Source organism: Neobacillus sp. FW104-15D2, assembly GCF_058790155.1.
Window position 1 is genome coordinate 1 of the sequence record NZ_JBYTCJ010000007.1, and the last position, 57,671, is coordinate 57,671.

The following is a 57,671-nucleotide window of genomic DNA, read 5'->3' on the forward strand; positions in this document are numbered from 1 at the left end:
TCAGATCGATCAAGGCAGAGACAGAGTCTTGCCTATAGTAAGGATCATGGCCGTACTTGGAATAAATATGAGGGGAATCCCGTATTAACGGAGGAATCTATCACTGATTTCCGTGATCCGAAAGTATTTTGGCATGAGGATAAGAATAAGTGGATGATGGTTCTGGCTGCGGGGAACCATGTAAGGTTTTATAGTTCAGACAACCTAATATCTTGGGAGTTTGCTAGTGAATTCGGTGCTCAAGCTGGTTCCCATGCTGGTGTCTGGGAGTGTCCTGACATCTTTAAGTTACCGGTTGACGGAAAAAAGGATTCGAGCAAATGGGTGATGATTGTAAGTATTGGTAATGATACTGCATTTGCCGAGGGTTCAAGAACACAGTACTTTATCGGTGAATTTGATGGTATCTCGTTTACCAATGATAACCCTGATGACACAGTTCTTTGGCTTGACCATGGAAGAGATAATTATGCTGGAGTAACATGGTCAGATATTCCATATGATGATGGACGGCGGCTCTTTATTGGCTGGATGAGTAATTGGAAATATGCGAATGAAACCCCAACCGTCGGGTGGAGAAGTGCCATGACCCTTCCGAGGGAGTTATCATTAAAAGAAACCTCCGATGGTGTTAGACTTATTCAAGCTCCAGTGGCTGAGCTTGAAAAAATCAGAGGGAAAAAACGGTCATGGGATCAGTTCATTCTTGAACCAGAGAAAAATGTTTCAGTTGACGTTAGTGGAAATCTTTTAGAAATTATTGCTGAATTTGAACTGCAGTCGGCAACAGAATTTGGTATCAAAATTCGAAATTCTGATTCAAAGGAGACCATAATAGGATATGACGCTGTAAATGAATTCCTTTTTGTTAATCGGATTAACTCGGGGGTTACTGAATTTAACGAATATTTTCCTTGTATGCATGGAGCTTCGTTAAAGTCGGAAAATAATAGAATTAAACTGCAAATTTTTGTTGATAGTTCATCCGTCGAAATTTTTGCGAACAATGGCCAAGTGGTGATCACGGATTTAATCTTCCCTGATCCTAAAAGCACAGGGATTGAATTATATACCACAGATAAGAAAGTTAAATTAGCCTCGTTAGCGATCGTTCAATTGGCTTTGATTTTTTAATGACTACATCCAGTCTTGCTTTTTCTGAACTGCTGAAGTTAATTGTTATTTCAAATTAAATGAATTATTTGAGTAAGGGCAGATTTCAACCTGAGTGAACCTGCCCTTTTTCTTTCATTAATTTGAGCATAAATCACATAACAGTATTTCTGGGTATATAAAGGTACTAGAAATACAGATGCCAGCAAACTTCAAAACTGCTTGTGACCTGCGTGCCAGGTCAGGTGGGTTCGATTCCCAGGCGGTCCCGCCAACCTAGTAATAACAAGGACTCTTTAGAATTTCTTCTGGACATAGACTAGTTGGTACTGGTCTTTTTTTTATGGGCAAGTGCAAAAAAAGTGCCATTTTCACGTTTGTGCCCTTATTGATACTTATTCAAGCAATTCATCCAAATAATCTACTGCAATAGCTTCAATCGAATCAGTAAGGTGAGAATAGGTATCCATTGTCACCTGAATCTTCGTGTGGTCTTATCGCGCACTAATCATTTTTGGAAGGACGTTTGCTTCAAATAAAATAGTGGCATTTTAGCGGAGCTATTTTCATTTCACTAATAAAAAACGGGCCATCCAGACTATCTGGGTGGCCTTATTTGCATGCTGGGTTTTCTCGCCAAACTAAGCTGACTGCCGCTGGTTCCTTCTTGCCCTGCTTTCCTTGTTAACAGATTTGTCATTCCTTTTTGTTTTGGAAACTCTAAAAAACATCACCAGTCCAGCACTGCCATTCAGCACCCACTCAAGTGCAAATTGATTGCTGCTGACATAGATCCCGGCTGCGGCGAAGACCAGCAACAGGATGCTTTTCAGATAATAATTCGACTTGGAATTGACCACCATCAAAACGGATAGGATTACAAGCACCGAAGGGATCAGGTGGCTCCTCATAAATAAAGTATGATTGGTATAATTACCATAAAGATAATACAGAAACGATGCTAACACTGCAAACAGGGAAAGAAAATACTTAATCCGGGACTGCTTGGCAAACAGAATCCAGACTGCTGCAAAGTTGATACCAACTGATATTGCTAACTTAATCACCAAATGATTAAATGTAAAGGTGCCGACCGGGTCCTTCATCAGACCCATAACGTATCTAACGTTGATGAGAACCGCAATGACTGCTGCGATTTTTATGACAAGATTGAGCTTCACTTTGGGCAGTTTCACATTTAGTCTCTTAAGGGAAGGTCTGGATTTGGAGACTGGCTTGGAGCTTGTCCTGCTTTGCGGAGTAACTCCCACTGTGTCCTCTGAATCAGCCGGATTGTTTCTCCTCTCCATTCTTGAGTGACTGACCCTGCTTTCCCTTGTTTCCCGTGTATCAGGTCCCCTTTGGTCCGTCTCCCATTCTGCCTGCGGTTCCTGGGTCCGTGTTTGTTCTCTATATTCTTCGCCATCGACTTTTTCTGGATGCTCGGAATCTGAATAAAAGTCCAATGCCTTTCACCTCTAATGTTTTTTGTTTAGGCTGTTTTCGTAAACTTTGTTGCTATTGGAAGTAGGAATGTGTTTTGGTTGGTTGGAGCGGAAATAAACTTATCCTCTTTTGAAAAACAACAATATTTTAGAAAACAGCCTTTGTTTAACACTACCAAGAGATTATACAGCTTAACCCGTAGAGTTTCTACCTGTCTCAGCTTAAAAAAGGTAAATAGGAAATAATAGCAGTCCGTCGTTTTATTGAAAATGAATAGCTCTCACCCCTGTTTTCATTAAAGCCTTTTTGTTCTAATGGAGAGATGTATCACTAGAAATGTTAATATAAACAAAAAATCTTGTATTTAAATAGGGGTTTAATGGAAAAGAGATTAGTATATTTAATGTAATATCAAGGGAGTGAGGAGTGGTAAAATGAACGAATCGTATTTTTATTTAAAAATAGAAACACATCATTTACATATGTCTTATAAAAATGAAGAACGTCGCGTGCGTGTTTTATTGCCGAAAAATTACGATAAAGATGAGGCTGAAAGTTATCCAGTCGTCTATATGCATGATGGACAAAATGTTTTCTACAGTAGTGAATCTTATAGCGGGTTTTCATGGAAAGTAATTCCGGCAATTAAACAAAACCCCGATCTGCCGAGGATGATTATTGTTGGGGTTGATCATGGTGGACAAGAGCGAATTAATGAATATACACCTTGGAAAATTACTGAAAGCCCGCTTCCTGAAGATTTTGAGCTAGGCGGAAGAGGCGCTGAGTTTGCCGAGTTTGTCATGACAGTCGTGAAGTCGTTTATCGATAACCATTACCGAACTAAATCGGATAAGTATCATACAGCGATGATTGGCAGTTCACTTGGAGGAAATATCTCGGCTTTTATGGGGATTGAATATAAAGATCAAATAGGTGGATTAGGTATTTTTTCTTTAGCCAATTGGATTACAAGTAATGCCTTTGACAGCTATATTGATAGAAAAGAGTTGGATCCTGAACAACGCGTGTACATTCAAGTTGGGACTCAGGAAGGCGATGATACCGACCGGAAATTTATGTATGGCAATATGAAGCAGGCATATATCGATGGCTCGCTTAAGTATTATAAACAACTACTAACAGGCTCTGTTCCAATTGATAGCATTCGTTTAAATATTTTTGCGGATGAAGAACATAATGAAAAAGCTTGGGCAAAGCACTTACCAGAATGTTTACGTTTCTTAAGTGAGAAGTGGTCATGAACGAACTGAATAAGTATATTTAACTGATAGTGGGAGGAAACTCTCACTCTTTTTTTGAATATTTTCAAATTTAAATTGATTTAAAATTTAAATGAATGTATCATTTGTAAAAACTATGATTCTTTTATTTTAAGAAAGGAGCCTTTTTTATTATGAATTATATTTTAATATCACCATATTATCCAGGTAATTTCCAACCGTTCGCTCATCGTTTAAAAGAAGCAGGTGTCAATGTACTAGGAATTGGCGAAGAGCCATATAACCAATTAGGCTCCAAATTACAAAAATCCTTAACCGAATATTATCGTGTGAATAATTTAGAAGATGTAGATGAAGTGAAACGTGCTGTTGCGTTTTTGTTTTATAAACATGGTCCAATTGATCGCATTGAATCAAATAACGAGCACTGGCTGGAACTTGATGCAAAGTTGCGTGAGCAATTTAACGTATACGGCAATAAAACGGATGAGTTGAAAAAATTTAAGTATAAATCTGAAATGAAGAAGCTGTTTAAAAAAGCAGATGTGCCCGTTGTAGAAGGAAGAGTCGTTAAAAGTAAAAGTGATTTTTCTAAAGCCATTGATGAATTAGGACTGCCAGTTATCGCTAAACCGGATAATGGAGTGGGATCAGCTGCCACCTTTAAATTAGATTCTGAAGAGGCTGTACGCCGTTTTGAAGAAGAATGGGGAGAAGCACAAGTATACTTCTTAGAACCATTTGTCGAAGGAGGCGTACTTTGTACATTTGATGGTTTAGTAGATCAGAAAGGGAACATTGTTTTCCAAACAAGCTTTACATATAATGTGCCAACTCTGGAACTCGTTAATGGCCAGTTGGATATGGCTTATGTGATTCAAAAAGAAATTGATCCAAAGCTCGAAACGTATGGAAAGGCGGTCGTGAAAGCTTTTGGCATGAAAGAACGCTTTTTCCATATTGAGTTTTTTAAATTAGAAAATGGGGATTATGTTGCTCTTGAATACAATAATCGCTTGGCTGGGGGCTACACGATTGATATGTACAATTTCGCGTACTCCATTGATTTGTTTGCTCAGTATGCTTCCCTTGTGACAGGCGGAGAATTTAAGGCGTCCGATGCAGAAAACCAGTTTTGTGTCGGTGTAACACAGCGTGATGCGTATGAGTATAAGCATGGTATGAATGCTATTTATGAACGATATGGCGATCGAGTGAAGTTTGCAAAGCGCATTCCAGTTGCGTTTGCGGTACTCCAAGGGAATCAAATTTATGCAATAAATGCAGATTCTCAGGAAGAAGTCGATGACATTATCCGTTTTGTACATGAACGAATAAATTAGGGATAGGAGATTTTCTATGCATATAGAACATTTAAGCCATTGGAGCGGCGAATTAGGCCGTGAAATGCTGTTGAATAGATATGGACACAGCGGCATGCCAATCGTCGTTTTTCCTTCATCGGGCGGGACGCACACTGAATATCATGATTTTGGAATGATTGATGTGTGTCATGACTTTATTGAATCCGGAAAAGTTCAGTTTTTTACATTGGCTAGTATCGATGGCGAAAGTTGGCTGCACGACTCAAAACCAGCGCATGACCGTGCATTAGCTCATGAAGCATATGAACGTTATGTGATTTCAGAAGCTATTCCATTTATTAAACATAAAACAGGCTGGTTTGATCCAATGATGACAACGGGGTGCAGCATGGGGGCCTATCATGCGTTGAACTTTTTCTTAAGGCATCCGGATGTCTTCCAAACAACCGTTGCACTTAGCGGGGTTTACGATGTTCGTTTCTTTTTTGGGGATTACGGAAATGATCCGCTTGTATACGAAAATTCACCGAGTGATTACATATGGAATCAAAATGACGGCTGGTTTATTGATCGATATCGTTCAGCAGATATCATTATTTGTACAGGGCGGGGTGATTGGGAACAGGATGGGCTGCCTTCATACTTTAAATTAAAAGAAGCCTTTGAAAAAAAACAAATTCAAGCACGGTTTGATGAGTGGGGCGAAGATGTTTCGCATGATTGGATTTGGTGGCGGCGCCAAATCCCGTATTATTTAGGGGAATTATTTTAAGAAAATGTCAAAAAAACATCAGTATGGTTGAGTCGCTGGTTTTTCTTTTTATGTAAGGAAAGTTCTTGATGGTGTTTAATAGATAGTTTGCCGCACAGGTATCAAGCTGTGCGGTTTTTTTGTATGCAGTTGTTTATTGCCTTATTGTCATGGAGTATTTAAGAACAACAGTAATATCAATATTTCGAAAAACGAAATTTTTTTGTGAAATTAAGAGGAAATTATTTCACTGTGTCGAATTTAGGTAATTTACACGAAATTTTTTACTACATAAGGAGGATTCTTTCATGCAGTTTAACGATTTTCCATATACAAGACCGAATATAGAAGAGGTGGAGAGGAACTTTAATCAATTACTAGGGAGGTTCCAATCTGCTGAGTCCTTTGAGGTTCAAGACCGAGTAATGAGAGAGATCAATGAGTTACGTTCTGAGTTTGAAAGCGTGAGACAGATTGTTCAAATTCGTCAGACGATTGATACAACGGATGAGTTCTATAAGAGAGAAAAGGATTTTTTCAATGAAGTAGGACCTGCCTACAAGGGTCTAATCACAAAATATTACAAGGCTCTTACAGGTTCTAAATTCCGCTCTCAGTTAGAAGAAAAGTGGGGTAAACAATTATTCTTATTAGCTGACAGTCAATTAAAAACATTTTCACCTGAAGTGTTGAAAGACATGCAGGAAGAAAACAAACTAGTAAGTGAGTATGTTGATTTACTTGCTTCAGCTAAAATCCAATTTGATGGGGAAATAAAAAATCTGGCTCAGTTAGTTCCTTATCACCAATCTCCTGACCGTACCATTAGGAAGGAATCAAATGAAGCGAAGTACAACTTTTTCGTTGAGCATGCCGAACAATTAGATGATTTATACGACAAGCTCGTAAAAGTACGTACTAGTATTGCTAAGAAGCTAGGATTCTCTTCTTTTACAGAGTTAGCTTATGCTCGACTTTCTCGTACTGATTATGATGCTGAAATGGTAGCAAAGTTCCGTGACCAAGTGAAAGAGTACATCGTTCCTTTAGCTACAAAACTAAAACAAAGACAGCAGGAACGTATTGGTGTCGATGCATTTAAATATTACGATGACAGCTTCAGCTTTAAGACAGGAAATCCTGATCCTAAAGGAGATGCGGAGTGGATTGTCGAGCAAGCGAAGAAAATGTACGAGGAAATGGCTCCTGAAACCAATGAGTTTTACACTTTTATGGTAGAAAACAACCTAATGGACCTATTAAGCAAAGCAGGTAAGGCTGGCGGTGGTTACTGCACTTATATTAGCAAACATAAGTCACCATACATTTTTGCTAACTTTAATGGAACAAAAGGTGATGTTCGTGTATTAAAGCATGAAGTAGGACATGCGTTTCAAGTATATGAAAGTCGTGTATTTGAAGTACCGGAGTACGGGTTCCCTACACTAGAAGCGTGTGAAATCCACTCCATGAGTATGGAGTTCTTTGCTTGGCCTTGGATGGATCTTTTTTTCGAGGAAGATACGGATAAGTACAAGTTCTCTCATTTAAGTGAAGCGGTCCTATTTATTCCTTACGGTGTAGCAGTTGACGAATTCCAGCATTTTGTGTATGCCAACGCGGAAGCAACTCCAGGTGAGCGCAGGCAAGCTTGGAGAGAAATTGAGAAGAAGTACTTGCCGCATCGCGATTATGAAGGAAATGAATTCTTGGAAAACGGTGGTTTCTGGCAGCAGCAGGGACATATTTACAAGGTTCCTTTTTACTATATAGATTACACACTAGCTCAAATTTGTGCGTTGCAATTCTGGAAACGTACGCAAGAAAATAAAGAGGATGCTTGGAAAGATTACCTACACCTATGTAAGCAAGGTGGAAGCCAATCATTTACAGCGCTTGTAAAAGAAGCGAACTTAATTTCTCCATTTGAAGAAGGTTGTGTGAAATCTGTGATTGATGAGATTAAAGTTTATTTGAATACAGTTGATGATAAGGCTCTTTAATTAAGAAATATAGCAAAAACTTAAGTATCGGAATAATGGGATTGGCCGCTTTGGTGGGCCAATCTCCTTTTTTTCCTGTTTTACATTGATTCCTTTTCTAAATTTATTAATTTCCGCGGTTTCCGAGACAAGAGATTTGATCAGCGGAAATTTGATTCCAATACATCCAACATGAGCGAATCTCGCCGCTTTGTTTATAAATGGCTCTGGTGATTTGCTCTAAAGCAGTGAGCTCTCTCACTAAAACTGGATTTCAAAACAAAAAAGGAAAGGAATTATATTCCTTTCCCACCTTTAATACTTACCTACTAACGTACTTCTACTTCTTTAAAAAACTGTGGTAAATATTCTTTATGTGCTTCAAGCATTTCATCTAAAATGATTTTTCCAAGTTTATCAGAAGGAACTAGCGGATTGATGGTCATTGCTGTAAGGGCTGTTGCATAGTCACCAGTTACAGCAGCATCAATTGCTACTCTTTCGAACGATTTGATTTGTTGTACAAGACCATTAACGGCTACAGGGAGTTCACCCATTGTAATCGGTTTAGGGCCATCCTTTGTGATGACACAACTGATCTCGACTGCAGAATCATAAGGAATTCCGGCAATAGCGCCTCTATTTTTAGTATTAACAGGTTGGATATCGCGTTTATCCGTATAGATAGATGTAATTAAACGAACGGCTGCATCACTGTAATAAGCTCCACCGCGTTGTTCTAATTGAGGCGGCTTAATAGCAAGATTTGGATCTTTGTAAAGTTCGAATAATTCAGCTTCAAGCTCTTTTACTACCTCGGCACGAGTTCTGCCTGTAGAGAAATCTTCTAATTCCTTCTTCAGCATTTCGCCCGTTTTGTAATAGTATTGGTGATAAGGACATGTTAACACGTTTAACCCTTTAATGAATTCAGGCTCCCATCCCATACCGTCAATATTTTTTACAAAGCTTGAATTTTGTGGATTTGTAATCATATTCATTACTTCTTCTTTTACACTCTTACCGTCTAAGTAAATGTCCAATCCGTAGACCATATGGTTTAAACCTGCAAAATCAATGCGGATGCGTGAATGTTCTACATTTAATAATTTAGCAATTCCCATTTCAAGACCGATTGGCACATTACATAATCCAACCACTTTATCAAATTTACCATAGCGGAGAACCGCTTCAGTTACCATTCCAGCAGGGTTTGCAAAGTTTACTAAAAAGGCATCAGGGCAAAGTTCTTTCATATCCTCAACGATAGAAAGGATAACAGGAACGGTACGGAATGCTTTAAAAAGTCCGCCTGGTCCGTTTGTCTCTTGTCCGATAACCCCATGACTTAAGGGAATTCTTTCGTCTTTTGCACGAGCATCCAATAAACCGACACGTAGTTGAGTGGTAACGAAATCGGCATCTTTTAATGCCTCGCGGCGATCAAGTGTTAAATGAATGTCAATCGGTACACCAGCTTTTTCAACCATACGTTTTGCTAAGTTACCAACAATGTTTAGCTTTTCTTCTCCAGCCGGAATGTCTACAAGCCATAATTCACGAACGGGCAGTTCATCGTATCTTTTAATGAAACCCTCGACTAGTTCCGGTGTATAGCTAGAACCTCCGCCAATCGTTACAATTTTAAGGCCTTTCTTCATAGTTTTATACCTCCGTTTATGGATAAATTCTCATATAAATCAACAAATTCTATAGCTAAGTCCTTTACGGTGATAGCGTTCATTAGATGATCCTGTGCATGGACCATTAAAAGGGTAACTTCTGTTCTTTCCCCTCTAATTTCCCCTTGGATAAGCGATGTTTGAATATGATGAGCTTCATTTAAAGCATTACTTGCCTCAGTTAATTTTGCACGAGCTTCCGAAAAATCCCCTTGCTTAGCAGCCGCGATCGCTTCCATGGCACTGCTTCTTCCGTTTCCGCCGTGTAAAATTACTTGGAATACAATTTCCTCAAGATTTATCATGTCAAATCCTCCTGTAGTTATTATAAAGGTAATCCTATAATAGTCTTGTTCCTCAAAATCTATGATTCTATCGATTTTGAGGAACAGTTCTTTTAGACTGCCTTTTTATTCGATTCCATAGCAGTAAATTCCATTTCTTCTCTTGCTTTAATCTTATCCCATAGCTTAAAGAACGGGAGATACAGTAGGATATCAAGACCGACACTGACAAGCTGCATAATCGCACCTGAAATGTGACCGCCTGTTGCCAAGAATCCGGAGATAATCGGCGGAGTTGTCCAAGGAACAGCAGCGACTGTTTTAGCAACAAGTCCTGTATCCATTCCGATATAGGCAGCAATAACATTCACAATTGGTGCAAGGAAGAATGGGATGAATAGTAATGGATTCATTACGATTGGTGTACCAAAAATAACAGGTTCGTTAATCATAAACAGTCCAGCAGGGAAAGATAGTTTTCCTAATTGCTTTAATTGTTTACTTTTTGACGCAAACATAAATAATAAGACAAGTGCGATGGTTCCGCCTGTGCCACCGATTGTGACAAAGCTTCCATAAAATTCATTAGTAAAAATTTGTGTCGGTGCATGGTGATGAGCGAAAGCAGTTGCATTATCACCTGTAGCTTTTAACCATATTGGACTCATGATGGTCCCAACAATATTGTCTCCATGAAGACCAAGGATCCAGAATAAGCTGATTAAAAATACAACAACAATTTGTCCTGCTAAATTTCCTGTTAAAGCGCTAAGAGGTTGTGTTAAAACAACACTGACTACATCATGTAAACTTGCAGCATTTGTTACGCCAGCTTCATGCAGATAATCAATTAAGAGACGAACTCCCCATGTAGCGGATACAACGAAGAATCCAGGGATTAAGGCAACAAACGACTTGCTAACTGCCGGCGGAACACCGTCAGGCATTTTAATAACAATGTTTTTCTTCAGAACAAAGCGGTAAACTTCCGTTGCGAAAATACCTATAATAATTGCTACAAATATACCGGCACTTCCCATATACATAGTAGGAATAACATCAGATACCATGTACGTATGCTTTGAACCATCCGGTGTAAAGGCGGTAGTGAATGGTGTTGCAATCAAGAATGCACACAATGCGATTACTCCTGAGTTCACGGCGTCGATATTGTATCTCTCAGCCAATCGGTAAGCAACACCAAATGCCGTAATTAATCCCATCATTCCAAAGGTAGCTGCTTGCGGAATTAATAGTTTGGCACGAATCGCCTCGCTTGTGATTAAATACTGGCGGTTTGGATCATCGCCAAAGTAAGGTAAGAACGCAATGATTAGAAAGAAAGAACCGATGATAATCATAGGCATGGATAATGTAATTCCATCCCGTAAGGCCTGCAAATGTTTTTGCGCCCCGAGCTTTGCCGCAAGCGGCATAAAGTGTTTCTCAAGAAAATCTAATATACGATTCATTCAGGTCCACTCCTTATTATTTTTTTAAACCAATTGCAAATTTTACGACTTCAGCGCCGTTCATCATTCCGTAGTGAACAGGATTGATGGAATCAACTGGTATTCCTTTTTCTTCGCCAACTTTTTTAAATTGAGACAGTAAATAGCGAACTTGTGGTCCCAGTAATAATACATCTGCATTGTCAATGTGATTTTTTACATCATCTGCACCGACTGCCCAAATTTTTCCTTCAAGTCCCTGTTCTTTTGCATACGTTTCCATTTTTGTTACCAATAAACTTGTACTCATTCCTGCTGCACAGCATAATAATATATTCATTATAAAGTCCCCCTAATAGGTTTTAAGAGATGACTTGATAAAATAATTGTGTTAGCAAACTAGGTTTGCCATCTCTTGTAATTTGAATTCTACTATTGAAGCGCTTTCATTTATACTTATTCTTTTTCCGTTGCCCAAAGGAAATGATTATTTCGATTTTGCAGAAAATTACGACAACAGGTGACATTTCAAGAAGGAGTGAAATGTGTTAGTATTATATGGAGAAACTAGTATTTTTCATCATGAAGGGAGGATAGACATGCTTAATCCTCGGAAGACTTCTATTTTACGAGAATTAATGAAAGCGGATACATTTGTAACGAGTGAGTATTTAGCGCAAGTACTTACGGTTACGTCAAGGACCATCAGAAGTGATATTAAAGAGCTGGAAACGGTTGCCGAAGATTACGGAGCCTCGATTAAATCGATAAGAGGAACGGGGTACCAGCTTGAAATATATGACGAACATGCTTTTCATCAGCTGTTGAAGGGAATTGTCGAGCAAGAGAAAGGGAAATATGATGAGATTCCGAGCCTGCCGGAGGAGCGCATCCGCTATATCATGAGGCGGCTGCTGCTAGCTAAAGACTATTGCAAACTGGATTCAATTGCCGATGAATTATTTATCAGCAGATCGACGTTGCAAAACGATTTAAAGCTGGTAAAAAATATTTTTCTCCGATATGGAATTACGCTGGAAAAACGCCCTAACTTTGGCCTTAAAGTCATTGGTGACGAGTTTAAGCTGCGTATGTGCATTTCTGACCATCTGTTTGAAAAATTTAATCATGAAATGGAACTAACCGAAACGGATCTGCCGATAAATTATAAGGAAGATTTGACTTTTATTCGAAACGTGATCGTCAACCAACTTACGGCTAATGAGATCAGCTTATCAGATATTGGCTTGAACAATCTGATCATTCATATCTCCATCGCTTATAACCGAATCAAAAGTGGAAAATATGTGTCCTTGTATGATGATTTACTCGAACTCAAAGAAGAGAAGCAACATCAAGTGGCGGAAAAAATAGTACAAGAACTCGAAACAAAATTAAATGTTCGCTTCCCTGAGCAGGAGGTAGCTTATATTACTATCCACCTGCTTGGGACAAAGATGATGACTGAGAAGAATTTATATGAAAATTTAAATAATATACAGATTAATAAAGTTGTAAAGAAAATCATAACAGTCATTGACGACGAACTTCACCTGGGGATTAAAGACGACAAGGAATTGTATGTAGCAATCAGCATGCATCTGAAGCCGGCCATTCATCGGTTTCATTTTGGAATCAATTTGCCGAATCCCCTCCTTGAGGATATTAAATCCAGTTATCCGATTGCCTTTCAAGCGGCTGTGATTGCCGGTACCGTTCTCAAACAGGAACTGCAAGTAGAAATAAACGAAAATGAAATGGGGTATTTGGCATTACACTTTGGAGCTGCCATTGAAAATGCCAAAAGCGCCGAAAAAGCAAAAAGGTGTCTGATCGTTTGTGCTTCAGGAGTGGGAAGTGCGCGGTTATTAGCTTCAAAAATCCGCTCAAAATTCGGGGATAAGATTGAAATCGTGGGGACAACGGATTATTACAAACTAAATCAAATTTCTTTACACACCATTGATTTCGTCATAAGTACGATTCAAATTCCGATTCATCTGCAGGTCCCTGTTATTCAAGTTCATACGATTCTAGGCGGCGGGGATCTTGAAAAAATCGAGACCATTTTGACACGGCCAAACATCCCTTTTATAAAGGAAGAGTTGGTGTTCCTTGGACAGAATCTTGAAACAATGGAGGAGGTTCTGGGCTTTTTAGGTAAACAGCTGCAATCATTGAAGCTGGTGGATGAGAACTTTTTAGAGAGTGTTCTGGCAAGAGAAAAACTATCACCCACAAGCTATGGGAATTTTGTAGCGATCCCACATCCTATGACACCGCAGACGGCGACCACCTTTTGGGTGATTTGCACCTTGAAAAAGGCGATTGCATGGGGCGGGAAAAGAGTTCAATTCATTTGCCTGCTAAGTGTGGAGAAGAATAGCGGGAGTGACTTGCAAAATATGTATGAGTATTTAATTGAACTCATCGATGATAGTCAAGTCGTACAGCAGTTAATAAAATGCAAGACCTATAAAGAGTTTGAGACCATTTTCTCTAGTAAATATAAGAATCTTGACTCGGGTCCTGGAGGAATAGGATGAATATTTTATTATGCTGCAGCGCAGGAATGTCGACGAGCCTATTAGTTTCCAAAATGAAGAAAAGTGCATTACAGCAGCACCTTGATTATCGGATCTGGGCCATTCCGATTGAAGCGGTCAGCAGGGAAATTGACCAGGCGGATGTGCTGCTTCTCGGCCCGCATGTCCGCTATTTATATCAGGAATTTAAGCAGCTAGGTGAACAAAAGGGGATACCCGTTGCCGTCATTGAAATGGCGCACTATGGGACCTTTAATGGGGCAGTCGTGTTGAGAAGAGCCGAAAAACTATACAACGAAAAAAACAGGATCAGTTAATGCCTAACGGGTTTACTTGTGAGGTGCAAACATTATAAAACATATAGCAAAACGCACTTGATGAATTAACAGTGCGTTTTTTTAATGATTTATCAACATTTTGGCGAATATTAAAGTTTTTCGATTAAACAAAGTAAAGTTACCCATTTTTACGTTTTTCGAGTCAATAGTCGGAATTTCTCCTTCTATTTAGTCAATTTTCAGTGCGATTTCCTAATTAAGAGAAATTTGTTCCCTTATTTATTAAACTCCCCTTAGTGGATAGTGAACTTGACAACTTACTGGTGCTTTAGTGAAAAAAGGAATTAAAAAAAGGCTCAGAGATATTCGCATCTCTTAGCCTTTTTGACTGTGCAATATACTGTGAATAGTGTTGTGAAATTTATGTGACTTGTTTGTGATTAGGTTTGTAATTTACCGTTTCGTACCTCAAAAGTAAACCTGTTAGTTAATCATAGATCCTGTTTTTTTGCGTGCATCAATGATTTCCTTTGTTCAAAGGAAAAAGGATGAGTGTAAATCAATACTCTTTTACATTACAGTATATTTAGAACGCTTTGTAGTTCCACTCCTATTTAGGAAATCAGATGACCAGTTAGGAGGAGAGTACATGGCTTTTAAGATGCTTATTTTTGATATAGATGGAACGCTTCTTGATTCCAATCATAAAATTTCTGCAGAAACAAAACACTCCATCCAATCCCTTCCTAAAGACTTTCCTGTTGTCTTAGTATCTGCGCGAATGCCCAAGGTATTACTTTCCTCTACAAAGAGCTAGGGCTAAAAACTCCGATTACTTGTTACAGCGGGGCTTTAGTAATTGATTTGCTAATGATGGTTCATATCAGCCTATTTTTAATAAAAGGTTATCATTGCAACAAATTGAAAATATTTACCAACTAACCAAAAAGAGAAAGGTTCATATTGGCTTCTATAAAGATGATGAGTGGTTTGTTGAAGACTTGGATGATTGGGCCTTACAAGAGAAGGATACTGCGAAAACAAGTCCTGTAATCAAAAATTTTCAAACATTATTTCATCAGCCGGGGCATACAAATAATGGGGCCAACAAGGTACTATGTATGGAAATGCTGATGAAATTGAAAGTCTGGAATTCACTTTAAAGAATACTTGCCGCGAATACCTCACCTTTTTCGTTCTAAGCCTGAATACCTGGAAATTATGCATCATGCTGTTACCAAAACGTCGGCGATACAATTTTTATTGGAAAGTTTTCATATACAAAAAAGCGACATCATCGCAATTGGAGACAACTTCAACGTTATAGATATGATCCAATATGCAGGGCTTGGAGTAGCTATGGGAAATGCACCGGAGCAGGTTAAACAGATTGCAAATGAAATTATTTTATCAAATGATGACAATGGGGTAGCTTGGATTATACAAAAATATCTGTTGTGAACAGAATGGACTGATATAAAAATGAAACAGACATTTTTTAGTAAGGTGAAGGAAAGGGCATTATTTATTTGGAAAATCCCTTCATTTCCAAGCCTTTTTCTAATTAACTTTATATTCGGGCTCTCGTCATCATTTTTTCTTCCCTTTTCATCTATCTTCGGGATTGATGAAGCAAAAATGAGCAATATTGAGTTTGGAATATTTATGACCATAACGGCCTTGGGCGCGGTATTTATCAGTAGTTATCTGGCCAGGTTATCCGATACAAATACAAGCCGAAAAAGGCTGTTAATTTTAACTTCCGCTGCAGGCGTTATAGGCTATTCTCTTTATGCATTCTTAAGAAATTATTACGCATTGTCGTTAACAGGCTTCTTTATATTGGGGGCTAGCGCCGGGACAATCCCGCAATTATGGGCATATGCACGGGATGCCCTCAAATCTGCCAATATTCCGAATGAAGAAGCTCCGCTTATTATGAATGTGTTTCGAATGTTCTTTGCTCTTTCCTGGACAGCTGGCCCGGCAATCGGATCAGTGCTGCTGATGAAAACTGGTTTTACGGGTTTATTCTTATTTGTAGCCGCTGGTTATTTACTGGCTTTAGTGACGATTATTTTTCTATTAAAAGATATTTCCATCCAGAAAGTTTCGGCTGACAAACCGCCAATGGTAAAAACATATATAAAAAGACCATATATTTCTGGTTATCTAGCGGCGGCATTTATGCTGTCAGCGGCGACATCCATCCATATGCTGAACATTCCGCAATTTGTGACGAAAGCATTGCATGGGTCCGAATTGGATGTGGGTCTGGTCTTCAGTGTTCCTCCTATTTTTGAAGTCCCGTTTATGGTAATCGTAGGGATACTGGCCACAAAAATAAATAATGCGATTCTGATTCGAATCGCTTTTTCAATCGCCTTTATATACTTTTCCATGATTGGCTTTGTTAAAGAACCGTGGCAAATCCTGCCATTGCAGATTTTAAGTGCAGCCCAAATCTCTGTTACAGCAGGAATTGCAATTTCATTTTTTCAAGATTTAATACCGGAAGCCCCAGGAATGGCCACTACTCTTTACATGAATACTACTCAAATCGGTTCGACGATCGGTTATTTGATGTTCGGTTTCATCTCCGAAGCAATCAACTATAGAAGTGTGATCACGGTATACACGGTTATGGCTGGAATAGGGGTCTTATGTCAATTTCTGTTGGCAAAAGAGAAACAGGAAGTTCCAAATAGTATTCCAACAAAAGCCTCAAGTTAAATTAAAAGGGATTGCAGTGATGCAATCCCTTTTTTTTGTACAAATTATTAAAGTTATAGATCACAAGACAACATTAGAAAGTAAAAAACCTTGATATATCAATAATTCAAGGTACATTACGATACTAGAAAAACAGATGTTAGCAAACTTCAAAACCACTTGTGAACTGCGTGCCAGGTCAGGTGGGTTCGAATCCCACGCAGTCCCGACAACCCATTAATATAAAAAATCCTATAGAATTTCATTTGGTCACAGACTAGGTGGTACTGGTCTTTTTTTATGGGCAAGTACAAAAAGTGCCATTTTAGTTTTGGTAAGTCTGTAACACTTTTTATTACAATTTGTGTTGTTACATCTAATTTTACATTCTTACGTAATTATATTTGTAAATACTAAATTAGCATTTCATACAAATCAGTAAACCGCACATAAATTTAGCTAGATAGTTTTAAAATTAAGGAAGTACCTTTCTTTAACTAATTGGCCAGTTTAATTGAATAAAGGACCATGTAAAAAACATAGGTAACTCGCTTATATTTTGAAGTTGTTTTCAACCAGCAATACTGAATCGACAAAAATTAGTAGTAACAACTATCAGAAAGTTATTACTATTTTTAATATTTTTACTTTTCAAAAATATAATTTGTAATTATAATTAATATACATCTATTGTTACAACAAAAATAAGAATTGCATTTCAGATGGTAAAGTTTAATAGTCTTTGGTTAAAAATGGGGAGGGAGAAAAAAACGAATAATAACTAAGAATCTATCTAACTTTGTATTAAAAAAACGTAATTATTCGTTTTTTCATCGGCACTATTTACAAAAGGAAAAAAAGGGGATGGCTAGATGGATAAAATTTTCGGGTTTTTCGAAAAATATTTTCTTCCTATTGCTGGAAAATTGGGATCACAAAGACATCTTGTAGCAATTCGTGATGGTTTCTCAGTTATTTTACCGTTAATCTTAGTTGGTTCTTTTGCAGTATTGATTAATAATTTGCCAATTCCTTTTTTTCAGCACTTTATGGCCAATGTATTTGGTTCAAAATGGACAGATGTTGGTGATTTCATTTGGAATGGTACTTTTGCTGTTATGGCAATATTGGTATGTGTAGGGGTTAGTTACAGCTTGGCCCGGTCTTATAATGTGGACCCGCTTGCAGCTGCCCTTGTTGCGTTTAGCTCTGTTATAGTGGTCACCCCCCTTACAAAGGATGGTGGATTATCACTTAATTGGTTAGGTGCTAAAGGTTTATTTGTAGTGTTAATTGTAACGCTTATTGCTACTGAGAGCTTTAGAAAACTTGTTCAGATGAAATTAACCATTAAGATGCCCGAAGGGGTGCCACCCGCTGTTGCAAGGTCTTTTGCTGCATTAATTCCTGGAATTATAGTATTAATATTTTTTGGTTTAGTACAAGTTGTGTTTATAGATGTAATTGGTAAAAGTCTACATGAAATTATTTATACTACCATACAAAAGCCATTTCAACATTTATCCAATACGTTGGTTGCTGTACTAATTGTAGAATTTGCTAAATCTTTTTTATGGTTTTTTGGACTCCATGGGTCCAATATTTTGGGGCCGATTATTGATACGATGTATTTACCACCATTACAAGAAAATATTAAGCAGTTTCAAGAAGGCGTATCAGCAATGGATGTGCCGAATATCATTTCAACCACCTTTATGGATGTTTATGTTGCGATGGGAGGTACAGGAACGGGCATAACCCTCTTAATTGCTCTCTTTATTATTTCAAAAAGTAAACAGTATAAAAGTCTCGGAAAAATGGCTGCTCCAGCTGCTCTATTTAATATCAATGAGCCACTCATTTTCGGTTTGCCGATTGTATTAAATCCAGTTCTGTTTATACCATTTATTCTTGTGCCTATGGTAAATGTTACAATCGCATACCTTGCAACTGCTGCAGGTCTAGTTCCAAAAGTTGTGGCCTTAGTACCGTGGACAACACCACCACTTATAGGCGGCTATCTAGCTACAGGTGGATCTATAGCCGGTTCTATTTTGCAGTTAGTAAACATCATCGTTGGTATATTAATTTACCTTCCTTTTGTAAAAATTCTTGATAGACAAGCAACTAAGGTTACGACTGAAGATCCAAATGTTATAGCGAATGATAATCATACCCTAAATTTGTGAGTACCAGACTAAAAAATTAATCCATACTGGAAATAGGGGAGAACGTTTGATGAAACTTATTGTAAATGCAGATGATTTTGGTTATACGCGAGCTGTAACGTATGGAATTTTGGATGCTTTTAAAAATGGAATTGTAACTTCAACTACAATGATGTGTAACTCGCCGCATATAGACCTCGCTGTTGAGTTGGCAAAACAAAATCCTGAATTAGGTGTAGGTATCCATCTTGTTTTAACCTGTGGAAAGCCCTTATGCAAGGATGTCTTTAGTTTAGTACAAGAAAATGGCAACTTTCATCACCAAAGTAAAATTTTTTCCTATGCTACTGTGGAAGATATAGAAAAAGAGTTTACTGCACAAATTGAAAAGTTCTATTCAACAGGTTTATCACCCACACATTTAGATAGCCATCATAATGTACATGGCAATGAGCTTGCACTCCCTATTGCCATAAGGCTAGCTGATAAATATGGATTGCCATTAAGAAGAGCGAGTAATGATTCTAAGATTGATGCGTTTTATGGGCAAGTATTAAGAACAAATTTGATGCTAAGAGAATTTTATGGAGATGGTGTAAGTATCAAAACGTTAGAAAAACAGTTATTAAAGGTAGTAGAGAAAGAACAAACGGTTGAAATTAATTGTCATCCAGGTTATATTGATGAAACTCTTATTCGCCAAAGTTCATACGTTCAACATCGTATTCAAGAATTAGAACTCTTAACATCTGAAAATATTAAGGAATTTGTAAAAAAATTAAATATAAAATTGATTTCTTACAAACAATTGGAAATAGCAAACCTTTCAAATTAAAAAAGAGCCTCTAAGGCTCTTTTTTTATAAACTACAGCCAAGTAACTTCAAAGCGATAAAATAAGCAAATTATCAACTGGATTATAGCAAAAACAACAAGTAAAGTTAGATAAAATACCTAGAGTAAATCCAAAAGATTTTAAGCCAGATTTGATAGCTTTCAGTACAGAAGACCACCAATGGAAAATTGTCGCATAGATAAGCAATATTATTAGCTAAAGTGTTAAAATAAGGTAAAATTAATTATCGAAATTAGTCGATCAAAATTAGGAGTACAAAAATGAAAGAAATAATTCATGAAGTGTTAGCTTTCCGTGATGAAAGAGATTGGAAACAATATCATCAGGAAAAAGATTTAGCTATTTCCATATCATTAGAAGCGATTGAATTGCTTGAAAACTTTCAATGGAAAACAAGTGAAGAAGCAGTAGCAAAATCAAGAGAAAATATTAAAGAAGAAGCAGCAGATATTTTAATTTATCTAATACAGCTTGCCGATAAAATGGGTTTTGATTTAGAAGATGAAGTTTCTAGGAAAATGCTTAAAAATGCAGAGAAATATCCAGTGAACGATGGGAGGTAGGCTGGCTTGATTATTTACAACGAAACTTCGTCTGCTTTTTTAAATCATATTTATGAAAATAAAATTGGCTATGTTCTTAAGGAAAAGGTTTTTAATAAAATGAATAAAATTGTCTCCCCAAGTGAGTTGAGGTCGTGGGAAAGATCGCTTCCTCAAATGGCTAAAGTACTTCGGGATGCCGATTTAAAAGATGGTACTCATGTTTTATTAGAATATAAGCTGCCTTCCACTGAAAAAAGGATTGACTTCTTGATTACTGGCCAGGATGAACAAGGTTCAAAAAATGCAATGATAATTGAACTTAAGCAGTGGGACAAGGCGAAGCTTGCTGAAGGTGATGGCATAGTCCGGACATTTTTAGGTGGAAGAGAAAGAGAAACCGTACATCCTTCCTACCAAGCATCGTCATATAAGAGATTTTTGCAGAATTTTAATGAGTCACTATATAATGACACATCCATCAATCTTCACTCTTGTGCTTTTTTACATAACTACATCATGGCTAGTGCTAGCGAGCCACTACTGGATACACGGTATAGTAAGTATATTGAAGAGTCTCCAGTATACTTTCAGTTTAATGACAGAGATTTAGCTAAAAATATCCGCCAATTAGTTTCAAAGGGGAATGGAAAAGAAATCGCGGAAACAATTGAGCATGGTAAAATTCGGCCTTCCATAAAATTAGTTGAAACCGTAAATTCATTGATTGCAGGAAACGAAGAGTTTGTGCTGCTTGATGAACAGAAAGTTGCCTACGAAAAGGTTGTTAGCTTGTATAACAATTTGAAAACAGAGACAGACCAAAAGCAGGTAATTATTATTAAAGGTGGCCCGGGTACTGGTAAATCGGTTATCGGTTTAAATTTAATGAGCTATATGCTGAACTCTAAAGCTTACGTGGAGTATATAACTCCTAATCAGGCTTTTCGGGAAGTGCTTCGTAAAAAGCTTGTAGGCTCATCTGGCCATGTAGAAGTGAGAGATTTATTTAAGGGTTCTGCCTCCTATGTACAAACACCAGAAAATTACTTCGATGTTCTTATTTGTGATGAAGCTCATCGTCTGAAAGAGCATGGGCATATGAAAAAGAAAATAGAGGGAGAAAATCAAGTTACACAAATTATTCGCTCATCCAGGATAAGTGTATTTTTTATAGATGATCTTCAAAAGATTTCAAAAAAGGATATAGGCAGTGTTGCAGAAGTTGAAAAAGAGGCTGCTAGACTTGGAGCAAATATTCATACTGTGGAATTGGAATCACAATACCGTTGCTCCGGTTCGGGTAATTATATCTCTTGGCTTGATAACATGCTAAATAATGTGCAAAAAGAAGATATCAAACTAGAAGGGGATTTTGACTTTAGAGTTGTAAAAAGTCCACAGGAATTAAAAGAAGAAATTGTGGATAAACGCGGAGGCCGGTTATTAGCAGGCTATGCCTGGGATTGGACCAAAGAAGTTATTGGTGGAAAGTTATTTGATGATGTTGTTATTGAGGAACATAATTTCGCAATGCCTTGGAATGATCCTAACAGAATTGATTGGGCTATCCATCCGGAATGTGCTTACCAAATCGGATGCATCCATACAGTTCAAGGATTGGAAATGGAATATGTAGGTGTGATTATCGGTAAGGATCTTGGATATGAACCGGAGAATAAGAAGATTATTGTGAGAAGAGATGAGTTTAAAGATAAAGGTGCTAAACCGGCAAAACCTAAAAAGGGACAGGCAGATCCTCTTGAAGATCTTGTACGGAACACATATAAAACATTGATGACCAGAGGCATGAAGGGCTGTTATGTTTATTGTTGTGATAAAGAGCTGGAAAACTACATTAAAACCCACAGTAATTTAAAATAGATATTATGTTAAAAATACCTTTAATACTAAATAATCTCGGAATAGCAAAAGCAAAGAAAAAATGTAATCTTATGTTTTGGGAAAACAGAAATCTGTTATTATATATCTATTTTATTTAAACCCTATCTGAAATAGGTAGACGCATGTTGTTATAGTTATAAATGAAATTAACTACTTTTTCTATTTATAATAGAATTTTTAGATCGTACTCTTCTCTAAGTGAAGAATTCTTCCTGCTTTATGGTGGAGGGGAAGCCAGCTTCCGGTGCTGAAGCACTACCATAATGACATCGAAGTCTTCACGTCTGTATATGTAAAGGAGTTTTCGATATGGAGTGGAAAGTTTGAGGAAAGAGGTACTTTAGAGGTAACTGAGTGATTGGAACCCGCTAAAAAGAGAAAGCGCCATCTGTTGTGAAAACAGATGGCTTATTGTTAATTAATAAAGTAACCTCAAGGCTCTGTCCTTTATTTTTCTTATTATTCCTTATATAAACCTTTAATCGTTTCTTTTACTATATCCCCAGTCTTTTTTCCTAAGGAAACTTGTTCTTCATAGCCGGTCAGAGTCCATTCTGATTCTGGAATCAGGTAGCCTAGTGTATCATGAGTTAATCCCAGGAGCATTTTATGCTTGCCCGGCATCAGTTCGCGAATGCTTAATCCCAAATTGGTTAGGGCTTCTCCAGGGAGGGTAACCATTTCAACTGAATTGGAGCCTTTTCCAAGAGTAATCCGGGAAATTTTGCTATCAAAAAAATATTGAGTTCCTTCCTGTCTCATGGAGGCATAGCCATTAAATAAACCCAATTGATTTGCACCGATAAAGGCAGGATTTTGTACTGGGAGCGCTACACTCTGCGTGTTATAGTAGATTCCTTGGGAAACAGTTTTACTATTGCCTGCGGCCAGTGAAACATAGTAGGAGAGTGTTTTGCCATAATCCTTTGCTAAGGCATACTGTTCGGTAACAGGGATCTTTTGGTCTACATTCGGTTCAACATCTCCCTGGGCGCCATTGATAAACATGGCAGTGCCCCCAAATTCGGATTCAATCTCCTTTTCAAATGAGCCAACGAAATCGGAGGAAAGCAGCTTGTTATCATCACGCAATACGACAGGATGGACTGCAAAGTTGACTAAGGTTGCGATGGTACTTGAACCTGTTTGGACTTGCAGGATGCCTAATTCCTGGTCCGTGTAGCCCAAACCTCTTCGATTCTTAACTAGTTGTTGAGGGACTTCTGTTGAACCGGTTTTAAGTGTAACATGCTGCATATGACTGGTAGATTCAGTGATTGCCCTGATCGATTCTGTAATGAAATATTGCTTATAATCCGCTGGAACTCCACCCCAAAGCCCATTGAGATCTGGTCCAGCGTGGGTATGGGTGGCACTAATAATAATGTGATCTTCCGGAAGGCCTGTATCCTTAGCCGCTCCTTTCCGGATGGCTTTAAGAATATCATTTCCAATAACCGTTGTATCTATTGTTAAAAAGACAAGTGACTCCTTCCCAGATGTCAGTGCAAGAGCACGGGCATAAATACGATCCTCTGAAATACCTTCTGCTGGTCCACGAGTTTTATAGCTACCATAACCACCCATATAAAGTTTTTTACTAGCCAGTTGTAATTGTGTGGGGGACAGGTCTGTCTTAGCGACCCCGGCGTAGTAGGAAGCAGCATTTCCTCCTTCCGCAAAACCAGTTGCGGGGACCATAAAGGAAAAAGATAAAACCAAAGTTAGGATTAAGACTATGTACAGATTGCTTTTCCTTACACTTTTAACATACAACAATAACAGCTCCTCCTGAATTTAGACTACATTTTTATTTTGGAGGACGAAAGAAGATAATTCTATGTTTTTAACTCTAAAAATTTCGACAATTAAATTAATGCAAGGCAATGAAGATGATATATTCGGGTACTACGACGGGTTTATACAACTGTCCATGGCCCAGATGGCTGCCGAATTTCTCAATTACAATGAACCAAAAGAGCATGATTTTCCCTGGCTTTTCCACAAATAGGGTACGAGCTCTTAATTTTTTTTTGCTAATTCTATGCTATAATAACCTAACTATTAAACTATTTTTAGATGAAAATCCCCATCAAACGTTTTATCGTCATTAAAAAGCAGGTGGACATATGATAAAGACAAAAAATATATATCGTTGTCCAATTACCTTGACCAATAAGGCAAAGGATAAAATGCGAGAGCTTGGATTGGATGAGCGATCGTTTTTTTTATTGGAGAAATCGTATCATGTTTATATAGAAAAGTATCCGCAATCTGGAGATGGTCTTGTTTCGGCTGCCTTGTTTTTTGACATGGAGAGAAATGAAAAGCTGGCGAACAAGCTCGATCGGTTTGTTGTCGTTCTGCATTGTTTGGTGAAGCAGGATCGGTTTGTTGTGACGAATGTGACGACGAGGCCAGTGCATATACCATTGGCTTCGAATTGGCGTGAGCCGGCAGATTTCACCTTTGACTTGAATGTTCAGGGCAGCGCCCCTTTACCATTTGATTTGCTGAACTTGATTCATAACATGCCGGCTGCACAGGAAAGTTCCATGTATGTGAAAAAGCGGATTTCCAGTTGGGAAGGCTACCTTAAAATTCAGGAGCAATCCGCAGATATTCCTGATATAACCTGCCGCTATTCTTCGCTTATCTTCAATGATGATTTTAGCCGGGTGAAAATAACCGGCTGCCAGATGAAGGAACAGGAATGGAAGTCCCTCAAGGATATGAGTGTGAAGCTAAAGGGAATGGACAAGGATATCGGCAAAGTCCTGAAAGCGAATCGTTCGGCTTCCACGGTTGAGGTGGAATTGCACGGTTATATGGAGGAACAGGCCCGTAGGCAGCGGCTTGATGCTCATCCCCGGGAAGTCATCTTCAGCAATTTTGCCACCTTAAGCCAGGTGAAAAGGCTTCGACAAGGGTTTAAGCAATTGGAGAACGGGTTGGCCGCGAATCCTGAACTGGAGCGCCTTTTGTTTGAAAATAAGCCCCCGGTCAAAGAGGTGAAAAAGCAGGCGAACCTGCAGTTTAACAATCGATTGAACGAGTTCCAGCGGGCAGCGGTCACAGGTGCTATGTCTGCTGAAGACTTATACGTCATTCAAGGGCCGCCCGGAACTGGAAAGACAACCGTTATTTCGGAGATCTGCCTGCAAAATGCAAAGGCAGGACTGCGCACTCTAGTTGCTTCGCAGTCGAATTTGGCCGTCGACAATGCCCTCGGTCGATTGCTGGCGAACAAGGATATCCGAATTCTACGGGTCGGTCGTACGGAAAGCATTGAAGAAGAAGGCAAAAAGTTCATAGAGGAAAATGTCGGACAGTACTGGAAAGACCATACGTTGCAGGAAGTTTCCGGTCAATACAATGCCCGAAAACAACGGGAACCGGAACTGGAAGCGGAATGGGCAACGAATGAACAGGAACATGAACGGCTCCAGCAAGAGCTTGTACAAGTAGAGGCAGAGCTCGAAGCAAAAAAAAATGCCCAGAAGCAATATGACGAATTCCAGTCCATTATTGAAAAGCTTCAAAAAGACATTCAGGCTGCTAAACAGGAGAGGCAAACTGTTCAGGAGCATTTGCACAAGATTGAACAGTCGCTACGATTGTTGAATGACACCATCGAAAAAGACGAAACGTTTCTGGCTGAGGAACCGGATAGTGACTTCATTCAAAAAGAGCTGGAAGACATCCAACAAGAGATTGAACGTTTACAAGAAAGTGTGGCCCTTCAGGAACTTGAAGAAGAAATTAATGAAATAAAACATATCATAGATGAGACTTCTGCTAACTTCCAGAGATGGAACGAGGCAACGACACAGAAGGAAGCTTTAGAAGAAAGAATCACAGCCGCTAAAAAAATTGACAGCTTAAAGTGGATCATGCTCGAACAAAATTTCACCAGGTCCTTGCAGGTTCAGTCCTTAATCGGAAAAATGGACATGCTTCGTGAACGAATAAATCAGCTGGACAAGCTGAAGGAATATAATGAAAAACTAAATCCACCTATTCACTATCTTGAACAGCTTTTGGGGCAGCAGTACGGACCGTCACTACAGCAATTGAAAAACACAGCTCCTCTAGCGGTGACTGCCATTGAAATTGATCAAATTTTAGACCAACTGAGAAGTGAATTAAAGGGAAATGCAACCATCCATCCGCAGCGAATTGCAGCTTTTCTTAAGGGGCTATATGGCCGGAGAAATTACATTTGGCAAAAAGCGGAAAAGTTAAAGCTCAATGATACAGATAAAAAAATGGCACAGGAAGCACTTCAGCAATTGAAACAGGAATTGCTTTGGCAGTTAAAGCCAATGTTAGATGAACATAAGATGATGCAGCAAAAATATCAGAAAGAGCTAGCCGAGCAGAATACGAAGCTTACTTTTTTGCAAACCAAGCAAAAACAAATGATGGAGTCTGCGGTATTCATCCCTAATGCAAAGGACTTGCTTCATGAAAAAGAAGCCAAAGCGCTTGAACTGCAGAATAAGAAGGAGCAATATGAGCAAGCCAAGCTTCGGGTTAAAATGAATCGCCAAAAACGGGACGAAGAAGCTCTTAAGCTGCAGGAAGCAGAGCAGAAACAAACCCAAATCGAAGCCCGCCATGTAGAACTCTCCAGTTTACTTGAAGAAAAAGAAGTTGAACTCACACCTTTAAACGAAATCCTTTCTTCAGATCCGGAACGGGAGCACGAAGAGGTATTAAAGAAGCTGGCGAGCATTTCTTTTACCAGGGAATCTTTGAAACAGGAAAGGCAGAAGCTTCCGCTGTTCCAGTCGGTCCAGGGTATGTGGCAGTCCTTGCTGGAAGAAGCAACCGACCATGACCTGAATGAAATCCGGAAGCTTTATGTGAAGCATGCCAATGTCATTGGGACAACCTGTGTGGCATCCGCGCGTAAAGATTTCATCGAAAGCTATCCGGTTTTTGATGTTGTCATCATTGATGAAGTATCAAAGGCAACCCCGCCGGAGCTTCTTTTGCCGATGCTGAAAGGGAAGAAAATCATCCTGGTCGGCGACCATCATCAGCTGCCGCCTCTTTTGGGAGACGATACGCTAGAGGAAACCTTGCAGGCAATGGCCGAGGAAAGTGAAGACTTTGAAGGAAAAGCTGAACTTAAGAAGCTGTTACATGAGTCGCTGTTTGAGCGGCTGTTTAAAAATCTGCCGAAAAGCAATAAAACGATGCTAGCCATTCAATATCGGATGCATGAAAACATCATGGAAACCATCACGCCATTTTATATGCAAGAAAATGAAATGCTTCAATGCGGCTTAACCGACTCCGATAGGGATCGGGACCACAAGCTTGCATCACCGACTATAAAACGTAACAATCACCTCCTCTGGTTGGATATGCCGAACGAGGCTGCCTTTTTTGAAGAAAGAATGAAAGGTGGAAAAAGCCTTTACAATCCGGCAGAATTGAAGAGGATTGGTGAATTGCTGATGGAATTGGACGCGGCAGCAGCAGAAGCGAAGCAGGCTGGAAGAATGGCCCCCGATGAGAAAAAAAGCATTGGCGTCATCAGTTTTTACGGGGAACAAGTAAAAAGGATTGACCGTATGCTGCAACAGGAGCTGCGCTTGTCCCACTTAACGATCCGTACGGGGACAGTCGATCGATTCCAGGGCATGGAGATGGATGTGATTCTGTTAAGTATGGTGCGCAATCACGATAATAAACATGATGATATCGGTTTTGCCAAAGACTACCGCAGATTGAATGTCGCGTTATCGAGGGCAAGAGAGCTGCTTGTGATGATTGGCAGCACGAAGATGTTTACCGAGCGGACGAAACATTCGGGTGCCAGAGAAATGTTTACTCACGTATTGAAAACTGTAAAGAAACAAGAGGGACTGCGAACCCTTGAAGAGGTGAGTCTGCATGGATAAACTAATGAAGAAATTACGTGCGGATTTGCTTAAAAATCCAGCTGTCCAAATCAACAAATCGGTTATTTGGCATATGCCGGTAATTACGTATTCTGTGGCATTTCATCGAGTAAAGCGGTCGAAGATGGATATTCTCATGAAAATGATGCTGTTTACGTTTGAGCAGGCTGAAATCCGGCGGGCAGCAAATTTAACTGAACTGCTGCTCGTGGAGGAACTGTTCATTGAAGATTTATTGAAAAAAATGCAGCGGATGGACCTTGTTAGGTTGGAAAAAGGGAGTTATCGGCTGACAGCAAAAGGGCAAGAACAGCTAACGGCGGGCGTTATGGAAGAGGACTTGGAAGAAGAGTCGACAGTGCTTTCATACAGTCCGCTCCACGATAAAATTTTGCCGGAACTAAGGGAGCCTTTGCCGGAACCAGATGAGGAACTGCCTCTTTATCGGTATACAGACAATCAGGGTTCGATTGATACAGAAAAAATCTTGCAAGTTCTCACCGAGCGGGAAAGCGGCGAAGTGGAAGACGGCTTTCATACAGTAGTGGCTGCCGTAAATAGTTTCGAAAAGCAGAAAGACCAACTCATCCCTTGCCTGGAATTTCAACTGTACAATAAAGAACAGGATACCTTTTACGCTCGTGTCTGGAATACATGGCTCGGGCGTTGGGATGAAACGTTCGAAAAACAAATCGATGAGAAGGAACGTTTGGAATGGCGGGAAGAATCTGGCCCGCATGAATCTCCTCCATACGAATAAGATGATTCCTCTACGAGAAAACTATCAAAAAACTCTGGAGGAAAGTAATGAAAGACAACACAGAAAAACATAAGGAAGTCCAAAACAAGGTTCAAAAAGAACAGTTATCTGAGATAACCAATACAGAGTACGGACTTGAATCTGTTGCAAAAGGTACTGATTTCGCGGAGGGAGATAAAAGCAATTCTCCAAATTGTGGCGGGTTGTAACAGCTAAGGCAGTGATAAAGTAAGTTCCTTTTTAGCTAAAAAAACCCCCCATTTAAAAGTATAAAGACTTTAAGCAGAAGCAGGTAAATGTTACCTGCTTCTTTTGTTTATTTGTTTGTCTTCCTTCAGTCTATCCTCTTATACTGAAAAAGCGCCGGTTGGGATAGTAAAGAAAACAGAAAAAGCTTTAGGGTGACTAACCCGAATACATATCATTGAAAAAAACTCCTTCAGCAGCTACTTTGTTTTGGTTTGATGCAGAGGTAAAGCACCGTTTTTAAGATAAGGTTTCCTATTGAAATGTACTGATAATTCTAATAAGCTATGATTAACATGTACATAAAGGTGTGGATGAAAAAGTGGAGGAAAAGATTAAGGAACTTACTCTGTTATTGTTATATTTAACATCATGGAATGAGAGTGACCTACCAGGGGAAATGAGAAGAAGCTGGAAGGGCTATCCTTTTGAAGCCTTAAATGAACTTACTGATGAAGATTTAATTCGCGGAAGTACCAGATCTAAATCTGTTTATTTAACCGAAGCTGGTATCAAAGAGGCTAAGGATTTAGTTAAGAAATATTAAATTAATGAAGTCTAGTAAAAGACAAAGCAAGAAACATAAGAGGAGATTCTTTTATCGAAGTTTTATAGTTAGAAAAGGAAATGTTCCGGAAAATCAGATTAAGGGGAGAGAAGTATGCTGAAAATAGGAAGAAACGATTTGTGTCTTTGCGGAAGTGGCAAAAAATATAAAAAGTGCTGCATAGGAAAAGATGAACTATTAATCGCAAAACAAATAGCTCTTCAAATTCTTACTTATAAAGAAGTAAACGAAATGAGCACTGATGAAATTATTCAGGAATTAAAAAATATGGGTGTTCCATTTACACAGGAAACCTTTTTAAAAGATATCGAATTGTTCTACTCCGCGCTAGATCTTTCAGAAAACTGGTTCAAAAAATACACAATTACAGCAAAAGGACGAGATGAAGACTTTCCTTTTCTTGCTGCATGGATTTTATGGGAGAGATTGGCTCCAGAAAATATATTATCCAGGGAACAAATGAGTGACCTGATTGACGCTGGTTTTGATTATTTGGCTGAAAATGATTCTATTTCTGCATGTGAGACTTGGTTAAAGGTCTGGGAGGCCATTAAAGTTAGAATAAAACCTGAATTCAAAAACCTGGATCATTTGGATAAGCACTATGAGAGCAGCTTTTTCCTATCAAATTTTTGCCAGGACCTAGAAGCGGAACTTTATGATGCTGGCTTGGCCGATCCTTCCTTTTTTACAAAGCGAATCCATTTCTGTCGTGAGTTTTGTGGGTATTTTCCAAAAGAAAGTCAGCTAATTATTCATAATATGCGACGTGCCATAGCAGAGTCTTTTGCTATGTTGAATCAATACGCGGAAGCAGAAATAGAGTTTGAGAAGTTAGTTCAAGATTTTCCAAATAATCCTTGGGGTTACATCGGATGGGGAGATATCTTTTTACTTGTTGGACCTCAGAAGAATTCTCTCAAAGCACAGGAATTTTACGAAAAGGCTCTGGCGATTGCCAAGGATAAGATGGATATTGAAACAATAGAGCAAAGGCTTGGAGATCTAAAGGAATCGTTGTGAGCCCAACATTTAGGCCATTTTAGCTGTCATAATGGCAGGGTGAAATGTTTGTTATTGATTTGTTTCCAGTTCGACAATGTATTTAAGAACTAAAAGCTTAAACAATATATAATTTGTGCAGGAGATAAATATATGAACGAATTGCAACTTATTAGCGATCTACATAAATATATAAATACATTAGGGGCAATGGAATATACACTTGCTCCTAAGAATCTAATTCTCGGATATAAACCTATCAACTTTTGGGGAGGAAGGCCGAAGTTCGCAACTTTGCATGGGGAAAAACGGTATAGGTGTTTAATCCTGCATGTTGATCCAGGGAATAAAAACTCCGCAAAAGGAGAAATGGTTCAACAACAAATTCAGGGGATTTTGCACTTTGATATTCGGGTAATGAGGACTTTCCCGCTAAAAAGCAACGAAGTTTATGTACCGTTAGAAGTAATTGACTCAAAGGAAAACCTTCAATTATTAAAAGGTTTTATTCAGGAGCAGTATACAAGCTTTGTGAAAAGGTAAAAGAGATTTAATCGGCAGGTGATGACGTCTTAAAGTGCCGAAAAGATATTATTCAAAAGGTGAACGCATCTATATTATCACTTACTATGCAATTATCCGGAAAGTAAAGAAACAGCTGGAGTTTATCCTCACTGCTTTGGAGAATAAATAAAAAGAAGGTATAATAAATTTACCAATATAGAAAAATGGTGGTGATCTTTATGTTATCACAACAAGAAATCCTTCGTGAATTATCAAAAAACTTAAATACATGGAAAGAAAAATACGGTGTAAAACGGATTGGTTTGTTTGGCTCTTATAGTCGGGAAGAACAAAAGGACACCAGTGATATTGATGTGTTGGTAGAATTTGATCTTTCTAAATTAACTTTTGATAACTATATGGAGTTAAAATTCACTTTAGAAGATCGATTTCGAAAACCGATTGATTTGGTCATAATCGATGATATAAAGCCGGCATTGAAACCTGTAATTTTAAGGAGTGTAAAATATGCAGAGGGAGCCTAAGGTATTTTTAGAGGATATTTTAGCCGCCTCTGCTAAAGTTGAGAAATACACCGAGGGCCTATCATATGATATGTTCATAGATAACGATTTAGTTTCTGATGCCGTCATAAAGAACATTTTAGTTATTGGGGAAGCAACTAAAAATATTTCTGATGAAATTAGACAGTTAAATCCTCAAATTGAATGGAGAAAGATGGCAGGTATGAGGGATATGATAATACATGGTTATTTCTCCATTAATTATCGAATAGTCTGGGATGTTGTTAAAAATAAAATTCCTGAATTAAAAAAACAAGTGGAGCAATTACTGCAAGAACTTTGATGAATTTTTTCGAAGAACTTCAAGTACATATATATGAACAATCTCTTCCCTATCATTTTATATTGGAAGAGTTTTTTTTATTGTTAAAAGCGATATTTCTAATAAAAAATGAGCTTTTTTTGATCAGGAATTAGAGGATTATTTTAGAGAAAGTATGGTGTAATCTAACAAACTTAATAAGATAAAAGAGGTTTTTTAATCGCCCCAGAGGAATAGAAAGACAATTAACTCCAAAAAGTGAAAAAAACTGGTTAAATATGCTCCTACGCTGGTTAGTGATATGGGATAATACCTGTTTCCTGGCCGAATGGAGTATGGAGAAAATGACTTTTGAAGACGTTGAGGAGTTTATTGAAAAAATTAACAAAAAGCCACTTTTACACTGCCTTCTTTAAGTGCACTTTTTAAGCAATTTTGTATGAAGGATAATATTTGTTTCTGATCCCATGGTAATTCCTGATCTGAACTGAGAGAATCATGATGATTGAATAATTGATTGTAAGTGTTTAAGGCCTTTTCCATTTTTTGCGATGAAAAAGTTGTACTGTCACCTGATCCGCTTACTCCGGCATAATATTGACCAGCATCGAGTAATTGATACAGTATGAAGGCGTTAGAATTGTCCATGCTAAAATTGGCAAAAGCAATTTCTTCTCCTGCTCTGTTGTATCCGCAAATATAATGGCTCATAAATGTTCCTCCTTCAAAATTTAACTAATAAGCGTATAGAGCAAACAGGGTGGAATGGATCATTATAATAATTATTTGTAAGTTTAATTCTAGGTTGAAAAATTGGGAATTTAATAGGGTGTTATGAGAAGAAAATCGTGAAGTTTCCATAGAAAGGGGGTAAAATGGGTCGCGTTCTTAATTAGTAGATTTGATTCAGGAAGGTATTTATTATGGAGGAGTTTCGCATGCAAGAGGAGTTTAACTGAGTTGATTGTTTCATTTTTTTAAACGTTCGTCAATACCTGATAATTCGACGAATTCCACGAATATAGTGGTTGAAATATCCCCCTGTAATTACAGATAGAGGGAAGTATAAAACAGAGCCCTATTATTTCAGGTTAATGCAGCACTACCAGGTAGCTCTAGTAGTAAGAAGATAAGTACGCTGATATAAAAAAAGGATAGGTGTGCATCTTGATACAGCACATCTATCCTTTTTTTTATAGAACAATTTCAAAAATAGTACCTTGGTTCTCTCATAGAGGCAGCAGAACAGGCTGGAACCGCAAGTAAAGCAATTGGTGTAACTGTTCAGGATAAGACACCGCCAACGGCACCGAAAGTAACCGAGATGACTGACCAATCATCAATAGAAATCACCAGAACAACTGAAGCAGGGGCAAAGGTAACAATTGTGGTAGGTGCCAAACATAAACGGTAACTGCAGAAGATAAAGGCCTTTAACGCAAAGAGGTCCGTGGTTCCGCGTAATCCGAGGTGAAAAAAGTGCCCTCTTTATTTAAATTCATACTTTGCTTATAGGAATTATAGGTTTATAATAGAATTAAATTTATAAGTTGTGGTATTCCTAGAAAAGTTGTTGTAAAAATAAAGGAGTGTTCCTGATGAGAGATAATAATGAAAAAAAGCGACAAAAACTTATCAATAAATTAATTTTTTTAAATGTATATAACAAAGAAGATCAACAGCTTTATGATTTGACACTATCGAAATTAAAATATGAATATAGAAGATTTAAATTACAAAACCATCCGCATGGTGAGTATGGGTCTATACAGTGGGTTTAAAATAAATATGATTACTTTACATTAGACTGTATGGTGGTTTCCACACCTGCGGTCTTTTGTAAAAAGCGAGTTAGAAAATAATGTGTTAAAATGAAATTCCTTGGCAGGGGCATAAAAATAGTTTGGGAAGCAGGGGACATGGTATAAATCCCCTGCTTCTTTTTATTAGCTAATCAGAAATTTAATAAATTCTGAACGCATAAGCAAAACTATGGCCTTTGCCTAAAGGACTTGGCGGAGGCCAAGTTTTTCTATGAGGGAACATGGGTATCTCGATTTGAAAATTAAAGAAGAATCATGGAACAATTTCAAAAATAGTACCTTGGTTAAGGTCAGTAACTCTCATAGAGCCATAAACCCCTAAGTATAATCTGGTTTGATCAATATTCGTTCCCAAACTCATAAAATATACTGATTGAGAACCGAAATTGTAATTGGTTTCAATAACACTAAAATCATTTAGCTTACCATCCGTTCTTACCCTGGTATAAGCTAAAACCCCTCTAACCGGAGGTCCGGGTTCTTCATTCCTGGCAAGGTCGGTGAACACAACGCTTCCCGTTAAATTTGGGATTCCATTCCCCATATATGACTGGACTCCTGTGAGGGCGGTTCCTCCAAACTTATCAGCTCGAGGATCTTTATGAAAAAAACTAGTTAGAGGTGGAAGACGCCTCACTGAGGTTGAGATTGCTTCATTGTAATAAGCAATTGTTTTCTCATCAAAAGTCGGATTCTCAGTGCAGCTATTTATAACAGAAGTAGGAAACGCGCCTTCCCATCCTCGCCAGCCAAGGTTGATAAATCCTTCTTGTTCGGATTCCATCATAGGAGCTTTAGTAAGCTGGGTAACCGGTATTGGTTTATACTGAACGAATGAAAAAATTGACTCAGCCAGATCCTGTCCGACATTTCCCACATATTTGATGTACTGATTAGAAAATCTTTGAAATGCAATGCCTGGTATATTGCGAATACCTTTGGCAATTAAGGTAAGTGTTTCCTGAATAGGTACGGGAAGTTCATTAAAACGTGTGACAACAGGTGGATCAACTTTAGATGTATTCTTACTTACGTCAATCTCAATTATTTTACCCGCAATCTCCATATCATCCTGGCTTAAATTAAAAGGATCATAGCCTGCTCCGCCGTCCCCGGTTGTTAAAATAAGTTTTCCTGTTTCAGGTGAGAAGTTTAAGCTATTGACACCATTATGATTAAAAAATGGTCTTCTTAAGTTAACTAATGTCCGTCGTTTTTGAGGCTGGCCATTCGATTGTAAAATCCATTCCTCAACTGTATCAATATGATTATACTGAGTTTCTCTATTAGTCCACTTTAGGTTTAGGGTCTTCGGATCACAAGGGTTAGGCTTAAAATGTTCAGTAAGAGCAGCTGGACCCTGTGTTCCAGCTGCTGAATAATGAAGATAAAACAGACCGTTAGAATAAAATTGAGGATGAAACGCCAGACCTAACAATCCCCGTTCATCATACCCACCGGAAGAACCTAATTTTAAGATTCGTTGCCGAATATCTAAAAAAATCCTTACTGCGCCATTTCTTATGTAAAAGATCTCTCCTACCTGGGTTGCAACAAATAACGTTTCAATAGAGTCTCCCGGAAGTACAGCTGTTTTTATAACAGTGGGTAAATTGATTTTAGTAATAATGGGCCGCAAATTAACCTTAACTTTTATCACCTAACCTTACACTCCTTCTGATTGTTTCCTTTCATAAAGAATATGAATGGAAGTGTTCCATTAGCACCAATTAGGACTGAGGAACCAGATACAAGAAGTCACGCCGGTTCTAGGGTGGCTTTCTCTAATTTCTAGAGCGATGAACAATGGTTCGCAATAACCCCCATAACCGTTCTGTGATTCATTCACATTTGCGGTTTTTTCTTCTTTGGCATGACAATGGCAACATTATTATAGGTATTTGTCAGAAATTTCGAATGTAAGGACATCTCCTTTAATAAAGTAAATGTAAACGGGCATAAACAGTTTTTTTTATTAGAAGGAGAGGGTTACATGCTGCATATTGTTGCCTGCATTAAGCAGGTACCTGACACTAAAATTATCAAGATGAATCCAAAAACAAACACGATGGACAGGAGGACGGCGCCTGCGATATTGAATCCGTATGACGCTCATGCTGTTGAAGAAGCTGTTCGTCTAAAGGAACGGTATGGAGGAATCGTCTCGGTTTTAACGATGGGACCGCCACCAGCGGTTGCTGCGATTAAAAAATGTGTTGAAATAGGCGCTGACGAGGGTTATTTAATCACGGACCGCCGATTTGCCGGTGCGGATACTTTGGCCACGAGCTATGCACTGTCAAAGGCGCTTGACAAAATTGCAAAACAACAGCCCATTGATTTGATCATTTGCGGAAAAATGTCTATTGATGGAGACACTGGGCAAGTCGGTCCCGGTATTGCGCGGAGGCTCGATATTCCACCGCTGACTTCTGTGAATAAAGTAGTGGAAATCAATCAAGAAGAAGGATATGCTACTGTCCACCGCAAGCTGGAAGACGGATATGAAGTAGTTCGATCCACATTGCCGTGTATGTTTTCCGTTGAAAAAACCATCAATGAAGTGCCATATTCTCCGCTGCCAAACATAATAAGAGCTGCAAGATATAAACCTCATATCTGGTCTGTTGACGACCTGGAAGAAGTGGATGTGAAGCAGCTTGGTTTAAAGGGATCACCAACCATTGTCTCTAAAGTATGGGCTCCGCAAAAACCGGCAGGGGGAACATTCCTTGAAGGAAACGCAGCGGTACAAGTGGACCAATTGCTTTCTGTCCTGCTTGAAAAGAAAGAACTGTTTGAAACAAAGGAGGAAATTTAATTGGATTTCCAGGATTACAAAGGTGTTTGGGTATTCATTGAACAAAAGGATGGAGAGGTTGCTTCTGTATCTCTCGAACTATTGGGTGCGGGAAGAAAGCTGGCAGACAAACGCGGAGTGGAATTGGCTGGTATTTTAATGGGGGAAAATGTTAAGGATTTAACAAAAACCTTATTTGAATATGGTGCAGATACAGTTTATGTGTATGATCAGCCCATCTTTAAACATTACCGAACTGAAACCTATATGAAGGCGCTGCTTGAATGCACTGAAAAATACAAACCGGAAATTATCCTCTACGGGGCCACCTCAACGGGAAAAGACCTGGCAAGTGCGGTTGCCACCGATTTGCCGACAGGTTTGACAGCGGATACGACGGAGCTGGATGTTGAAGAGGATACGGGGCTGCTATTGGCGAGCAGGCCGGCATTTGGCGGAAATATTATGGCGACCATTTTATGTAAAAAATACCGGCCGCAAATGGCGACAGTCCGCGCCAAAGTCATGAAGGCGCTGCCGCCCGAATCAGGGAGAACAGGCAAGGTGGTTGAAGAAACCATCTCTCTAAAGGAAGAAGATATTCGGACAAAAGTCTTGGAAATTGTTAGGGAAACTGTAAAGAAAGTTAGAATCGACGAGGCGGATATCATTGTTGCAGGCGGAAAAGGATTAGGGAGCTACGATGGATTTCAGATAGTACATCAATTGGCGGAAACTCTGGGAGGAGCCGTCGGTGCCAGCAGGGATGTAGTAGAAGCGGGCTGGATCGATCACCCTCATCAGGTCGGGCAAACTGGTGTGACGGTAACTCCAAAAATTTATTTTGCGATCGGAATTTCCGGTGCGATACAACATATTGTGGGAATGAAAAATTCTGGTTTAATTATTGCGATTAATAAGGACAAAGAAGCTCCCATTTTTCAGACCTGTCACTATGGAATTGTTGGCGATGCCTTTGAAGTAGTTCCTATACTAATTGAACAGTTTAAGAAAGCTATTTCAAGAGACAAGGTAATTAATTGAAATTAGATTATAATGCCGGGCTAGAAACATAGAATATAAATTTCTCGGAAAGTTAGATTACTTATTTTTCTAAATTAATTCTTTTGAAAACTCTATAAATTTAGCCTCAAGGTAAATTTTCACTTGAGGCTTTTTCCTATATGTATTTTGGCTACAAATGCAGGCAGATATCTTTGATGTGAAGATTGAAAAGGTGGCAAATGAACAAGGACTAGGAATGGGCGCAGTTATGTTAGCTGCCGGTTTTCTTATTTTGTCTATACGTTAAAAACCGCTTTTGAAGGATGGGTATCAATAGAATTAAAAAACAGAGGCCAATCGCAATGATGGCCTCTGTTAATTTAATATTGCTTATCTCTCATTACTGTGCTCCGCTAACATCCCAATTTTGGATTCCATCATGGAAGCCTGAAATTTTTGGTTCTCCATTGGTTACCTTTTTGGAAATGGCATCAAAGTCGCTGTCAGAGTAGAGTGTAATGATCGGCATATCTTGTTCCCAAATTTTTTGGAGTTGGGAGTAGATCTCTTTTCTTTTTTCTGGGTCTGGTTCTGCTTTACCCTGTGCGAGCAGTTGATCTGATTGTGGATTATTGTAACGCATGAAATTGTAAGACCCAACCTTGCTATATAGGTTGGCCATATCCGGATCAAAGGTGAACGTAAAGCCCATTAATAATAAGTCGAAATCTCCGGCTTTTCCTTTTTGCATGATGGTAGGGAAGTCGAAAGTGGAGACTTTCACTTTAACCCCTGCAGCCTGAAGGTCCTGTGTAATAAGGTCAGCGGATTGCTCACGAACCTTGTTGCCAATTGGAACGACTAAATTAAGAGTTTTATTAAAGTCCCAGCCCGCATCCTTCAGCATTTGCTTCGCTTTTTCAGAATCATACTTGATGATATTCGTACTCTTATCAAGATATGGATTGATAGAAGTGTACGGACCGTCCACAACTTCTCCATATCCTTTTAGAAGCTTATCGACGATTTTGGAACGGTTAAGAGCAAAGGCAAGTGCTTGACGCACTTTGGCATCTTTTATTTTCGTCGTGTTGAACATCATCGTTTGGAAGCCGATTGTTGGTTCCACTTTCGTTCTTACATTCTTTAATTGCTTGACACGATCAAAGTCTTCCGGCGGAATCTTCCCAATTCCAATCCCCACGTTCATATGAAGTTCACCTGTTTGCAGCTGTGCGGCAAGGTTCGGAGCCTGCATGATTTTGATATACATGTTATCGACCTTTGGCTTGCCAAGGTAATAATCCGAGTTGGCAGCAAGCTGTACATCTTGGTCCTTATTGTAGACGACAAACTTATATGGACCGTCTGTTACAGTTGGTTTTAAGAAGAATGGGTCCTTTGCAAGGTCTTCCGGTTTAATTTTTTCCAATACATGCTTTGGCAATGTCATGAATTTGGTGCCCAATTGTTCCTTGATCATATTAGGGTCAACTGGGGACTTTGTTTTAAATTGAATCGTGTTTTGATCGACCACTTTAACGGAAGGAATGGACGTTACACCATCCGGCAGCTTGCCCTTGGCATCAAGACCGTCCAACATGGAAATATAGGAGCCAATCGTGGTTTCCACCTTTGGATTCGCTACTAAATTCATCGTAAAGAGGACATCATCAGCTGTTACAGGCTGACCGTCAGACCATTTTGCATTCTTGTTAAGTTTGATCGTGAACGTTTGATTGTCTGACGTTTCAAACGAATCAGCAAGTTTTGCATCAAATTTTTGCGCGGCTGGCATTTCTAAAAACGGTTCGAAAATGAAATGGTCAACAAAGGTTGATGCCACATCGGGTGCGTTGACAGGGTTGAAGTTGATTGGCGGATTGACCATCCCCAGGAACATGGTTTTTTGGCCGGATGTTTTTCCTCCGCTTGCATTACCTGTCGTTTTTGTAGATTGTCCGCTGCAAGCCGACAGCATTAACATAGAAGAAATGACTCCTGCACCAACTACTTTTTTAACGTTTTTCATACTTTACCCCCTGAAGTTTTTATATTATTAATAGAACTACCTTAGACTCTTTGGATCCATAGCATCCCTTAATCCGTCTCCCATGAAATTAATCGAGAGAACAGACAGTAGAATCATGATTCCTGGCGGTATCCAAAGCCAAGGCTGGGAGGCAAGGACGGACAACGATTGGGCATCCTTTAGCATATTTCCCCAGCTGGCTGTTGGAGGTTGTACTCCCATGCCTAGGAAGCTTAAACTAGCCTCCGTAATAATGGCAGCGGCAATACCGAATGTGGCATTGACCAGGATCGGACCTAAACAGTTCGGCAAAATATGCTGAAAAACCAATCTCGGTGCGGAGTAGCCAAGTGCCACCCCCGCCTTTATATAATCCATTTGCTTGATGGAAAGAACACTTCCGCGAACAATCCTCGCTATTCCCGGCCAGCCTAAGAGACCAAGCACGACGATAATGTTAAAAAGGCTGGGACCCATAATACTGACTAGAACAAGGATGACCATTAAATAAGGAAACGACATAAACACATCTGTAATCCGCATAATGACCATATCGACCCATTTTCCAAAATACCCGGCAATTGCACCTAAGATCGTCCCGATAGCTACATAAATCGCCACTGCACCGATTCCAACGGCAAGGGAAACTCTCGATCCATAAATCAGACGGCTGAATAAATCCCGTCCTACCTGGTCTGTTCCCAGCAAATATTTGGAAGAAGGCGCTGCGGAAAATTGATCCGTTATCGCATATGGGCTCCTAGGCGCAAGAAGGGGCGCAAGGATTGCCATTAATAGAATCAAAGTGAAAACGATTAGTCCCAAAACCGCTAATTTGTGTTTGAAAAAGCGCTTTGTGATTACGTGCAGATAGCTTTCCTCTTCCCCTAATTCCTCAATAGGGGCCAATGGAATCTGCTGTTCAAATGAAACGGCTTGATCGTCCAGCTTGACATTGGCCAATGACATTTTTTATTCCTCCATCCGTTCTTAATTGTATTTAATCCTTGGATCAGCTACCGAATAAAGAACATCTGTAATCAGATTCGACAAGAGCACGGCTACAGCCGCCATTAGATTCATGGCCATTAAGGTCGGATAGTCCCGGGAGCCAATCGATTGAATCGTTAATTGTCCTAATCCCGGCCATTGGAAGATTTGTTCGGTAACAACCGCACCACCGATTAATAAAGGAATATCCATTCCGATGACCGTTATGATTGGAATCAGGGCGTTCCTAAGGGCATGTTTGTTGATAACGAAAAATTCCTTCAGGCCTTTTGAACGGGCTGTCCGTAAGTAGTCCTGTCCGAGTATCTCCAATACGCTTGACCTTACATAGCGGACCATACTTCCTGCTATACCAGTGCCCAAGACGAGTGCCGGCAAGATCAGGTGATTGAAGGTATCGGCAAATCCTCCGGTTCCGCCCAATGTATTCATGCCGCCTGTCGGAAAAATTTGAAACACAATCGAAAAAACATAAATGGCGCCTAATCCCAGAAAAAAGTGGGGAATGGAAATACCTAAAAACGAAAAGGTGGTAGACAGGTAATCCATCCAGGAATATTGGCGTGTTGCACTTAAAATGCCGATAGGGATTGCAATTAAATAAGCAATGATGATAGCTGTTCCCATTAAGAGAAGGGTTGGGCCCAATCGGTCGCTAATCATGCCAGTTACGGCTTGATGAGTCGAAAACGAAAATCCAAAATTACCATGGAGGATTCCGCTCAGCCAGCGTACATATTGCACATAAAGAGGGTCATTCAATCCCAATGTTTCCTTTTTTAATGCAATATCAGCTGCGGTAGCATCTGGATTTATTTGCATTTCTACCGGGTTGCCGGGAGCCATATTCACAATCAAAAAGCTGAAAATGGTTACCCCAAAAAGTACCGGAAGCGCAATTAAAGTACGCCGAACAATATATTGAAACAAGTTAATCGCCCCTTTATCCTTTTTATGCCAGCGGAAAATGACATGCTACAGTATGTCCGCTGCCCATCAATTCAGGTGTTTTTTCACGGCAGATGCTTTGTGCCAGAGGACACCTTGTATGAAAGCTGCAGCCTTTAGGAGGATTCGCTGGGTTTGGAACATCTCCTTCGACGACAACCCGGTTCCGGTTGCGAAGATGCGGATTCGGTATCGGATACGCACTGAGTAATATTTGTGTGTAAGGGTGTCTAGGATTTTTGAAAATTTCTTCCGTTGTCCCAAGCTCAACAATTTTGCCAAGATACATAACAGCGATTCGGTCGCTGATATATTTTACGGCACCAAGTCCGTGGGCAATAAATAGGTAGGTTAATTGAAACTTCTGTTGTAAGTCTTTTAATAAGTTCAGAACCTGTGCTTGAATGGATACATCAAGAGCTGAAACGGGCTCATCACAAACAATTAGTTTAGGGTTCAAGATAAGGGCTCTTGCAATCCCGATTCTTTGCCGCTGACCGCCAGAAAATTCGTGAGGATAATGGTTGCGGTGGTGCTTGGTTAACCCGACAATTTCCAGTATGTCATCCACTTTACGGGTGATTTCACTTTTGTCAGCCAGTTTATGGACCAGCAAAGGTTCTGCTAATAAATCCCCAACCCGCTTACGAGGATTCAAGGACGAATAGGGATCTTGAAAAATAATTTGCAATTGGGGCCGCAGCTGTCGCAATTCTGTATTCGATAATGTCGATAAGTCCCTTCCTTGGAAAATGACTTTTCCTTCGGTAGGAGGATCAAGCTGGACGATAGCCTGTCCCGTTGTGGATTTGCCGCACCCTGATTCACCAACAAGGGAAATCGTTTCTCCGGGAAAAATCGAGAAGTTCAAACCATCAACTGCTTTTACATGTCCAACCGTTTTAGATAGAATCCCTTTTTTAATAGGGTAATATTTTTTTAAGTTTTGAACTTCAATTAATGGTGTCCCTTGCCGAGGAGCATCGGCTTTTCGATTCGTTTCTAATGAAGTGGTGCTGCTCATGCATGAACCTCCCTTTGCCTATCAGCTAGTATTTGTTGCTGCTGGTCTTCATAAAGCCAGCATCTCACTTTATGCTCATCATGTTTATTAATAGGAAGGAGTGGAGGTTTTTCGTTTTTACATTTTTCATTAGCAAATGGGCAACGTGTATGGAAACGGCAGCCTTTCGGCATGTGCTTCAGTGTTGGTACAGTTCCTGGAATGGAAACGAGTCTTTCATGGCTGTCATATTCAAGGTGGGGAATAGATTCCATGAGTCCTTTTGTATAAGGATGTTTCGGTTCATCAAATAAGGTAAATACATCTGCTTCTTCAACAACCTGGCCTCCATACATCACGAGGACCTTATCGGCCATCTCAGCAATGACTCCTAAATCATGGGAGATCATCATGATGGCTGTATTGGATTCCTGACGAAGTTTCTTCATTAACTCAAGAATCTGGGCTTGAATGGTTACATCAAGAGCTGTCGTTGGTTCATCGGCAATTAACAATTTGGGTTTACAGGAGAGTGCCATTGCGATCATAACCCTTTGCCGCATACCGCCGGATAATTTATGCGGGTACTCATAGATGATTTCTTCCGCCCTAGGTATGCCGACTCTCTTCAGCATTTCAATCGCATACATTTTTGCTTCTTTTTTTGATAATTTCATATGAAGAATGGTTAATTCCATCATTTGATTTCCAATGGTGAAAACAGGATTCAACGAGGTCATTGGCTCCTGGAAAATCATCGAAATTTCATTCCCGCGAATATGTCTCATTTGTGCTTCAGGCAGCTGGGCTAAATCATTTCCACCCAGTTTAATCGATCCCTTTTTTATATAACCGGATTTCCCGAGCAATCTCATAACGGACAGGGAGGTAACACTTTTCCCACAGCCGGATTCACCTACAATTCCAATTGTTTCTCCCGGTTTTAAATAAAAAGTTACCTCATCGACTGAAATCACTTCTCCTTTATCATTTTTAAATGCGGTTTGAAGCTTTTCTACCTCTAATAGGTTGCTAGACAAAAGAATCACCCCCCGGTTTAGTAATTAAATAGATGGCTGTGCGGCATTTTCCTCTACTTTTTCGACAATATAGTGGTAAACCAGGCTTAAAAATGCCTTTCCCGCGTATACCATTGCTTTTTCATCAATATCAAACTTCGGATGGTGATGGGGAGCAGTAGCTCCTAATTCTTCATTGCGTGACCCGGTGAAAAAGAACATTCCAGGCCTTTCTCTTAAATAATAGGAAAAGTCCTCGCTTCCCATTATGGCTGGCATTTCAACAAGAGTACTTTCGCTGTGGCAGGCCTCCATAATCGTTTTAAACACTTCTGTTTCTTCTTCGTGGTTATAAACAGCAGGATATCCTTTTTTGTACATAATCTCGCATTCCGCATGCAGTGCACTGCAAATTCCCTTGACAATATTCTTTATTTCGCGTTCCATATGTTCTCTTACCGTTTCATCAAAGCTTCGGACTGTTCCTGTTAAGGTTGCAGTATCGGCAATGACATTATTAGCATTTCCTGCATGGAACGAGCCAACGGTTAAAACAGCTGATTTTTGAGGATCAATCTGCCTGCTCACTATGTACTGAAGCTGATTAACAATTTGGCTGCCAATCGCAACGGCATCAACAGTTTCATGTGGGGAAGCGCCATGTCCGCCTTTTCCCAGGATTTTTATTTCAAAAGCGTCGGCAGATGCCATCGCATATCCTTTTCGATAGAGGTAGGTTCCTGTTGGTGAACCTGATGATAAATGTGTTCCAAATACTACATCCACACCATCGAGGCATCCATCCTCAATCATGGCAATCGCACCGCCGGGAGATAACTCTTCAGCATGCTGATGAAGCAATACTACGTTTCCTGCAAGTTCACTGCGATTTTCGCTCAATACTTTGGCAACAGCCAGTAGTGTTGCAGTATGGCCGTCGTGGCCGCAAGCATGCATCACTCCGGGTACTTTGGATTTATAAGGAACTTCTTTTTCATCCTGAATGGGAAGGGCATCAAAATCAGCTCTTAAGGCAATGGTCTTTCCCGGTTTCCCACCACGGATCGTACCAACAATTCCTCTTCCTCCAACGTTTGTTCGCACTTCAATTCCATAGTCTTTTAAGATTTCTGCTATCATTTTTGGTGTTTCAACCTCTTGGAATGATAGTTCAGGGTTCTGATGCAAATGTCTTCTCCAATCCACCATTTGCCCATACGCCTCTTCTAACTGTGAATGCCAATCTTTTAACATGTCCAAACCTCCAAATGTTTTTATCGTCCTTCTTCGTAAAAAAGTTTCTGGAAAAACTATAGCATGTCCCATAGGAAATCTAATTTAATATGGAAGATTTCCTAACACACTTTTGGAAATTCCTCATAGTGGATTACTTTTAAACTTTGCCAATTAAATTTTCCTGTAGAAATAAGAAAGTTTATGTTGGATGTACCCCGCTCACTGTACCTTCTCCTCTCTGTAAAAAATGCAGCTTTCCTAAAAAAGTAAAGCTGCAAATAATTTCTAAAATTTTCGTAAGTCACTTGGAAAAATATTTTTATATAAAGTTTTATTATTCAGATTATACTGAAAGTTAGATATTAGGTCAATTAAGATTTATAAAATTTAGAATATTCTGTTGTGTTTTTCCACCTTTTTACCTTTTTCAAAATACCTCCATAAAATCTTTATATGGGACTTTAGGATAGTATTACTACAGTTAGGACGAAAAGGGTTTTGGCCGCTGCAGGGCCTTATATTGGCGGAGTATATAATCAGTCATCAGGGACCAATCAATTCTCTATCAGTGTTCATCGGGTAATTCTAAGTGAATTATTGATTAACCAATTCAAGGGGAGGAAATCGTTCATGGTTTGGGGGTAAAATACATCATATATAGGGGGTTTCATGAAAAAAAGCCAAAATTATTTATGTTCCAAAACCGGTGGATCTCGCTCATCTTATACTATTTTAAGCTGGAAAAAGGGGAAATTTATATATGCAGAAAGGTAATGAATGGGATATGGCTCTCAACGTTGACATGAAATTTCACTAATACTTGTGTTAATCGTGTACAATGATAAACTTAAAAACTTGTTAATTTATAGTAGAGTCATCTACTTACGCGGCTTTTTTATTAGGATCAGCATTAGCAATTGAGTTCATTAATGTTACAAGATGCAAAGATATAGAACTTTAAGGAAACCTTTTAAATAGGTGCCATGCTTGGTGCCAAAATTTTTAAAAATACGAATCACACACAAGAACTCACTATGAAGCAAGAAAAATTGTCTTATCAAGACTTGAGAGTCATGAGATCAGATGCTAGCAAACTTCAAAACAGCTTGTGACCTGCGTGCCAGGTCAGGTGGGTTCGATTCCCTCGCAGTCTCGCCAAAATTATTATCTGCTTTTTTGTCTTAACATAATAAAGAAGTTGATAAGGTAGCAAAATCATTTGTAAAGTATATTTAGTTGATGTAGAAAAGATTAATAACATAATCAATGTTTCTGCAGACGATCCACGTCGAGTATGTATCATTGCTGGAGTTAAACAAATAATTGTAATAAAAATATTTTTATTAGGACCAGACGAGATGTAAAAAAAGCTTTCTGTTATTCTTTCACTAACGTTTGGCTTTCGTGCACCAGTAAGAAGATATTATTGTTGTAGAAAAATAAAAAAGGATAGATAGAGCATTTTATTCTGCTCATCTATCCTTTTTATTTTGAAGTTTTAAGCTCCAATTTTCCCTTCAGCTGCAGCCTGTTTTGCCGGGTTCTTTTTCTTCCTATTTACGAGATAGATACTGGCAACAATCAGTACAATTCCTAAGAATAATAGTTTCGTAAAGGGTTCATTCAAAAATACGGTGCCTATGACAACGGCAAGCATTGGAACTAAGAATGTAAAGGTCGCTACCACGCTCGCATCCCCTGTTTTCACAAGCAGGACGTAGAGAATCCACGATATGGCAATCCCCAGAATGGTACCAAATGATAGACCCCATAAATACGTATCATTCCAAACAATACTCGTCCATTTTTCAGACGAAAGTCCGGCAATCATTAGAACAATTCCCCCAATTAAACACTGCAAAGCAACCATCCAAAGCGAATCAACTGAGTGAGCATTTTTCTTGGTATAAACGGTACCTAATGCCCAGGAAAGGGCGGATAATAGTCCGAAAATAATTCCTAAAATGGAAACGTGGCCGGAAAATCCTTCTGCGCTGACAGAAATAACTCCCAGAAACCCTAGAATAAGTCCCAATACTTTAGGAATAGTCATTGATTCTCCTAACCACAGCCAAGCAAGAAGGCCTACTAAAATTGGCTGGAAATAGACAATAACTGAGAATAAACCAGATGGTACTAATTTAAGCCCCTCTGTTTGCAGCCCATAGAACAAAGCAATATTTAAGGTGCCGGTAACGGCATATATTTTCCAATTCTTCCGCCATTGAATGCGGGCTCGTGTTTTCCAAATGACAGCACCTAGGAGCACTCCGCCCAGCAAACATCTCAGCCCTGCAAAAAGCAAAGGTGGTGTAAATGCCAATGCAAGTTTATAAATGGGCCAGGAAACACTCCAAATAATAATTAAGCCTGCCATCATTAAAAACCATTTTAAATTCATCCGATCTTTCTCCCTTAGTTCGAATTGACTGGCTCATAGTCGTAAAGAGTCAATCTCCTATCTCTATAAAAACTACAACTTTCCTAGAATACGCCCCTTCGTAAAATATTTCAATAAAGAAGCCTTTCCAGATTGTAGTAATTACAAGACGCCTTGGATTTCCTATCCTAAAACCAACCTCACGGCTTGCTATATAAATTCTATAAAGGGAAGTGCGTAATCTTATGTGTCGATTCCAGTTATAATAAGGATTTAAATATCATTTTTAAAGAAACTGTCAATCTGTCTCTTCATTTCTTCTTTATTTTCCCGAAATTGTCGGTGCCGATGACCATTGCTTCCTGAAGGATGGGGAAAACCCTTTAAAATCGGTTGATTTTTATAAAAGTAATCGAGTGCTTTGCTTACATTCACCCCTAAAGGAATAATGAGAGGATTTTCGAGCCTAGAGATATCCTTTATAAAAGAATTTCTTACATAATCGAGCAGCATGTCGGTTTTTATAATATTGGGCCGTGAGCCGTTAAAGTTTTGATGATTAAAGAATACGGCATGTGGCAGGATGGAGGTAGTATAAACCAGGTGACTGGCTGTTCCGAAAAGTTCGCTTGAAGATGAAATGCCCAGATGTCTCGGCAGCTCCAATTCATCCAGCATGGCAATGAGATTTTTCCGCATCGATCCCTCAAAGCTGGCACTTTTCTTTACCTCGTGAAGGAGTTCCTCTTCACTTAAATGTTGATTTTCTATCACTGCCGTATAAGCTTTTTTCATTTGGTGAAGCCCAGGTGTAATGCCTGCTATCACCACCTTGGCTTTCTCATTTATGTAATCAAAAGGAGTGTAATATACCTCTAGTTTTTTCGCATCATCCTTTTGTAACAAGAAATTTGAATTTAAAAGGTCATTATCAGATAATGGCAATTGTAGGGATAATATTTTTTCTTTAAATAGATGAAATTTTGAGTCAGTCACAATTCCCATTCATTTTTCCTCCAATATATAGAGATAGGTGAACTCATGAAGACGAGATATTCTAATTTAAACAATGTTGATAACAAAAAGTCATTTAAAGATATGCGGAAATGGATGAAGGAAAGAAAAAGTAAGGTAAAAGACCTTACCATAAATATTCCCCAAGCTGCCAATAAAATAATAACAGAAGTTAGGGAAAACCGTACGAAAACGTCCTACACCTGGATTGGCCATTCTACTTTTTTGATTCAATTAGACGGGCTGAATATTTTAACGGACCCGGTATGGGCAAAGAGGATGGGCTTTCAAAAAAGATTAACGGAGCCAGGAATGGCGTTATCTGAACTGCCCGAGATCGATATCGTCGTCATTTCCCATGGTCATTACGATCATTTAGATTTCCCCACCTTGAAAAAATTAAAGGGTAACCCTCAGTATTTTGTTCCTATCGGGTTAGGTTCACTTTTTCGAAAAAAGGGTTATGACCGTGTGAAGGAAATGAACTGGTGGGATCATACGGAATTTGAAGGGATTCAGCTTCATTTTGTTCCGGCTCAGCACTGGACAAGACGGACCCTTACCGATATTAATACTTCCCATTGGGGCGGCTGGGTCTTTCAAACTCCTGAGGAAACCTTGTACTTCGTTGGGGATACCGGTTACTTTTCAGCGTTTAAGGAAATTGGGGATCGGTTTACAATCGATACCGTATTTATGCCAATTGGGGCGTATGAGCCGGAGTGGTTTATGAAGGTTTCGCATATTTCACCGGAGGACAGTGTCACTGCCTTTAAAGAACTAAATGCGGAGGTATTTGTGCCGATGCATTATGGTGCCTACCGATTGGCTGACGATACTGGCCCAGAAGCATTGGAGCGATTATATCAGGCCTGGGAAAAAGAACAGCTGCCGAAGGAAAAATTAAAGGTTTTAGATATTGGGGAAACCGTCATGGGGGGACAGTAAGTGTCCCCTGTGACCGGTCCTGTTAAATTTCGGGAAATTCTCATTGATAGAAAAAGAAGGTACGAATATGATCGCAAGGAGATTTCCTTTTAATAAATCACTAATTGGTTTTTCCATTCCTTTTCCTGCCCGATGTCATGGCCAAAAAAGATTTTCGCCTTCTCCGTTGAGGCAATCTCTCTTAACTTTAAAATAGACGAGTGTGCCTGGTCTTGGTTATTTACCGCAAAGGGGACGAGTTTCTCAAAATTTTCTCTCGTATAGGACGCATCGATGGTTAAAAGGAGATTACCGGATTCCTTTGTCTGAATCAGGACCGACTGGTGCCCCGGACTATGGCCTGGAGTAGATAGCAGCTGAATCCCGGGAACGAGTTCCATGTCTCCATCTACTACCTTGTAATTTAGAGTCGGCCGTTTGCAAATATCCAAATAACCAGGTTCCGTCATTGCAGCATCAAACTCAGCTTTTTGGATCACAATGTCTGTATTCGGAAATAGCTCATTGCCACCCGCATGGTCAAAATGCAGGTGAGAACTAATCACACAAGCTAAATCACCAGGCTGATAGCCCTTACGGTTGAGAACTTCGAGGATGGTATCCTCTTTCTGCATTTTCGGAACAATAGACCCATCATCATCCCCACCAAATAATCCTGTTGGACTTTCCACGCAAGAAGCCGGCATTCCAGTATCAATAAGAATAGGGCCATCTGTTGTTTCCACTAAATAAACCCAAATAGGTAGACTGACAGATTGCTGTCCAAACTCTAGTCTGGTGTCAAGAATAACAGCATCGACCTGGCAGCGGCCAGCTGGTAATAATGATAATTTTTTTATCGCCATTAAGAACACTCCTATAATTCAAAATCTTTTCTTTTAAATATTCTAGTTATAAAAAGGATTTTCCTTTCGTTTGTCGAAATATCCATAAAAAAGGGGGTAAAAAAATGAAATTGACTATGAAAAGTAATATAGTAGAAGATTTTCATGGAACGAAGGTTGAAGATCCGTATCGCTGGCTCGAAGAACCAAATAGTGAAGAAACGATGGAGTGGGGAAAAGAGCAAGGGGAAAAGTGTGAGGCTTATTTCCAGGACACCACAACAAGGGAAGAAGACAAGGAAAGACTGACTGACTTATGGAATTACCCTAAGCTTTTCGTTCCAAAAAGGGTAAAAGGCAAACTTTTTTACCAGAAAAATGACGGTTTGCAAAACCAGGCGATTCTTTATAAGAATAATGGAGAAAAGGATTCTATTTTAATTGATCCGAATAAAATAAGCGACGATGGTACAGTTGCGATGACGAACTTTTCCTTTAGCGGCGATGGCCGTTATCTTGCTTATGCCACTTCTAAAAACGGCAGCGACTGGCAGGAGCTTTTTGTAAGAGAAGTAGAGAGTGCCGAAGATTTAGGGGATCATATTCAGTGGGTGAAATTCACTTCTCTATCATGGGCACCGGATCATTCTGGCTTTTTTTACAGCCGCTTTCCGGAACCAGGAACCGTAAGTGAGGAGGAGTCAGGAAATTATAGTAAGATCTATTTTCATAAATTAGGAACTCCTCAAAGTGAAGATACACTCATTTATGAACAGCCGGAAAACAAGGAACTGATGTTTACCTCATTTGTAACCCATGATGATCAATACATCTATCTTGAGGTTAACCACGGAACGGCTGCGCAAAATCGTTTCTATTTGAAAAAAATAGATTCGTCTGATGAATTTACTCGTTTACTAGATGAGCAGGATGCTGAATATACTTATATTCACAATGAAGGTTCAGTTTTTTATTTTAAAACAGACCTAAATGCTCCTCGTGGCCGAATCATTGCTATCGATATTGAAAGTCCTTCAAGAGAGAATTGGAAGGAAATTGTGGGCGAGCAAGAAGATGTGATATATGCGGTTAAGTTTATTAATGGGCAGTTTGTTGTCGCCTTTTTAAGTAACGCCTATAATAAGCTTCGCTTGTACAATGAAGACGGCAGTTTTGATAAACAAATTGATATTCCCTTAATCGGTTCACTCACTGACTGGTCCGGCAAACACGACCAAACCGAAATGTTTTTCGGCATGACTTCCTTCTTGAGTCCAACTGTTGTGTACCGTTACGATTTTTCAAATGCTGAGCTTGAAGTGTATGCTGAGTCTGAACTCAAGGTAGATACATCTCAGTACGAAACGAAACAGGTTTTCTATTCCTCTAAAGACGGTACAAAGGTACCTATGTTTTTAACAATGAAAAAAGACCTTCCGCTAAACGGAGAAAACCCTGTGATTTTATACGGCTACGGCGGCTTCAATATCAGCATGACACCTGGCTTTAATCCTGCGATTTTACGCTGGCTTGAAAAAGGCGGAATCTATGCGGTAGCTAACCTGCGTGGCGGTTCCGAATACGGCGAGGAATGGCACAAGGCTGGAATGCTGGATAAAAAGCAAAATGTATTCGATGACTTTATTTCGGCTGGTGAATATTTAATAGAAGAAAACTATACCAGCAAAAACAAGCTGTCCATTATGGGCGGCTCTAACGGAGGCCTTCTCGTGGCCGCGTGTATGGTTCAGCGTCCGGACCTTTTTGGAGCGGTTATTTGCCGGGTGCCGGTTATTGATATGCTGCGTTATCATAAATTTACGATCGGACGGTACTGGATTTCTGAGTATGGAAGTGCGGAGAATCCTGAGCAGTTCCCGTCCCTTTATAAATACTCACCATTGCATAACATTAAAGAAGGGCAAAAGTATCCACCAGTGCTGATCGCGACAGCTGAAAGTGACGACCGAGTGGTACCAGCCCATGCGAAGAAATTCGCTGCTACTTTATTGGAAAAAGCTGATCCTGAATCAACCATTGTTCTTCGTCTGGAAGCAAAAGCAGGACACGGTCTTGGAAAGCCTACATCCAAAGTGATTGACGAGTGGGTAGACTTTTACGCATTTTTAGATAGAGAGTTAGTATAAGAGAAAAAAGCTGGTTTACGTTGAGGCGTGGATCAGCTTTTTTTATAATGTTATTTTTCATCCACTTACTTCCCAGAGGCTTATACTGATCTTTAACCTAAAAGAAACCCTGATTTGTTAATCAGAGCTTTTAACCATGGTTATTTTAGGATAAGTACAACTTATTACTCTTCATGCTGTTCTATTTCCGACAAGAATGGTTTATTCGCGTAATAGTACATAATCCCCATCATGAATTCTCCTCCAATCAGATTCCCAATCGTAACAGGTACCAGATTGCGAAGGATAGCCATAAATGAAACGGTTTCGGGGTGCTGGTGAACCAGTGCGATCGCAAAAGAGCACATATTGGCAATGCTGTGTTCATATCCCGAAATAAAGAAGCAAAAGACAAACAGCATCATGGAAAACATCTTGGCTCCGCTTTCCTTAAAGGCCATCGGGATAAAGAAAGCCAGACAAACAAGCCAGTTACAGAGAATTCCCCTGAAAAATAGCTGTGAAACAGGAGCATGAAGCTTATGGTCGACTACTGTCATTAAGAAGGTAGTCGAAGCGGGTGCTTCAAATAAACCAGTAGAGTAAATCAAGAGAGCAAATAGAACTGCACCAAGAATATTGCCAATATAACTGTAAAACAAAAGTTTAAAGACTTGGGACCACTTCATTCGTTTTCGCAAAGCTGCATACGTATAATAAAATGTGTTCCCCGTAAATAAATCCCCGCCGCCAAAGGCGATTAAAATAATCGCAGCTCCAAAGGTTAAGGCGGCCATTGGATACGCAAAAGGGGATTCAACCAAATAAAAGAAATTCCCTGTTTTAAACGCAACAATGACACCAAAGCCAATAAACATACTGGCTAGCATACTTCGTAAAATGTAGCGGAGGTGGCTTTGCTGAAAGATTTTCTGCTTTTTCAACGCAAGTTTTTCGACTTCAAGCAATAGTTTCGTTTCCATATAATCACCCGGTTTATAGATTGTCCACCAGCAGGATTTATATTTCATTTGCTTATTACATTGTACATAAGGAATTCATCAGCCTAAAGCAATTCTTTCCAATATATACCCAATTCACTCTTTCTATAGTCGCCGTTTCAGTGTACATCATTCTACGCTTGGTAAAAGGAGCTTATAATCATGTTTTTGGGTAATATGTATTTAAAAAGAAGAATGGGGTGGGGAATTTAATGAAGGTCGAGATTGACGGAAATAGCCTGGAGCTTATAATCGGCGATATTACAATACAAACAACGGATGCCATTGTAAATGCAGCCAATGGAACTCTTTTAGGAGGAGGCGGGGTAGATGGAGCGATCCACCGGGCGGCCGGAAGTGAATTACTTGAAGAATGCAAACAGATTCGCAGTGAGGTTTTAAACGGCAATTATTTACCAACCGGAGAGGCGGTAATCACGAAAGGATATCATCTTCCTGCTAAGTTTGTTATTCATACAGTCGGGCCTGTGTGGAGTGGAGGTACAAATAATGAAGAAGAACTTTTGTCCAGGTGCTATCAACATTCCTTGCAGATAGCAGCAAAACAAGGGTTAAGAAGTATTTCGTTTCCATCCATCTCAACGGGAGTTTATCGTTTCCCGGTGGAACAGGCAGCTTTTATCGCCATGAGGGAGATTACGAACTTTTTAAAAAAGCGGCAGTTCGGAGAAGTCGTCATGGTCTTATTTTCTAAAAATGATTGCATGGTATATGAGATGGCGTTAAATAAGGTGTTAGGGAAGTGACGTGAATTGATTCATTTAGCATTACTCGGTGCCTGGCATGTACATACATGAATTTGATATTGATGCTGCGATTTCCCTTACAGTCTGATTGAATGTGCTTATGAAACAGTGAGGGAAGGGAGAACTGTTCACTTTTAAATTGTTTTACTAGAGACTTATGGTCAAAAATCGTTGGTTATTCCTATTATTAGTAGCTTGGTATTTTCACAGGCGGTTCGGTCAGGCGAAAAAGGAGGCTTAATAATTTTGAAACTTCGTTGTGCGATACTTGATGATTATCAGAATGTTGCCATGTCTATGGCGGACTGGTCATCCATTTCAGACAAAGTAGAGGTAAACACTTTTACTCAGCATTTTCATAATGAGGATGACCTTGTCAATCATATAAAGGATTATGAAATTTTAGTCATTATGCGGGAACGAACTGCTTTTCCTGCAGAGGTACTAAAACGTTTACCGAAATTGAAATTGCTGATTACGACTGGCATGAGAAATTCATCCATTGATCTGAATGCAGCATCGGAACTGGGAGTGATTGTTTGTGGAACGGCCAGTAATTCCGAGCCTCCTGTGGAGCTGACCTGGGCACTAATCCTAGGCCTTGCCCGGAATATCGTTCCTGAACATCAGGCAATTCGAAACAATGGGCCCTGGCAAAGCTCGGTTGGGAGAGACCTTTACGGGAAAAAGCTAGGTCTGTTGGGGCTGGGGAAAATCGGAAGCCGGGTGGCGCGTGTTGGTCAGGCTTTTGGGATGGGTGTTTTGGCATGGAGTCAGAACTTGTCCAAATTTCAAGCTGATGAACTAGGTGTTCGTTTGGCATCATCGAAGGAGGAGCTGCTAGAAACAAGCGACTTCGTTTCCATTCATCTTGTTCTTAGTGACCGGACAAGGGGACTAATAGGTAAAGAGGAATTAAAAAGAATGAAACCGTCTGCTTATCTAATCAATACATCCAGGGCAGCGATCGTGGATAATTTGGCCTTAAATGAGGCCCTCCGCAATAACTGGATCGCAGGTGCCGGACTCGATGTGTTTGAAAACGAACCTTTACCGTATAACGACGAATTAAGGGAGCTGCCCAATGTTCTCACAACACCGCATTTAGGGTACGTAACACAAAGAAATTACTCCACTTTTTATCAGCATGCTTTAGAAGATATAAAGGCTTTTCTATCGGGTGAGCCTATTAGAAGATTAAAATAAAATCCATTTCATTAAAGCTCCGTACAGGGGCGCTTTCTTATGGTAAAGTATTTTGAATTTGAAAGCAGTTTACGTGTTAATTTTTATAATCAGCGGTAATATGTGCTAAACAAAGCAGGGACAGCAAGACGACCATACATAACGATTCTATATTTTAGGAAAAATAACTAAATTATAGCCAAATGGCTAACTAATGAATGGAGGGCTTTATTATGACGTTAAAAGGAAAACGCGTGGTTGTTTTAGGAGGTACTTCTGGTATTGGATTGGCTGTTGCCAAAGCATTTCTTGATGAATCAGCTCAAGTGGTTATTGCCAGCCGTTCTGCTTCAAAGCTATCCGAGGCAAAACAAGTGCTTGGGGGAACTGTAGAAGGATATGAAATCGATTTTCGCAGTGAGGAAAAGCTGTCGGAGTTTTTCGGAAAAGTGGGTGCATTTGATCATCTTGTGGTAACAGCAGGAGAAGGTGCTATGGGTCACTTTAGCGAATTAGCGGTAGCCAGTGCAAAGGAAGCTTTTGACAGTAAGTTTTGGGGACAATATATATCCGTCCGTGCTGCACTACCGTATTTAAAAGATGAGAGCTCTATCACGTTAACCTCTGGTGTATATGGTATCCGCCCATCTATGGGTGCGACTACTTTGGCCGCGATAAACTCAGCAATTGATGGATTGGCCCGGGGACTTGCGATAGACCTGGCTCCTATCAGGGTAAATGTAGTTTCACCAGGAATCGTTGATACTCCCGTTTACGCCGGAATGCCGGAAGAACAGCGCGAGCAAATGTTCAGCGGTATCGCACAGAAGCTTCCGGTTGGGCGCATTGCCCAGCCTCAGGACGTAGCAGAATCCTATGTTTACTTAGCAAAAAATGGAGTTACAACAGGAACAGTCGTTGTAATTGATGGAGGAGCCCATTTGGTTTAAATGAAGATTTAGTTTCCTATTAAAAAAAGGTGGTTATAGGGAGAGGGTATGGCCACCTTATTAAAAATCTGTAACCAGCACCATGTTTGAGCAAAATTCGTAATACCCATTACACAAATTAGAAAGGGTTGATTATGAATGAGTTTGCAGGACGAAAAGAAATTAGCAAACATAAAAACGGCCATTAAAAACCGTGTTGTAACATTTCATGATGGAACTTCTGTGCCTTGTATAGGACAAGGAACCTGGAACATGGGAGAGAAACCTCAGCTGAAAGAAATGGAAATCAAAGCTTTACAGCTCGGAATAGATTTAGGCATGACTCTTATAGATACGGCGGAAATGTATGCAGATGGCGGGGCTGAACTAGTTGTAGGTGAGGCAATTAAAGGACGCAGAGATGAAGTTTTTTTAGTATCGAAAGTATATCCTCATAATGCGGGTTTAGATATGATTGAAAAAGCGTGTGAAAACAGTTTAAAACGATTGGGAACCGACCATTTAGATCTATATCTTTTGCACTGGAGAGGCCGTGTTCCACTAGCAGAAACGATTGAAGGCATGGAAAAACTGCGGAAGGATGGAAAAATAGTAAGGTGGGGAGTTTCCAATTTTGATACCGCTGATATGGAAGAGTTAAGGAATACTCCTAACGGAAAAAACTGTGTGACAAATCAAGTCCTTTACCATCTGGGTTCGAGGGGGATTGACTATGATCTTTTGCCATGGCAGCAAGAGAATAAAATGCCAATTATGGCTTACAGCCCTCTAGCTCAGGGAGGATCGTTAAAAACAGCTGCTCACCGATCCAACCATTAAACAAATTGCAGAAAAATACAATGTACAGCCTCTACAAATCGCTCTTGCCTGGACAATCCGTTCAAGCAATTGTATTGCTATTCCAAAAGCGGTTCAAGAAGCACATGTGCTCGCTAATGCGGAAGCGGCAACGATTGAATTAACAGAAGAGGATCTGAATAGACTTGATCAGGTATTTCCGATGCCGTCAAAAAAAGTTCCTTTGGATATGATTTGAGTATAGATTATATTTGATAAGGCTGCAGGTTTATTAGCATTTAATCTATGCTTACTCAATAAACGATACTAGAAATGACGTATGAATTGGCATACGTCATTTTTTGTTTTTAAGGTTGTATTAAAGCAATTTGGTGATTTTTTGATTTTGTAGATTGGGGTGAAAAGTGAGCGCCGTGAGCGGAAATTAGCAGTCGTTGTGAAAAATTTTTAAATAGCATCTATATTAGCGGAGCGGTTTTAGTAGTAAAGTCCCATTTTTCTAAATTATCTAACTTTTTAATTGAAGTTTAAAAAATATAGGATAAAATAAAGAAAGGTAAAATGTTAACGTTTTCATAACTGGTTGGTTAAAAAGTTTTAAAATATTAATATTTTACTGGACTACCAATTTAAGCTGACCCTAAAAATGTTAACGTTAACATTTTTGAGTGAGGAT

At 39.4% G+C, this 57,671-nt stretch carries 49 protein-coding genes and 1 pseudogene; 32 read left to right on the top strand and 18 right to left on the bottom strand.

Annotated features, from left to right (window positions below; genetic code table 11):
- Positions 1 to 1,134: glycoside hydrolase family 32 protein (locus AC3WR0_RS07460; RefSeq protein ID WP_492551711.1), on the top strand; the 1,134-nt coding region annotated here is incomplete at its 5' end.
- A 620-nt stretch (positions 1,135 to 1,754) separates the two neighbouring features.
- On the opposite strand, the gene AC3WR0_RS07465 is transcribed toward AC3WR0_RS07460, so the two are convergent.
- Complete coding sequence (locus AC3WR0_RS07465) at positions 1,755 to 2,579, bottom strand: hypothetical protein (RefSeq protein WP_492551712.1); 825 nt, start codon at positions 2,577 to 2,579, stop codon at positions 1,755 to 1,757.
- 414 nt (positions 2,580 to 2,993) lie between these two features.
- Here AC3WR0_RS07465 and AC3WR0_RS07470 point away from each other — a divergent pair, with 414 nt between their 5' ends.
- The 4 genes from AC3WR0_RS07470 (at position 2,994) to AC3WR0_RS07485 (ending at position 7,882) form a co-directional block, all read left to right on the top strand.
- Positions 2,994 to 3,824: an alpha/beta hydrolase gene (locus tag AC3WR0_RS07470; protein WP_492551713.1), complete on the top strand. Its 831-nt coding sequence runs from the start codon at positions 2,994 to 2,996 to the stop codon at positions 3,822 to 3,824.
- Positions 3,825 to 3,976: 152 nt separating this feature from the next.
- On the top strand, positions 3,977 to 5,146 hold the full coding sequence (locus AC3WR0_RS07475; protein WP_492551714.1) for an ATP-grasp domain-containing protein: 1,170 nt from the start codon (positions 3,977 to 3,979) through the stop codon (positions 5,144 to 5,146).
- Between the two features lie 16 nt (positions 5,147 to 5,162).
- Positions 5,163 to 5,900, top strand: a complete 738-nt coding sequence (locus AC3WR0_RS07480) for an esterase family protein (protein WP_492551715.1) — start codon at positions 5,163 to 5,165, stop codon at positions 5,898 to 5,900.
- 287 nt (positions 5,901 to 6,187) lie between these two features.
- Entirely contained in the window at positions 6,188 to 7,882 is a 1,695-nt protein-coding gene (locus tag AC3WR0_RS07485; protein WP_492551716.1) for a M3 family oligoendopeptidase, read from the top strand.
- Positions 7,883 to 8,190: 308 nt separating this feature from the next.
- Here the strand turns inward: AC3WR0_RS07485 and AC3WR0_RS07490 are convergent, their stop codons facing one another.
- From AC3WR0_RS07490 to AC3WR0_RS07505, 4 genes are all read right to left on the bottom strand, one after another.
- Positions 8,191 to 9,522, bottom strand: a complete 1,332-nt coding sequence (locus tag AC3WR0_RS07490) for a 6-phospho-beta-glucosidase (protein ID WP_492551717.1) — start codon at positions 9,520 to 9,522, stop codon at positions 8,191 to 8,193.
- Positions 9,519 to 9,848, bottom strand: a complete 330-nt coding sequence (locus tag AC3WR0_RS07495) for a PTS lactose/cellobiose transporter subunit IIA (RefSeq protein ID WP_492551718.1) — start codon at positions 9,846 to 9,848, stop codon at positions 9,519 to 9,521. The genes AC3WR0_RS07490 and AC3WR0_RS07495 overlap by 4 nt, the downstream gene beginning before the upstream one ends.
- 92 nt (positions 9,849 to 9,940) lie before the next feature.
- Positions 9,941 to 11,299, bottom strand: a complete 1,359-nt coding sequence (celB, locus tag AC3WR0_RS07500) for a PTS cellobiose transporter subunit IIC (RefSeq protein ID WP_492551719.1) — start codon at positions 11,297 to 11,299, stop codon at positions 9,941 to 9,943.
- A 16-nt stretch (positions 11,300 to 11,315) separates the two neighbouring features.
- A complete protein-coding gene (locus tag AC3WR0_RS07505; RefSeq protein WP_492551720.1) occupies positions 11,316 to 11,618 on the bottom strand; it encodes a PTS sugar transporter subunit IIB in 303 nt (100 codons plus the stop codon).
- Between the two features lie 259 nt (positions 11,619 to 11,877).
- Between AC3WR0_RS07505 and AC3WR0_RS07510 the strand changes: the two genes are divergently transcribed.
- The 10 genes from AC3WR0_RS07510 to AC3WR0_RS07555 all read left to right on the top strand — a co-directional run bounded on the left by AC3WR0_RS07510 (position 11,878) and on the right by AC3WR0_RS07555 (position 22,263).
- Positions 11,878 to 13,824 carry a BglG family transcription antiterminator gene (locus AC3WR0_RS07510; protein WP_492551721.1) on the top strand — a complete coding sequence of 649 codons (1,947 nt, stop codon included), beginning with the start codon at positions 11,878 to 11,880 and terminating at the stop codon, positions 13,822 to 13,824.
- Complete coding sequence (locus AC3WR0_RS07515) at positions 13,821 to 14,141, top strand: PTS sugar transporter subunit IIB (RefSeq protein WP_492551722.1); 321 nt, start codon at positions 13,821 to 13,823, stop codon at positions 14,139 to 14,141. Before AC3WR0_RS07510 ends, AC3WR0_RS07515 begins: the two co-directional genes overlap by 4 nt.
- A 610-nt stretch (positions 14,142 to 14,751) precedes the next feature.
- A complete protein-coding gene (locus AC3WR0_RS07520; protein ID WP_492551723.1) occupies positions 14,752 to 14,919 on the top strand; it encodes an HAD family hydrolase in 168 nt (55 codons plus the stop codon).
- Positions 14,920 to 14,992: 73 nt separating this feature from the next.
- Positions 14,993 to 15,265, top strand: a complete 273-nt coding sequence (locus AC3WR0_RS07525; RefSeq protein WP_492551837.1) for a hypothetical protein — start codon at positions 14,993 to 14,995, stop codon at positions 15,263 to 15,265.
- Between the two features lie 7 nt (positions 15,266 to 15,272).
- The gene (locus AC3WR0_RS07530) at positions 15,273 to 15,563 is read left to right on the top strand and encodes an HAD hydrolase family protein (RefSeq protein WP_492551724.1); all 291 of its coding nucleotides are present in this window, start codon (positions 15,273 to 15,275) and stop codon (positions 15,561 to 15,563) included.
- A gap of 21 nt (positions 15,564 to 15,584) precedes the next feature.
- Positions 15,585 to 16,835 (top strand): sugar efflux transporter, encoded by a 1,251-nt coding sequence (locus tag AC3WR0_RS07535; protein WP_492551725.1) that lies wholly within the window; start codon positions 15,585 to 15,587, stop codon positions 16,833 to 16,835.
- 851 nt (positions 16,836 to 17,686) lie between these two features.
- A complete protein-coding gene (gene celB, locus AC3WR0_RS07540) occupies positions 17,687 to 19,003 on the top strand; it encodes a PTS cellobiose transporter subunit IIC (RefSeq protein ID WP_492551726.1) in 1,317 nt (438 codons plus the stop codon).
- 49 nt (positions 19,004 to 19,052) lie between these two features.
- Positions 19,053 to 19,817: a chitin disaccharide deacetylase gene (gene chbG / locus AC3WR0_RS07545; RefSeq protein ID WP_492551727.1), complete on the top strand. Its 765-nt coding sequence runs from the start codon at positions 19,053 to 19,055 to the stop codon at positions 19,815 to 19,817.
- 280 nt (positions 19,818 to 20,097) lie between these two features.
- A complete protein-coding gene (locus AC3WR0_RS07550) occupies positions 20,098 to 20,400 on the top strand; it encodes a nucleotide pyrophosphohydrolase (protein WP_492551728.1) in 303 nt (100 codons plus the stop codon).
- A 6-nt stretch (positions 20,401 to 20,406) separates the two neighbouring features.
- Entirely contained in the window at positions 20,407 to 22,263 is a 1,857-nt protein-coding gene (locus AC3WR0_RS07555) for a DUF2075 domain-containing protein (protein ID WP_492551729.1), read from the top strand.
- A 480-nt stretch (positions 22,264 to 22,743) separates the two neighbouring features.
- Here AC3WR0_RS07555 and AC3WR0_RS07560 read toward each other — a convergent pair whose 3' ends face one another.
- Positions 22,744 to 24,063 (bottom strand): neutral/alkaline non-lysosomal ceramidase N-terminal domain-containing protein, encoded by a 1,320-nt coding sequence (locus AC3WR0_RS07560; protein ID WP_492551730.1) that lies wholly within the window; start codon positions 24,061 to 24,063, stop codon positions 22,744 to 22,746.
- 350 nt (positions 24,064 to 24,413) lie between these two features.
- Between AC3WR0_RS07560 and AC3WR0_RS07565 the strand changes: the two genes are divergently transcribed.
- From AC3WR0_RS07565 to AC3WR0_RS07600, 8 genes are all read left to right on the top strand, one after another.
- Entirely contained in the window at positions 24,414 to 28,199 is a 3,786-nt protein-coding gene (locus AC3WR0_RS07565) for a DEAD/DEAH box helicase (protein ID WP_492551731.1), read from the top strand.
- Entirely contained in the window at positions 28,192 to 28,959 is a 768-nt protein-coding gene (locus AC3WR0_RS07570) for a hypothetical protein (RefSeq protein ID WP_492551732.1), read from the top strand. Before AC3WR0_RS07565 ends, AC3WR0_RS07570 begins: the two co-directional genes overlap by 8 nt.
- 47 nt (positions 28,960 to 29,006) lie before the next feature.
- Complete coding sequence (locus AC3WR0_RS07575; protein WP_196814298.1) at positions 29,007 to 29,168, top strand: hypothetical protein; 162 nt, start codon at positions 29,007 to 29,009, stop codon at positions 29,166 to 29,168.
- A gap of 359 nt (positions 29,169 to 29,527) precedes the next feature.
- Positions 29,528 to 29,752, top strand: a complete 225-nt coding sequence (locus AC3WR0_RS07580; RefSeq protein WP_492551733.1) for a DUF6429 family protein — start codon at positions 29,528 to 29,530, stop codon at positions 29,750 to 29,752.
- Between the two features lie 114 nt (positions 29,753 to 29,866).
- On the top strand, positions 29,867 to 30,796 hold the full coding sequence (locus AC3WR0_RS07585) for an SEC-C metal-binding domain-containing protein (protein WP_492551734.1): 930 nt from the start codon (positions 29,867 to 29,869) through the stop codon (positions 30,794 to 30,796).
- Positions 30,797 to 30,928: 132 nt separating this feature from the next.
- Positions 30,929 to 31,318 carry a hypothetical protein gene (locus AC3WR0_RS07590; RefSeq protein ID WP_492551735.1) on the top strand — a complete coding sequence of 130 codons (390 nt, stop codon included), beginning with the start codon at positions 30,929 to 30,931 and terminating at the stop codon, positions 31,316 to 31,318.
- 200 nt (positions 31,319 to 31,518) lie between these two features.
- A complete protein-coding gene (locus AC3WR0_RS07595; RefSeq protein ID WP_027320847.1) occupies positions 31,519 to 31,824 on the top strand; it encodes a nucleotidyltransferase family protein in 306 nt (101 codons plus the stop codon).
- Positions 31,808 to 32,146, top strand: coding sequence for a HepT-like ribonuclease domain-containing protein (locus AC3WR0_RS07600; RefSeq protein WP_492551736.1), 339 nt, complete (start codon positions 31,808 to 31,810; stop codon positions 32,144 to 32,146). Before AC3WR0_RS07595 ends, AC3WR0_RS07600 begins: the two co-directional genes overlap by 17 nt.
- Positions 32,147 to 32,506: 360 nt before the next feature.
- Here the strand turns inward: AC3WR0_RS07600 and AC3WR0_RS07605 are convergent, their stop codons facing one another.
- Positions 32,507 to 32,836, bottom strand: a complete 330-nt coding sequence (locus AC3WR0_RS07605) for a hypothetical protein (protein ID WP_492551737.1) — start codon at positions 32,834 to 32,836, stop codon at positions 32,507 to 32,509.
- Positions 32,837 to 33,723: 887 nt separating this feature from the next.
- Between AC3WR0_RS07605 and AC3WR0_RS07610 the strand changes: the two genes are divergently transcribed.
- Positions 33,724 to 33,906 (top strand): Fur-regulated basic protein FbpA, encoded by a 183-nt coding sequence (locus tag AC3WR0_RS07610; RefSeq protein ID WP_492551738.1) that lies wholly within the window; start codon positions 33,724 to 33,726, stop codon positions 33,904 to 33,906.
- A gap of 295 nt (positions 33,907 to 34,201) precedes the next feature.
- Here AC3WR0_RS07610 and AC3WR0_RS07615 read toward each other — a convergent pair whose 3' ends face one another.
- Positions 34,202 to 35,608: a PQQ-dependent sugar dehydrogenase gene (locus AC3WR0_RS07615; RefSeq protein WP_492551739.1), complete on the bottom strand. Its 1,407-nt coding sequence runs from the start codon at positions 35,606 to 35,608 to the stop codon at positions 34,202 to 34,204.
- A 333-nt stretch (positions 35,609 to 35,941) separates the two neighbouring features.
- Here AC3WR0_RS07615 and AC3WR0_RS07620 point away from each other — a divergent pair, with 333 nt between their 5' ends.
- Both AC3WR0_RS07620 and AC3WR0_RS07625 read left to right on the top strand, forming a co-directional pair.
- A complete protein-coding gene (locus AC3WR0_RS07620; RefSeq protein ID WP_492551740.1) occupies positions 35,942 to 36,769 on the top strand; it encodes an electron transfer flavoprotein subunit beta/FixA family protein in 828 nt (275 codons plus the stop codon).
- The gene (locus AC3WR0_RS07625) at positions 36,770 to 37,792 is read left to right on the top strand and encodes an electron transfer flavoprotein subunit alpha/FixB family protein (protein WP_492551741.1); all 1,023 of its coding nucleotides are present in this window, start codon (positions 36,770 to 36,772) and stop codon (positions 37,790 to 37,792) included.
- 361 nt (positions 37,793 to 38,153) lie between these two features.
- Here AC3WR0_RS07625 and AC3WR0_RS07630 read toward each other — a convergent pair whose 3' ends face one another.
- The 8 genes from AC3WR0_RS07630 to AC3WR0_RS07665 form a co-directional block, all read right to left on the bottom strand.
- On the bottom strand, positions 38,154 to 39,785 hold the full coding sequence (locus tag AC3WR0_RS07630; protein ID WP_492551742.1) for an ABC transporter substrate-binding protein: 1,632 nt from the start codon (positions 39,783 to 39,785) through the stop codon (positions 38,154 to 38,156).
- Positions 39,786 to 39,821: 36 nt separating this feature from the next.
- On the bottom strand, positions 39,822 to 40,754 hold the full coding sequence (gene opp4C / locus AC3WR0_RS07635) for an oligopeptide ABC transporter permease (protein ID WP_492551743.1): 933 nt from the start codon (positions 40,752 to 40,754) through the stop codon (positions 39,822 to 39,824).
- 21 nt (positions 40,755 to 40,775) lie between these two features.
- Positions 40,776 to 41,726: an ABC transporter permease gene (locus AC3WR0_RS07640; protein ID WP_492551744.1), complete on the bottom strand. Its 951-nt coding sequence runs from the start codon at positions 41,724 to 41,726 to the stop codon at positions 40,776 to 40,778.
- Between the two features lie 22 nt (positions 41,727 to 41,748).
- On the bottom strand, positions 41,749 to 42,768 hold the full coding sequence (locus tag AC3WR0_RS07645) for an ABC transporter ATP-binding protein (RefSeq protein ID WP_492551745.1): 1,020 nt from the start codon (positions 42,766 to 42,768) through the stop codon (positions 41,749 to 41,751).
- A complete protein-coding gene (locus tag AC3WR0_RS07650) occupies positions 42,765 to 43,787 on the bottom strand; it encodes an ABC transporter ATP-binding protein (RefSeq protein WP_492551746.1) in 1,023 nt (340 codons plus the stop codon). Before AC3WR0_RS07650 ends, AC3WR0_RS07645 begins: the two co-directional genes overlap by 4 nt.
- A 24-nt stretch (positions 43,788 to 43,811) precedes the next feature.
- The gene (locus tag AC3WR0_RS07655; protein ID WP_492551747.1) at positions 43,812 to 45,020 is read right to left on the bottom strand and encodes a M20 family metallopeptidase; all 1,209 of its coding nucleotides are present in this window, start codon (positions 45,018 to 45,020) and stop codon (positions 43,812 to 43,814) included.
- A 1,480-nt stretch (positions 45,021 to 46,500) separates the two neighbouring features.
- Positions 46,501 to 47,403, bottom strand: a complete 903-nt coding sequence (locus tag AC3WR0_RS07660; RefSeq protein WP_492551748.1) for a DMT family transporter — start codon at positions 47,401 to 47,403, stop codon at positions 46,501 to 46,503.
- A 252-nt stretch (positions 47,404 to 47,655) separates the two neighbouring features.
- The gene (locus tag AC3WR0_RS07665) at positions 47,656 to 48,387 is read right to left on the bottom strand and encodes a uracil-DNA glycosylase family protein (RefSeq protein WP_492551749.1); all 732 of its coding nucleotides are present in this window, start codon (positions 48,385 to 48,387) and stop codon (positions 47,656 to 47,658) included.
- Positions 48,388 to 48,423: 36 nt separating this feature from the next.
- On the opposite strand from AC3WR0_RS07665, the gene AC3WR0_RS07670 reads away from it, so the two are divergent.
- Positions 48,424 to 49,344, top strand: a complete 921-nt coding sequence (locus AC3WR0_RS07670; protein WP_492551750.1) for an MBL fold metallo-hydrolase — start codon at positions 48,424 to 48,426, stop codon at positions 49,342 to 49,344.
- Positions 49,345 to 49,433: 89 nt separating this feature from the next.
- On the opposite strand, the gene AC3WR0_RS07675 is transcribed toward AC3WR0_RS07670, so the two are convergent.
- Positions 49,434 to 50,189 carry an N-acyl homoserine lactonase family protein gene (locus AC3WR0_RS07675; RefSeq protein ID WP_492551751.1) on the bottom strand — a complete coding sequence of 252 codons (756 nt, stop codon included), beginning with the start codon at positions 50,187 to 50,189 and terminating at the stop codon, positions 49,434 to 49,436.
- 104 nt (positions 50,190 to 50,293) lie between these two features.
- Between AC3WR0_RS07675 and AC3WR0_RS07680 the strand changes: the two genes are divergently transcribed.
- Positions 50,294 to 52,315 (top strand): prolyl oligopeptidase family serine peptidase, encoded by a 2,022-nt coding sequence (locus tag AC3WR0_RS07680; RefSeq protein WP_492551752.1) that lies wholly within the window; start codon positions 50,294 to 50,296, stop codon positions 52,313 to 52,315.
- Between the two features lie 164 nt (positions 52,316 to 52,479).
- Here the strand turns inward: AC3WR0_RS07680 and AC3WR0_RS07685 are convergent, their stop codons facing one another.
- Complete coding sequence (locus tag AC3WR0_RS07685) at positions 52,480 to 53,277, bottom strand: formate/nitrite transporter family protein (RefSeq protein WP_492551753.1); 798 nt, start codon at positions 53,275 to 53,277, stop codon at positions 52,480 to 52,482.
- 230 nt (positions 53,278 to 53,507) lie between these two features.
- On the opposite strand from AC3WR0_RS07685, the gene AC3WR0_RS07690 reads away from it, so the two are divergent.
- From AC3WR0_RS07690 to AC3WR0_RS07705, 4 genes and pseudogenes are all read left to right on the top strand, one after another.
- Entirely contained in the window at positions 53,508 to 54,062 is a 555-nt protein-coding gene (locus AC3WR0_RS07690) for an O-acetyl-ADP-ribose deacetylase (RefSeq protein ID WP_492551754.1), read from the top strand.
- Positions 54,063 to 54,308: 246 nt separating this feature from the next.
- On the top strand, positions 54,309 to 55,268 hold the full coding sequence (locus AC3WR0_RS07695) for a D-2-hydroxyacid dehydrogenase family protein (protein ID WP_492551755.1): 960 nt from the start codon (positions 54,309 to 54,311) through the stop codon (positions 55,266 to 55,268).
- A 212-nt stretch (positions 55,269 to 55,480) separates the two neighbouring features.
- Positions 55,481 to 56,197, top strand: a complete 717-nt coding sequence (locus AC3WR0_RS07700; RefSeq protein ID WP_492551756.1) for an SDR family oxidoreductase — start codon at positions 55,481 to 55,483, stop codon at positions 56,195 to 56,197.
- 138 nt (positions 56,198 to 56,335) lie between these two features.
- Positions 56,336 to 57,233: pseudogene (locus AC3WR0_RS07705) on the top strand (aldo/keto reductase).
- Positions 57,234 to 57,671 lie beyond the last annotated feature (438 nt).

Excerpts from the sequence above, each read along its gene's own strand:
- AC3WR0_RS07620 (WP_492551740.1), top strand. The coding sequence starts at position 35,942 with ATGCTGCATATTGTTGCCTGCATTAAGCAGGTACCTGACACTAAAATT.
- AC3WR0_RS07510 (WP_492551721.1), top strand. The coding sequence starts at position 11,878 with ATGCTTAATCCTCGGAAGACTTCTATTTTACGAGAATTAATGAAAGCG.
- AC3WR0_RS07485 (WP_492551716.1), top strand. The coding sequence starts at position 6,188 with ATGCAGTTTAACGATTTTCCATATACAAGACCGAATATAGAAGAGGTG.
- AC3WR0_RS07690 (WP_492551754.1), top strand. The coding sequence starts at position 53,508 with ATGAAGGTCGAGATTGACGGAAATAGCCTGGAGCTTATAATCGGCGAT.
- AC3WR0_RS07470 (WP_492551713.1), top strand. The coding sequence starts at position 2,994 with ATGAACGAATCGTATTTTTATTTAAAAATAGAAACACATCATTTACAT.
- chbG (WP_492551727.1), top strand. The coding sequence starts at position 19,053 with ATGAAACTTATTGTAAATGCAGATGATTTTGGTTATACGCGAGCTGTA.
- AC3WR0_RS07645 (WP_492551745.1), bottom strand. The coding sequence starts at position 42,768 with ATGAGCAGCACCACTTCATTAGAAACGAATCGAAAAGCCGATGCTCCT.
- AC3WR0_RS07495 (WP_492551718.1), bottom strand. The coding sequence starts at position 9,848 with ATGATAAATCTTGAGGAAATTGTATTCCAAGTAATTTTACACGGCGGA.
- AC3WR0_RS07520 (WP_492551723.1), top strand. The coding sequence starts at position 14,752 with ATGGCTTTTAAGATGCTTATTTTTGATATAGATGGAACGCTTCTTGAT.
- AC3WR0_RS07565 (WP_492551731.1), top strand. The coding sequence starts at position 24,414 with ATGATAAAGACAAAAAATATATATCGTTGTCCAATTACCTTGACCAAT.
- AC3WR0_RS07590 (WP_492551735.1), top strand. The coding sequence starts at position 30,929 with ATGAACGAATTGCAACTTATTAGCGATCTACATAAATATATAAATACA.
- AC3WR0_RS07550 (WP_492551728.1), top strand. The coding sequence starts at position 20,098 with ATGAAAGAAATAATTCATGAAGTGTTAGCTTTCCGTGATGAAAGAGAT.
- AC3WR0_RS07680 (WP_492551752.1), top strand. The coding sequence starts at position 50,294 with ATGAAATTGACTATGAAAAGTAATATAGTAGAAGATTTTCATGGAACG.
- AC3WR0_RS07665 (WP_492551749.1), bottom strand. The coding sequence starts at position 48,387 with ATGGGAATTGTGACTGACTCAAAATTTCATCTATTTAAAGAAAAAATA.
- AC3WR0_RS07655 (WP_492551747.1), bottom strand. The coding sequence starts at position 45,020 with ATGTTAAAAGATTGGCATTCACAGTTAGAAGAGGCGTATGGGCAAATG.
- AC3WR0_RS07600 (WP_492551736.1), top strand. The coding sequence starts at position 31,808 with ATGCAGAGGGAGCCTAAGGTATTTTTAGAGGATATTTTAGCCGCCTCT.
- AC3WR0_RS07490 (WP_492551717.1), bottom strand. The coding sequence starts at position 9,522 with ATGAAGAAAGGCCTTAAAATTGTAACGATTGGCGGAGGTTCTAGCTAT.
- AC3WR0_RS07515 (WP_492551722.1), top strand. The coding sequence starts at position 13,821 with ATGAATATTTTATTATGCTGCAGCGCAGGAATGTCGACGAGCCTATTA.
- AC3WR0_RS07630 (WP_492551742.1), bottom strand. The coding sequence starts at position 39,785 with ATGAAAAACGTTAAAAAAGTAGTTGGTGCAGGAGTCATTTCTTCTATG.
- AC3WR0_RS07575 (WP_196814298.1), top strand. The coding sequence starts at position 29,007 with ATGAAAGACAACACAGAAAAACATAAGGAAGTCCAAAACAAGGTTCAA.
- celB (WP_492551719.1), bottom strand. The coding sequence starts at position 11,299 with ATGAATCGTATATTAGATTTTCTTGAGAAACACTTTATGCCGCTTGCG.
- AC3WR0_RS07595 (WP_027320847.1), top strand. The coding sequence starts at position 31,519 with ATGTTATCACAACAAGAAATCCTTCGTGAATTATCAAAAAACTTAAAT.
- opp4C (WP_492551743.1), bottom strand. The coding sequence starts at position 40,754 with ATGTCATTGGCCAATGTCAAGCTGGACGATCAAGCCGTTTCATTTGAA.
- AC3WR0_RS07480 (WP_492551715.1), top strand. The coding sequence starts at position 5,163 with ATGCATATAGAACATTTAAGCCATTGGAGCGGCGAATTAGGCCGTGAA.
- AC3WR0_RS07585 (WP_492551734.1), top strand. The coding sequence starts at position 29,867 with ATGCTGAAAATAGGAAGAAACGATTTGTGTCTTTGCGGAAGTGGCAAA.
- AC3WR0_RS07660 (WP_492551748.1), bottom strand. The coding sequence starts at position 47,403 with ATGAATTTAAAATGGTTTTTAATGATGGCAGGCTTAATTATTATTTGG.
- AC3WR0_RS07610 (WP_492551738.1), top strand. The coding sequence starts at position 33,724 with ATGAGAGATAATAATGAAAAAAAGCGACAAAAACTTATCAATAAATTA.
- AC3WR0_RS07605 (WP_492551737.1), bottom strand. The coding sequence starts at position 32,836 with ATGAGCCATTATATTTGCGGATACAACAGAGCAGGAGAAGAAATTGCT.
- celB (WP_492551726.1), top strand. The coding sequence starts at position 17,687 with ATGGATAAAATTTTCGGGTTTTTCGAAAAATATTTTCTTCCTATTGCT.
- AC3WR0_RS07700 (WP_492551756.1), top strand. The coding sequence starts at position 55,481 with ATGACGTTAAAAGGAAAACGCGTGGTTGTTTTAGGAGGTACTTCTGGT.
- AC3WR0_RS07670 (WP_492551750.1), top strand. The coding sequence starts at position 48,424 with ATGAAGACGAGATATTCTAATTTAAACAATGTTGATAACAAAAAGTCA.
- AC3WR0_RS07505 (WP_492551720.1), bottom strand. The coding sequence starts at position 11,618 with ATGAATATATTATTATGCTGTGCAGCAGGAATGAGTACAAGTTTATTG.
- AC3WR0_RS07475 (WP_492551714.1), top strand. The coding sequence starts at position 3,977 with ATGAATTATATTTTAATATCACCATATTATCCAGGTAATTTCCAACCG.
- AC3WR0_RS07685 (WP_492551753.1), bottom strand. The coding sequence starts at position 53,277 with ATGGAAACGAAACTATTGCTTGAAGTCGAAAAACTTGCGTTGAAAAAG.
- AC3WR0_RS07675 (WP_492551751.1), bottom strand. The coding sequence starts at position 50,189 with ATGGCGATAAAAAAATTATCATTATTACCAGCTGGCCGCTGCCAGGTC.
- AC3WR0_RS07570 (WP_492551732.1), top strand. The coding sequence starts at position 28,192 with ATGGATAAACTAATGAAGAAATTACGTGCGGATTTGCTTAAAAATCCA.
- AC3WR0_RS07535 (WP_492551725.1), top strand. The coding sequence starts at position 15,585 with ATGAAACAGACATTTTTTAGTAAGGTGAAGGAAAGGGCATTATTTATT.